The organism is Streptomyces sp. NPDC002092, assembly GCF_053593775.1.
In genome coordinates this window covers 113,912-168,333 of the sequence record NZ_JBSFDG010000018.1, presented here as the reverse complement: position 1 = coordinate 168,333, position 54,422 = coordinate 113,912, and the positions used below count along the sequence as shown (strand labels likewise).

The window sequence follows — 54,422 nt, the reverse complement described above, 5'->3', positions numbered from 1 at the left end:
CGCGAGATACGACGGGTTGACGATGCCCGTCAGGGTTCCGGTGCCCGTGATGCGGCCGGACGTGGGGTCGTACGTGGCGAGTCCGACGCCCGTGCCGCCGCCCTCGACCGTGGTGTAGGTGCCGATGTACAGCGGCTGGGGGCCGGAGGATTTCCCGGCCGAAGGCGGCGCGCTGGGCCGGGCTGACGGCTGCTTGGCAGCGGGGGCCGCCTGGTCGGGGATCGACGCGGTGTGGGCGGCCGCGTCCTTGGGCGGCGCGGGTGCCGGCAGAGCCGCCACCGCGGCCGCTCCCGCGAGCGCGCCGACGAAGCGGCGCCTGCTCCAGCCGCCGCCCGCCGCTCCCGTCCCACTGCCCATGTCCACACCTCAGGTGGTCGCTCGCCTCGTTCGTGACAAGCCACCATGACCCGTGCCCGCCGGTGTCCGCAAGAACGGCAATGGGTGTTGCGCAGGGTGCAATGACCGCGGGTCTACCAGTCCCCGTCCTGCACCGGCTTGCCCGGTGCGCCCTTCAGCGGCTTGACCTGCTGCGGCGCGGGATCCTGCCAGGGCTCGTGGTCGTCGCCGAGCCAGTCGCCGACCGGTTTCACGCCCTCCAGCGTGTCCGTGGGCACGAGATCCTCCGCGTCCTGGTCGTAGTAGTCGTACCAGGGCAGTCCGGCCCGGGTGTACTGCGCACGGTTCACGGGGGACGGCGGGGGAGCCTCGCCGGTGATGCGGCGCCACTCCGGAGGTGTCACCAGGTGCACGAACACCCGCCCGGCGGGTTCCTCGGCCCAGTCCGCGAGCGGCCGGTCGTCCCGGTAGACCTCCTGCCGCATCGAACCTCCGACGCCGAGCCCCATGGCCGCGGCGGGACGCGCACCGCCCGCCGGAGCCGCCGCCGGCGCCGGGCCGCCCGGCGCGGCCGCCGCCATGGGCAGCGCCGCTCCGTAGCCACCGGCCGACATGCTCGAACGCCGCAGCTCGGAGCGGCGCCGCTCCTCCTCGCGCCACTCGGCCAGCCTGGCCTCGCGCAGCGGGAAGGACTGCAGCTGGACGCCTCCCCAGGTCTCCTCGCCCGTGACCTGGCCCTCGACGGTCGCCCCCAGGCCCAGCGGCACCGCCACGAACTGGCGGACCGTGCCCTTCCCGGAGTTGATGCCGTCCAGCCAGGGCTGGCGGGGCAGCACGAGGTAGTTCTGCGGATTCCGGGACAGCCGGTCGCTCCACGGCTTACCCGAGACCGCGCACACCTTTCCGACCCCGACCTGCAGGGCGGCCGGCTCCGCGGTCCCCCCGAAGCTCAGCCACATCGCCTCGCGCAGATACACCGGCAGCATCACACCGCCGCGCGCACGCCACTGCTCGGGCACCGTGTCCGGGAAGTCCGTGATCCGGCGCACCGGGAACTCGCCCAGTCCCGGCGGCAGCGGATGAGTGCCCGTCTCCGGCAGCCGCAGCGTGCGCACGAACCGCACCGCCACACCCCCCGGCAACCGCAGGGTGTTCCCGTCGATCCGCACGCCCGTGTCCGTCATCCGCCCGCCCCCTTGCTCTCCGGCCCCGGACGCGTACGCCGCTCCGGTGACTCCATCACCCAGAACGACGCCCGGTGCCGTCGGGGTTCCTGCGCAGCACCTCCGGGACCCGCAGCCGCTCGGAATCGCGCAGGCTCTCCCGCAGCCTGGTCAGCCGCGGCATCCGCTCGCGCTGTTCGCGGGAGTTGCGGTCCAGCTCCTCGAAGAGGCGGCGCGAGCGGTGCTCGGTGTCCATCTCATCGAGGATGCGATTGACCTCGGTCAGCACGGCGCCGTACAGCTGCCAGCTGCGGGCGTCGCGCTGGACCTCCTCAAGGAGCAGCTGGGCCAGCTTGTCGCGGGTGGCCGCGGCCTGCCGCAGCTCCGCGGCCAGCCGGGACTCCGCCGATTCGGCGCTCACACTGACGTGGCTGGTGACCAGCACCGCGAAACTGACCACGGCGTCGGCGATCTCCGACAGCAGCCCCTCCACGGCGGCCCCCGTCTCGGGCGCGAACAGCGGCTCGGGATCGCGTTCCTTGGCGAGGTCGGTGAGGGTGCGCGCCAGCACCCGCAGCACCACCGTGCAGATCTCCAGCGTGTCGAGGCCCGTGCGCAGCACCACCCGGTGCAGCAGGCCCTCCCGCACCCGGGGATTGAGCCGCAGGCTGTCCTCGGCCTGTCTGAGGGCCGCGTCGACCTCGACGATGTCGTGATCCAGCCGGCGTGCCTCGTGCAGTCGTTCTGTCGCCCGCTCGACGGGCGTGCGGCCGGCGGCCTCCTCGCCCATGCGCAGCATCAGCTGCCGCACCCGGCGGGCCAGACCCTCGATCGACTCCCCGGCCTCGTCCACCCACACGGGTGGCGCGAGCAGCAGATTGCAGCCGAACCCGACGACCGCGCCGATCAGTGTCTCCACCACCCGCGCCCAGGCCGTGTCCCCGTGGGTCGTCACCCCGAGCACCAGCATCGCGCTGATCGCCACCTCGGGCACGTACTCCTCGACCCGCACGAGCCGCCCCACCGCCAGCGAGGCAACGATCAGCAGGGCCAGACTCCACCAGGTCAGACCGACCAGAAGGCTGAAGGCGATCGCGACGAGGACGCCGGCCACGACCGAGTTCACCCGGCGGATGCCGTTGGTGAGGGTGGCGTAGAGGGTGACCTGGACGACCAGCAGCGCGGTCAGCGGAGCGGTGAGCGGTGCGGGCTCGGGGCTGAGGCGCAGTGCGACGACGTAGGCGATCGTCGCCGCGGCAGCCGACCGCAGGGTCTGTACGACCATCGGGTCCCGGCGCCGCTTCACAAAGCGCACGACAGACGCCGTCCACTCACATACCACTCGCATCCTCGGGCCGCGCTCCTTCCTGTCCTTGAAGACCTGTCCCTGAGGACCGTGTCATTGAGGACCGTAACTGTCCGCAAGGCAGCCTAGATTGTTCATGTCGGTCGAAGGGTGACAGGAGGGGAACAATCGTGGAGTACACCCAGGGCATCGAGGTTCTCACGCAGGCGCACGCTTATCTCGCCGAGGTGGTCGCCGGAGTGCCGGAGCCGGCGTGGGGAGCGCCGACGCCGTGCAGCGAGTGGACGGTACGGCAGGTCCTCAACCATGCGCGGATCGACCAGCAGGCCTACGGCCTCGCGATCACCGGCGGCCGCCCGGACTCGGACCCGTTCCACCCGGCCGACGCCCTCGACGGAGATCCTGCTGCGGAGCTCGACAAGGTGCTGCGGTCGGTGGCGGACGCCTACGCGGGACTGCCCGCCGACGCCGAACAGGCGCCGACTCCGCTCGGCCCCCTGCCCGTGCCGCTCGCCGCGGCGGCAGCCGCCATGGACGCGGCGGTGCACGCCTGGGACATCGCGGTGGCCACACGCCAGGACCGGCCGCTGACCGGCGAACTCGCCGAGGGGATCCGGCCGGCGGCGGAGCGGCTCGTCGATCACCTCCGGGACGCGTACCAGGTGTTCGCGCCCGCACGGGAGCTGGAGCCGGGCTACGACAGCGCCGAGGCGCTGCTCGCCTTCCTGGGCCGCGACCCGCACTGGTCGCCTGCTGCGTCCTGACGCACCCGGCGCAGACGAGACGAAGGCCGGCAGATCCGCCAGCAGCGAGGCCCGCAGCAGTGCGAGGCCTCGCAGGCGGTCGCGGCGCAGCCGCACCAGCCCTGCCACGGCCGGCCCTTACGACCTCGCGCTCGCCCGCATCCGCGCCCCCTGATCCACCTTCACCGGGTGGGGACGCCCCTGCTCCGGGACCGGTAGCCGGCCACTTTCGCGAGGTTGCCGCAGCGGTCCATGGAGCACCAACGGCGGCGCCGGGCCTGGGAGTCGTCCAGGAACAGCAGGGAGCAGTTCGGGTTCTCGCACTGCTTGACCCGTTCCAGCAAGGGGCTGCGCACCAGCAGGACGGCATCGCGGGCGACCGTCGCCAGAGCGGCCCGGGCCGGCTGTCGGGCCGTCCAGCGTACGGGCCCCAGCTGGGGGGCGAGGTCGGGGCGGGCCGCCGCCTCGTTGATCAGCTCCACATCGGCCGGTTCCGGGTCCTGCCCGGCCATCGACGTGCGCACGAGGCGGTAGAGGGCCTCGCGCAGGTCGCGGGCGCCGGTCAGGTCCCGGGCGGTGACCCGTACCGGCTCGCCGTCGGCGGTCAGCTCCGCCTCCGTGAACCAGCGGGCGAGCGCGGCCGGGTCCGGGAGCCGCTCCAGGGGTGCGGACGCGTGCCGCCGGCCGAGCGTGGCCACGAAGTTCAGACAGGGGCGGCCGCCGATGAACGGGAAAGCGGGCGCCGGGTCGGCGGGCGGGGCGGAGGTGCCGGTCATGGGAGAGAGCGTACACCGGTTCAGGTGGTGTCGCCCGTGGCCACGACCTTGACACCGGTTGAAGTGGTGTTGGATGGTGACACCACTTCAACCGGTGTCAGTCGCATGGTCGGCTGTGGCAGGAAGCGGGTGCGGTATGCGTGCGGTACGGATCGACGAGTTCGGCGGCCCCGAGGTGCTGGTGCCGGTCGAGGTGCCCGACCCCGTGGCGGGGCCCGGTGAGGTGCTGGTGCGGATCGCGGCGGCGGGCGTGAACCGCGCCGACGCGCTGATCAGGAAGGGTGTCTACCACCGGGCCGGGCGGCCGCCGCTGATCCCTGGCGTGGAGGCGGCTGGCGTCGTCGCGGCGGTGGGGGAGGGGGTGACCGGTCTGGAGATCGGGCAGCGGGTCATGGCCCTGGACGGGGTGAACGCCCCCGGGTTCTATGCCGAATCGGCGGTCGTGCCCGCCACCCAGGTCACCGTCCTGCCGCACGGCGTGGGCCTCACCGAGGCGGCCGCCCTGCCCGTGGCCTGGCTCTCCGCCTGGTACTGCCTGCGCCACCTCGCCCGGGTCACCAAGGAGGACACGGTGGTGGTGAAGGCGGCAGCGAGCGGGGTGGGCAGCGCGGCCGTGCAGATCGCCGCGGAGGCGGGCGCCCGGGTCGTCGCGCTTGCCGGCTCGGCCGAAAAGGCTGCCTGGGCAGGGGAGTTCGGCGCCCAGGTCACCGTCGACACCTCCGCCCACCCCGACGACGCGGAGGTCGAAGAGGTGCTGCGGCTGACCGACGGCCGCGGCGCCGACGTCGTCCTCGACACCGTCGGCGGCCGGGCGTTCGCCCGCAGTCTGCGCCAGGTGGGCCACGGCGGCCGGGTCGTGGCCCTCGCCAACGTCGCCCTGGAGCAGAGCACCGTCGACACCCGCGACTTCTACCCGAAGAACGCAGCCATCCTCGGCTTCCAGCTCACCAACCTCCAGATCCACGGCTACGACCCCCGCAACGATCTGCGGGAGCTCGCCGAGCGCGTCGCCTCCGGGGCGTACCGGGTGCCTGTCGAAACCGTCGTACCCCTCGAACAGGCCCGCACCGCCCACGAGTTGCTGGAACGGCGCAGCAACCGCGGCAAAATCGTCCTGGCGGTGGCCGACCTCTGAGTGATCTCATGAGGGGGTCTCAGGGGGTTCCTCGGGGCGCTTCGGGACCGGTTCGAGGGGGAGAACGGGTGGATTTCGGGAACGTCGGCTCACCGCGGGCGCGGCAGGCACTGCGCCATGTCGCCGCCCGCTCGACGGGCCCGGCCCTCCGGCCCGACCTGCGCATCACCCTGAACTTCCACCCCGACCGGCTGGTCGGCGGGCTGCCCATCCTCCAGGCGCTGGCCCAGGACGGCGCCTACCACTCGCAGTTCGTCACCGGCACCAGCAACGGCGGACTCACCGCACACCCCGGCGGTGACCGCTGGCGCTGGGAGAGCCGGATCTTCGGCGGCGCCTACGACGACGCCGACCCGCACGAGCGGCCCGTGTACGGCGCACTGAACTTCCGGCACCAAGTGGTGGGCGCCGCCCCGCGGTTCGGCTCCTCGCACTTCAGGCTCACCGCCGCCGCCCTCGCCCGCACCACCTTCTGCTACCCCGACAGCGCGGCCGAGCCGACCGACTTCGGGGTGGCCGCCGGCATGTCGCTGATCGCGCTCGCCGAAGCCGACGAGCAGGACGCCCTCAACGACTACATCGAGGCCCAGGTCCACGGTGGCGTACGGCTCGCCGCGCACATCGAGGCGCTCGTCCTGGACGCCGGCTACCGCGGCACGCCCGTCGAGGCCGCCGCCCGCCTGCTGCCCTGCCCCGTCGAGTGGCACCCCGGCTACCGGCTGAGCGTGGCGGAGTTGCGGGAGCACGCCGACTACCGCGGGGCGGAGTACGCGGAACTGGGCGCCCGGATCGCCCAGGACGGCCACGTGGATCCGCGGATCATCGGCGACGCCGCCCGCACCGGCCGCCACGAACTGCAGGACCTGAAGATGGTCTGGCACACCCTCGCCCGCTTCGGCGCCCCCGAAGGGGCGGGCACCGCCTATGCGCCCGGCGGCCACACCCCGGGCGTGAGGACGCCGAGCGCATAGGCGCGCGCCACCAGTTCGGTACGGTTCGAGGCGCCCCAGCGCGCCGACAGCCGCCGCAGGTGATAGGTGACGCCGTCCGCGCTGAGACCGGTCTCCTTGGCGGCCCTGGCGGTGGTGGCGCCCCCGGCGAGCAGCGCCAGGATGCGGGCCTCCACCGGCGCCACCCGCACGGGTTCCTCACCGAGCGGCTCGCGCTCGCCCCGCACCCGCAGCATCACCAGCAGGGCGGGCGTCTCCTCCACGGTGTCGCTGACCGGATCGGCGGTCAGCTCCCCGAACCGCTCGCCGCCGCCCGGCCCTTCCCAGCACACCGACACCTGATAGCGCGAGCGGTGCCGCAGCCGCAGCGCCTGCGCGATCCGCTCCACCTGCGTGGCCTCCTGCGGCCGGAACAGCTCCAGCACATCACGGCCGCGCAGCCGCCCCGGAGTCGTACCGCACTCGGTCGCCATCGCCGGGTTGGCCAGCAGGACGGCGCCGTACGCGTCGCACACCGCGACGGGCACGGAGACCCGGTCGAAGAGCGTCAGGGCGCGATTGCGCCACATCACGGCCTCCCGACGGCCCTCTTCCACCAAGACCTCCCGCCACCCGCACGACGGCGACACGCACTACATGCACTACACAATCATGTGGCGAGCCAGGCCGCTTGATCCGGCCCGAGCAGACCAACGTCCAGTGAGCCGCTCGCCAGCAGGACCGAGGTGTGCGCGGGCAGCCGGTACGGCTCGGCCGAGAGGTTCACCACGCACACGAAGCCGGGCTCGCGGCGGAAGGCCAGGACACCGGCCGGGGCGTCGACCCAGCTCAGGCCGCCGTCGCCGAGAGCCCGGTGGTCGCGGCGCAGACGCAGGGCGGCGCGGTACAGCTCCAGCATCGAGCCCTCGACACCGTCCTGCGCGGCCACGCTGTGATCCGCCCAGCCGTCCGGCTGCGGCAGCCAGGGCTCGGCCGTGGTGCCCTCCGGGCTGAAGCCGTACGGGGCACTGCGACCCGACCACGGGATCGGCACCCGGCAGCCGTCGCGTCCGCGGTCGGTGTGCCCGGAGCGCTTCCACACCGGGTCCTGGAGGACCGACTCGGGCAGGTCCTCGACCTCCGGCAGCCCGAGCTCCTCGCCCTGGTAGATGTAGGCGCCGCCGGGCAGCGCGAGCATCAGCAGGGCTGCGGCGCGGGCCCGCCGGGTGCCCAGGGCCAGATCCAGGGGGCCCTCGGGCCGGTAGGGCTCGTTGGCCACCCAGCGCCGGACCACCTTGCGGCCGTAGCGGCTGGGGTGGCGCATCACGTCGTGGTTGGACAGCACCCAGGTGGCCGGGGCGCCCACCGCGCCGAGCATGGCAAGGGAGTCGTCGATGACGGCCCGCAGCTCCTTCGCGTCCCAACTGGACATCAGGAAGTCGAAGTTGAACGCCGTGTGCAGACCGTCCTGGCGGACGTAGGCGGCGAGCCGCTCCGGGGTGTCCGCCCAGGCCTCGGCGACGAACGAGCGGTCACCGGGGAACTCGTCGGCCACCCGGCGCCAGGCGCGGTAGATGTCGTGCACCTCGTCCCGGTCCCAGTGCGGGTGGTCCAGATGCCGCCGCGGGCCGTGGGGCGCCACTTCCGGGCGCGGCGGCAGGTCGGGCAGCTCGGGATGCTTGACCAGCCCGTGCGCGACGTCGATACGGAAGCCGTCCACGCCCCGGCTGAACCAGAACCGCAGGATCGACTCGAACTCCGCCCGCACCTCCGGGTGTTGCCAGTTGAGGTCCGGCTGCTCGGGGGCGAACAGGTGCAGGTACCACTCCCCGTCGGGCAGCCGGGTCCAGGCAGGGCCGCCGAAGCAGGACACCCAGTCGTTGGGCGGCTCGGCGCCGTCCGCGCCACGGCCGGCCCGGAAGACGTATCGCTCCCGCTCCGGGCTGCCAGGACCGGCAGCCAACGCCGCCCGGAACCAGGCGTGCTGGTCGGAGGTGTGGTTGGGCACGATGTCCGGGATCACGCGGATGCCGTGCCGGTGTGCCTCGTCGATGAGCTGCTCAGCCTCGGCGACCGTGCCGAACAGCGGATCGACCTGCCGGAAGTCGGCGACATCGTAACCGTGGTCGGCCATCGGCGACTTGTACCAGGGGTTGATCCAGATCGCGTCCACGCCGAGCGACTTCAGATACGGCAGCCGGGAGCGGATGCCCGCGATGTCGCCGACGCCGTCGCCGTTGCCGTCGGCGAAACTGCGGACGTAGACCTGGTAGATGACGGCGTCGCGCCACCAAGGTGCGGTGCTGGTGGACATGTGGGTGCGTACTCCTCGTACATCAGTGGGGGTACATCAGTGGGAAAGGGGCTACTTCGCCGCGCCCGCCGTGAGGCCGGCCACGATCCGGCGCTGGAACAGCAGCACCACCACCACGAGCGGAACCGTGACCAGGACCCCGGCGGCCATCTGGCTGCCGAACGGCGTCTCGAACTGGGTCGCCCCGGCGAACTTGGAGATCGCCACGGGCGCGGTCTGGATGGAGGGCTTGTTGGTCATCGACAGTGCGATGAGGAACTCGTTCCAGGCGGCGATGAAGGTGATGATCGCGGTGGTGAAGATGCCGGGCGCGGCGAGCGGAATGATGACGCGGCGGAAGGCCTGGGCACGGGTGCAGCCGTCGATCATGGCCGCGTGCTCCAGCTCGTCGGGCATCTGCCGGAAGAACGCCGTCAGGTTCCACACCGCGAGCGGCAGCGTGAAGGACAGGCTGGGCACGATCATCGCCTGGTAGGTGTTGATCCAGCCGAAGCCGACGAACATCTTCAGCAGCGGCACCACGATCGACACCACCGGGAACATCGACGTGGCGATGATCAGCGTCAGCACGAACCGTTTGAAGCGGAACTCCAGCCGCGCCATCGCATACGCCGTGAACGTCGCCAGCAGCAGTGCGCATACGGTCGTGATGCCCGCTACGACAAGACTGTTGAACAGGGCACGGGTGAAGTTCTCGGACGGGTCGAGCACGGCACGGTAGTTCTCGAACGAGATCCGCGCAGGGAACAGGGAGTTGTCGAAGATGTCCGAGGTGCGGCGCAGACTGGAGACCAGCATCCAGTAGAAGGGTGCCAGACAGTAGGCGACTACCGCGGCGACCCCGAGCCAGAGCAGTGCTCTGCGCAGGACCGGGTGCAGGGCGGCGGAGTTCATGCGGCCACCTCCTTGTGGCGGCGCGGCACCACGTCGGCGCCCAGCAGCCGCACGAACGCCAGCGCGATGAGGAAGACGTAGACGAAGAGGATCACCGCGTAGGCGGCGGCCGGACCGAACCGCACATTCGCGGCCTGGTCCTGGGCGAGCATGGACAGCGTCTCCACGGACGTCTTCTGCGCGCCGATCAGGATGTACGGCAGGTCGAACATGCGCAGCGCGTCGAGTGTACGGAACAGCACGGCCACCAGCAGGGCCGGCTTGACCAGCGGCAGCGTGATGCTCCAGAACTGGCGCAGCGCGCCCGCCCCGTCCATCCGCGCCGCCTCGTACACCTCCTTGGAGATCACCTGGAGCCCGGCCAGCACCAGCAGCCCGATGAACGGAGCCGTCTTCCACACATCGGCCACGATGACCGCGACCTTGGCGTGGAACCCCTCGGTGGTCCACAGGATCTGCCGGCCGATCAGGGCGTTGGCCACACCGTCGCTGTTGAAGATCCAGCGCCACAGCAGACCCGTGACGGCGGTGGGGATCGCCCACGGCACCAGGATGGACGCCCGGACGACCGCCCGGCCGCGCAGCGCACGGTGCATGATCAGCGCCATCGCGATGCCGAGCACCGTCTCCAGGGTGACCGTGGTGACGGTCAGGAAGGTCGTGTTCCAGAAGGCGTTCCAGAAGCGGTCGCCCGCCGCCCCGAAGATCGCGGTGTAGTTGTCGGCGCCGACGAACGGGTCGTGCTCGCGCACGAACCCCGTCTGCGGGTCGAGGCCGGGGGTGCCGTAGAAGGAGTCCTTCAGCGCAACGATCGTCGGATAGAGCACGACGACCGCCAGGACCAGCAGCGTCGGCGAGACGAGCAGGGCGCCGAGCCTGCCCTCGCCGGAGGTGGCTCTGCGGCGGCGGTCCCGCAGGGCCCGGCCGGCGCTGCCGGGGGTCTTCGCTTCCGGCCGGTCGAGGCTGTCCGGAGGGTTGTGGGTGGTCACCATGTCGTGTCTCCTCACTGCCCCGCCGCCTGTTGCCGCAGGTCCTTCTGCAGGTCCTTGAGCGCGCTCGCGCTGCTCTTGGCTCCGGTCAGCGCGGCGAACGCCTCCCGCTGCACGGCCGCGGTGACATCGCCGTAGCCGAAGACCCGCGGCCGCGGCACCGCATGCAGGATCGACTGCTTGAGGACGGGCAGGTACGGATACTTCTTCACCAGGCGCGGGTCCTGGTACAGGGCCTGGTACGTGGGTGCGGCCGGCGCGTAGGCCAGTGTGAAGCGTTGAGTTTCCTGGCTGGTGAAGAACCGGATGAAGTCGAGTGCGGTGGCCTTGTTCCTCGCCGAGGCGGACAGCGCCAGGTTGTGGCCGCCGAGGCTGGAGGCACCGGGCCCGTTCAGGCCGGGCAGCGGTGCGACGGCGAACTTGCCCGCGACCTTGCTGGAGCCGTCCTTCTTGTTCGCCAGCGGATACATGTACGGCCACTGCCGTTCGAAGACGAGCCTGCCGGACTGGAAGGCGCGGCGGGCGTCCTCCTCCTGGTAGGTGGCGGCCTCTTTGGGGATGGTGCCGTCCCGGAAGGAGCTGACCAGGAAATCCAGACCCTTTTTAGCCTGCGGGGTGTCGAGGTGCGGGCGTCCCTGGGCGTCGGTGACGACCCCGCCCGCGGAGTTCACCGCCTCGGCGAAGTTCACCGTCAGGCCCTCGTACTTCTGGAACTGGCCCGCGTAGCAGGACACGCCTTGGGCCGCGGGCAGCATGCGCACCTTGGCGCAGTCCGCCTTCAACTCCGCCCAGGTGACCGGCGGTCGAGTGATGCCTGCCTGCTGGAGCAGATCGCTGCGGTAGTACAGCATGCCGCCGTCCGAGCTGGCCGGCACGGAGTAGAGGCCGCCGCGGTACATGCCGGTCGCGACGATCGGCTTCAGCATCTTCCCCAGCGGGAAGCGGCCCTCGGGCAGCCGGTCCACCCAGCGGTGCGCCGCGAACTCCGAGGTCCATACGACGTCCAGGGACAGCACGGTGAAGGCGTCCGACTTCGTCGCCGCGTTCTGGATCATCTGCTGCCGCTGGGCGTCGGGATCGGTGGGCAGCTGGACGAAGGTGACCTTCTCGTCCGGGTGCAGCTTGTTCCAGCGGTCGAGCACCGCCTGCACGGTCCCGGTGTTGTCGGCACCGGCGACATAGGTGATGGGGCCGCGCCCCGTACTCGACACGGAGCCGCCGCCGGTGCCGCACGCGGCAACGGCGGCCAGCCCCGCGCACAGCGCACCGGAGCGCCGCAACGCTCTGGTCTTCCTCTTCTTCACGGTCACTCCCGGGCAGCGATTGCATAGAAACATATGCAGGTCAGATCACTTAGAGGTGGGATCTGCTCAAGCAATTGGGCTTCCGCTGAGACAACGCTTGCAAGCTAGGAGCAAGCCAGGCGGCACGTCAATGCGTTACGTGGAAGTAATGCCGTGACAGCGCTGTCACAAGGGTGGACGGATCGGTGCACGCTTGTGCTAACGTCCGCCCATGCCAGCAGCTCAACGGCACACCACGATGGCCGATGTCGCCGAACGGGCCGGGGTCTCCACGTCCACCGTCTCCCGCACGCTGCGCGGACTGTCGAGCGTCTCCCCGGACGTCCGCGCCCGCGTCGAACAGGCCGCCCGCGAGCTGAACTTCGCGGTCTCCCGGCAGGCCTCCGGCCTGGTCACCGGCAGGACCGGAGTGGTGGCGGTGCTCGTGCCCACCCTCAAGTCGTGGTTCATGGGCTCGGCCCTGTCCAGCCTGGGCCCGCTGCTGCGCGCCGCGGACATGGAACTGGCCCTCTATGTGATACCCGACCTGGCCGAACGCGCCTCGTTCTTCGAACAGCTGCCGGCCCGGCGCAACGCCGACGCCCTGCTGGTGCACTGCTTCGACCTCACCGAGGAGGAGAGCGCACGGCTCGACGACCTCGGAATGCCGGTCATCTACGTCAGCCAGCACGCCGAGGGACGCCCGAGCGTGTACGTCGACGACGCGGCCGGCGCCCTGAGCGGCACCCGGCACCTGCTGAACCTGGGCCACCGCCGCATCGCCTTCATGCAGAGCCCGGGCGCCACGGGCTTCTCCTTCAGCTCGCACGAGCGGCTGCACGGCTACCGGCAGGCGCTCGCCGAGGCGGGCATCGCCCTGGACGACTCCCTCGTGGTGGCCGCTCCCGCCGAGGACAAGCGCGCCGTCGCCGAAGCCCTGGGGCAGCTGCTGGGCCTGCGCGAGCCGCCCACCGCGGTCTTCGCCGAGCAGGACGAGCTCGCCGCCACCCTGATCTCGACCCTGCGCAAGGCCAGGATCGAGGTGCCCGAGGCGATGTCCGTCCTCGGCTTCGACGACCAGCCGCTGGCCGAGTGGTTCGACCTGACCACGGTGGCCCAGTCGCCCTCCGAGATGGGCCGCGTGGCGGGCGAGCTGGTCCTGCGACTGATCAACGACCCCGAGGCGGACCACGAGCGGCACATCGTCCTGCCGACCAGCCTGATCCCGCGGGGCACCACCGCCCGGCCGCCCGGCCCCGCGACGGAGGACGAGAACCCCTCCTGAGGGCTTCCGCAAGCCCCCAGGCACGTTCTTGACTACACGATCATGTAGTGCCGTGGCGCGGACCGCCGGATCCGCTCGACCAACCTTGATCGCAGTACTTCCGTACCGCGAAAGGCAGTTGTCGCGCCATGCCCCCCACCGCCCTCCACCCCCACACCGCGGCCACCCTCCCCGGCGTCCCCCTCGTCGACATCACCGCCACCGGACCCGGCCGCACCCCCGTCCAGCAGGTCATGGGCCTCATGCGCGAGCACGGCCCGGTCCTCCTGCGGCGGCTGCACGGACGCGACACGCTGTTCGTCGGCGATCTGGACCTCGTGGCCGACCTCGCCGACGAGACCCGGTTCGCCAAGCATGTCGGGCCCGCCCTGGAGAACGTCCGCGAGTTCACCGCCGACGGCCTGTTCACCGCGTACAACGACGAGCCCAACTGGGCCAAGGCGCACGACATCCTGATGCCCGCCTTCGCGCTCGGCTCGATGCGCACCTACCACCCCGTGATGCTCAAGGTGGCCCAGCGGCTCATCGCGTCCTGGGACCGGGCCGCCCGGGAGGGGCAGCCCGTCGACGTCCCCGACGACATGACCCGGATGACCCTCGACACCATCGGACTCGCCGGATTCGGCTACGACTTCGGGTCCTTCGGACGGGACGAACCCCACCCCTTCGTCGAGTCCATGGTCCGCTGCCTGGAGTGGAGCATGACCCGGCTCGCCCGCAACCCCGGCCGCGACCACTCGGCGGCCGACGCCGCCTTCCGGGACGACTCCGCCTACCTCGCCCAGGTCGTCGACGACGTCATCGCCTCCCGCACCGGCACCGACCAGAGCGGCACCGAGGACCTGCTCGGGCTCCTGCTCACCGCCGCGCACCCGGCCGACGGCACCACCCTGGACGCCGCCAACATCCGCAACCAGGTCATCACCTTCCTGATCGCGGGGCACGAGACGACCTCCGGCGCGATGTCCTTCGCCCTGTACTACCTGGCCAAGCACCCCACCGCGCTCCGGCTCGTCCAGCGCGAGGCCGACGCCGTGTGGGGCGACGAGGCCGACCCCGAACCCGCGTACGACGAGATCGGCAGGCTCACCTACACCCGCCAGGTCCTCAACGAGGCCCTGCGGCTGTGGCCCACGGCCGCCGCCTTCAGCCGGCACGCCCTCCAGGACACCCTGCTCGGCGGCCGGATCCCGCTGCGCGCCGGGCAGGCCGTCACCGTGCTCGCCCCGATGCTGCACCGCCAGCCCGTCTGGGGCGACAACCCCGAGCTGTTCGACCCCTCCCGGTTCACCGCCGAGGCGGAGGCGGCCCGCCCGGTGCACGCCTTCAAGCCGTTCGGCACCGGTGAACGCGCCTGCATCGGGCGGCAGTTCGCACTGCACGAGGCGACCATGCTGCTGGCGATGCTGGTGCACCGCTACCGCCTGCACGACCACGCCGACTACGCGCTCCACGTCAAGGAGACCCTCACCCTCAAGCCCGAGGGCTTCACCCTGACCCTCACCCCGCGCACCACCGCCGACCGGGAACACGGCGTCCTCCCCGGGACCCGCCCGGCCGGGACCCCGCACAGCCCCGACCCGAACACCCTCCCGGCCCGCGTCCGCCCCGGCACCGGCGTCCTCCTCCTGCACGGGAGCAACTACGGCACCTGCCGCGAGTTCGCCGCAGGCCTCGCCGACGAAGCGGCCGGGATCGGCTGCGAGACCGAGATCGCACCGCTTGACGCCTATGCGGGAGGCCTGCCCACCGACCGGCCCGTCGTCATCACCGCCGCCTCCTACAACGGCCGGCCCACCGACGACGCCACCGCCTTCGCCGCCTGGCTGGAGGGCGCCCAGGACCTGACGGACGTCACCTACGCCGTCCTGGGCGTCGGCGACCGCAACTGGGCCGCCACCTACCAGCACGTCCCCACCCGCATCGACGACCGCCTCGCCGAACTCGGCGCCACCCGCCTCGTCGACCGCGCCGCAGCCGACGCCTCGGGCGATCTCACCGGCGTCGTAAGGGACTTCACGGCCCGTCTGCGCACCGCCCTCCTCGAACAGTACGGCGACCCGGACGCCGCCGCCCCGGCCGATGGCGAGCCCACCACGGCGTACGAGGTCCGCACCCTCACCGGCGGTCCCCTGGACGCCCTCGCCGAACGGCACGGGCTCCTCCCGATGACCGTCACCGAGGCGTACGACCTCACCGCGCCCGGCCACCCGCGCCGCAAGCGCTTCGTCCGCGTCGCCCTGCCGGACGGCACCGCCTACCGCACCGCCGACCACCTCACCGTGCTGCCCGTCAACGACCCGGCCCTCGTCGACCGGGCCGCCTCCGCACTGGGCGTCGACCCCGGCACCGTCCTCGACATCCGTGCCACCCGCCCCCGCCGCGACGGCCTGGCGATCGACCGGCCCTTGACGGCACGTCAACTGCTGGCACATCACGTGGAGTTGCAGGAGCGGCCGACGCCCGCCCAGCGGGCCGCGCTCGCCGCCGCCAACCCCTGCCCGCCCGAGCGCGCGGCCCTCGCAGCCCTCCCGTCCGACGACCCGCGCACCCTCGTCGAGCTGATCGAGGACCACCCCGCACTGCGCGGCACCCTCGACTGGCCGCAGCTCCTGGAGATCCTCACGCCGCTGCGACCGCGCCACTACTCCATCTCCTCCTCGCCCGCCGTCGACGCGGGCCACGTGGACCTCATGGTCTCCCTGCTCGAAGCCCCCGCACGCTCCGGCAAGGGTGTCTACCGGGGGACCGGATCGGGGCACCTCGCCACCGTCGCTCCCGGCGAGACGATCCTCGCCCGGGTCCAGCCGTGCCGGGAGGCCTTCCGGGTGGACCACTCCGCCCCGGTCATCATGATCGCGGCGGGCACGGGCCTCGCCCCCTTCCGCGGAGCCGTCGCCGACCGCACGGCCGCCCTCGCGGCCGGCACCGAACTCGCCCCTGCCCTGTGCTACTTCGGCTGCGACGCACCCGGCGCGGACTTCCTCCACGCCGAGGAACTGCGCACTGCCGAGGCCGCCGGAGCGGTGGCGCTCCGACCGGCCTTCAGCACCGCGGGGACCTTCGTGCAGCACCGCATCGCCGCCGAGGCCGACGAGGTCCGGCAGCTGCTCGACGCCGGGGCCCGGGTGTACGTCTGCGGCGACGGTTCGAAAATGGCGCCGGGCGTGCGCGACGCGTTCCGTACGCTGTACCGGGACCGCACGCCCGGAGCCGACCACACGGCGGCCGAGGAGTGGCTCGACGCACTGATCGCGGACGGCCGTTACATCGAGGACGTGTACGCGGCCGGCTGACCGAGGGGAGAGGTGGGCGCACGGTGGTGGACTCCTGGGAGAGGGCCCGACGCATCCTGGAGGGCGCACGGATCCCTCCCGAACGGCTGGCCCACCTGCGCCCCCTCACCGGTGGCACCTACAACACCGTCGAGGAACTCCGGCTCACCGACGGCAGCCGCTACGTACTGAAGGTCGCGCCGGACACCCCCGGACTGCGCTACGAGAGCCGGCTCCTCGTCGCCGAGGCGGAGTTCTACCGCTGCGCCGAAACGGCCGGGGTGCCGGCGCCCCGGCTCGTCACCCTCGACGACGACAGCTCCGTACTCCTGATGACCGCATGCCCCGGCGATCCCTGGGACGGATCCGTCACCGAGTCCGAACGGGCGTATCTGCGCGCGGAGTTGGGCCGTCAGATCGCCGCCCTGCACCGCGTCACCGGAACCGCCTTCGGCTACCCCTCCGGCGCGCTCGGTCCCCTCGCCCCCGACTGGCGGACCGCGTTCAGTGCAATGCTGGAAGCGATCCTCGACGACGCCCGCCGCTTCTCGGCCCGGCTGCCCAGACCGGTCGACGAGATCGCCGGCACTCTCCGCGCCGCGTACCACGCCCTCGACGAGGTCACCGTCCCCGCACTCATCCACTTCGACCTCTGGGACGGCAACATCCTCGTGGAACGCTCGGCGGACGCCGTCCGCATCGGCGGCCTCATCGACGGGGAGCGCATGTTCTGGGGCGACCCGCTGGCCGAGTTCGTCTCCCTGGCGCTGCTGGGGGACATCAGGAAGGACGAGGCGTTCCTCTCGGGCTACCGGGAGGGCGGCGGACGCGCCGAGTTCGACCGCCCGGCCCTCCTCCGCCTCGCCCTCTACCGTGCGTACCTCTACCTGATCATGCTGGTGGAGACCGTGCCGCGGGCGATGGGAGAGGGGGACATCCGGTGGCGCGAGGAGGCGGTCGCGCCGGAGCTCGTGGCCGCCCTGGACGAGATCGAGGATGCCACCTCTTAGCTCACATCGTGAACTAAGGGTTGGAGGAATGTCGCGCGGGGCCTGTCCGCAGAGGTATGTTGCAGGTCGGACAGGGCGCGAAAGGAACCACATGGCGGGGCGGAACGGGCGCACGGTGCGCGACCTCAGGCGGGCCAACCGCGCGGTCGTGCTGCAGCGGCTCTACTTCGACGGACCCCTCAGCCGCTTCGAGCTCGGCCCGGTGACCGGGCTGAGCTCCGGCTCGGTCAGCAACGTCGTCGCGGACCTGGTCGCCGACGGCCTGGTCGAGGAGGCCGGCAGCGTCGACTCCGACGGCGGCCGCCCCCGCACCCTGCTGCGCGTGGCACCCGGCGCCGGCCACATGATCGGCGTCGACGTCGGCGAGACCCGGGTGCGCATCGAGCTGTTCGACCTCACCCTCACCGAACTCGCCCGCGCCGAGCGGCCCTTGGAACAGCAGCGCTACGACGTCGAGGTCATCGTCGGCCACATCCGCGACGGGATCGCCGAGGTGCTCGCCGACGCCGGCATCGACCCCGAACAGCTCCTCGGCGTCGGCATCGGCGTCCCCGGCATCGTGGAGCGCACCCCGGAGCGCGGCGCCGTCGTGCACGGGCAGACGATCGGCTGGGACGCCGTCCCGCTGGAGGAGCTGCTCCGTGAGACCTCCCAACTCCCTGGCAGCGTCCGGTACTTCATCGACAACGGCGCCAAGACCCTCGGCCAGGCCGAGATGTGGTTCGGCGCGGGGCGCGGGGCGCGCAACGCGATCGTCGTGCTGTTCGGCTCCGGCGTCGGCGCCTGCCTCGTGACGCCGGAGGTGGAGAACGGGCGGGCGGTCGAGTGGGGGCATCTGACGGTACGGGTCAGGGGGCGCCGCTGCCGGTGCGGTGCGCTGGGCTGTCTGGAGGCGTATGCGGGGGCGGAGTCCCTGCTGGAGCGGTGGCGCGAGGAGGGCGGGCGGCCGCCCGAGGGGGCGGACGAGGAGACCGCCCTCACGGCGATGCTTGCGTCGGCCTACCCGGTCGAGGGGGGCGAGGCCGATCCCGATGCCCTGGCCGTGCTGGAGGAGACCGCCGAGTACCTCGGTGCCGGGCTGTCCGACCTGATCAACCTGTTCCAGCCCGAGCGGATTCTCATCGGGGGGTGGGCGGGGCTTCAGCTGGGAGCGCGGTTCCTGCCTGCCGTGCGGCGGTATGCGGCTTCGTATGCGCTGCGGCATCCGGCCGAGAAGGTGACCATCGAGCTTGGGCGGCTCGGGCCCGACGCGGTCACCGTCGGTGCGGCGATTCTGCCGTTGGCGGACTTCTTCGCCCGGGGCGGGCGGCGGCTGGAGCCGGTGCCCGAGGGGCCGGTGCCTGCGTGGCAGACGGCGTTGGAGGAGCGAGGCTGAGAGTGCCGCGGCGGGCTGTGTGTCGTCTGCGGGCTCGTCGTGGCCGGTCGCGCCCACGCGGCGGAGCCGCACATCGATACAGCCCCGCGCCCCAATGGGGCGCGGTGCATGCACCCCAGGTTTCGTCGGTCACCGGTGGAGGTACTCGCGTCTCGCTCGAACGACGTGAAGGGAGTGCGCCGTGGCCGATCGGCATGACGCAGGCCAGGGCGGCGAGCCCGTGCCGCGGGATCTGCCGGACCAGCAGGTCGGCGAGGGTGAGGATCCGCTGGACATTCCGGTTCCGGACGTGGAGGCCGAAGAGGCGGACGACGGGGTGCCGGACACCGACGAGGCCGGTACCGGGCGGCGGGACGGTCCCCGTTCGGCCACCGTCCATCCCGAGCATCCCGCTCCGGACGAGCCCTCGGCCTGACCGCGACAGGGAACCCGTCGTCCCCCGGGCCGAGTTCCAGTCCTCCTACGGCCGTCCGGTCATCAAGGCGCCCTCCTGGGCCGCCCCCGACATCGCCGGTTACTTCTTCCTCGGCGGGCTCGCCGGAGCAGGGTCGGCGCTCGCGGCGGGCGCGCACCTGACCGGACGTACGACGACCGCGACGGCACTGAAGGTGTCCTCGCTGGCCGCCGTCTCCCTGTCGGCCGCCGCCCTGATCCACGACCTCGGAAAGCCGAGCCGGTTCGCGAACATGCTGCGGGTGTTCAAGCCGACCTCGCCCATGAGCATGGGGTCCTGGCTGCTCGGCGCCTACGGGCCCATGGCGGGTGCGGCCGCCGCGAGCGCCGTGACCGGCCGGTCGCCGCGTCTCGGGGGCGCGGCGACCGGCGCCGCCGCACTCCTGGGCCCCGCGGTCGCCACCTACACCGGGGTGCTGGCCGCCGACACTGCCGTACCGGCCTGGCACGGCGTCCACCGGGAGCTGCCGTACCTGTTCGCGGCGTCCGCGACCGCGGCGGCGTCCGGAATGGCCCTCGTCGCCGGACCCACGAGCGAGAACGCCCCGGCCCGCTGCGCCGCCGGGCTGGCGGCCCTGGCCGACGCGGCGGTCACGAAGGCGGCCGAGCAGCGCCTGGGCATGGTCGCCGAGACCTGGCGGGAGGGCCGGGCGGGCGCACTGCTCCGGGCGGCGCAGATGCTCACCGCCGGGGGAGCCATCACCGCCGCCGTCTTCGGCGGACGTCGTGGCGCCGCGGTCGCCTCCGGGCTCGCCCTGCTCGCGGGATCGGCCTGCACCCGCTTCGGCGTCTTCGCGGCGGGCATCGCCTCGGCCCAGGACCCCAGGTACACGGTGGTGCCGCAGCGCGAACGCCTCCTGGCGTGACCGAAGGGATCTTGTTCCGGGAAACCGGTCGTCGTCCGTCCGGTTTCCTGACACGATCCGGTCGTGACCACGTTGTTCCTCATGGTGGGCCTGCCAGCGTGCTCGAAGGGCGGCTGCCCCGCCTCGGGCTGGACGCGTCGGCGCTCGGAACCGACGTGGTGGTGGACTTCGGTTGCTGGTCCCGTGACGAACGGTCCGCGATCCGCCGGCTGGCGCGGGCCGCAGGCGCCTCCTGCCGCATCGAGTACCTGTCGGTGGACCGGACGACCCAGCTGGATCGGATCGCCCACCGGCAGGCGACCGCCCCTGAGGAGACCCTCCCGATGGACGAGGCCGACATCCTGCGGGGCAGGGCGCTGTTCGAGGAACCGGACCACACGGAACTGGGCGGACACGAGATCGACGGCCCGCCTCCCGGGTGGCCGGGATGGCCTGAGTGGGCCTCGCACCGGTGGCCGTCACTCACGTGACGTTCGGCGCCGCCGCGGGCCCCGCCGTCAGCCCACCTTGCGGCCCCGCAACGGCGCGGTCCGTGCGCCCTCGCCGTGCTGCAGGCCCTGCAGGAACTCCTCCAGGACTTCGGTCGCCTCATGCTCCGGGTGCCAGCCCAGCTCGGCACGCGCGCGTGTGCAGTCCATCAGCGGCAGCCGCAGGACCGCGTCGAACAGATGCGGCGACGCCGGCAGGAGGTGCAGGCCCCAGGCGGCGGCGATCGCCGAGCGGGCCGCGACGCGGGGGAGCCGGACCGGGCGGGTGTCCAGCAGCTGGGCGAGGAGTTCGGCGTCGACCGGGGGCTCGGCCGCCAGGTTGAAGGCGCCGCGGACCTCCGAGCCGAGCGCGAGGACGTACGCCCTGGCCGCGTCGTCGGTGTGCAGCGCCTGCACCCGCAGGCCCGGAATGTCGGGCAGGAAGGGCAGCAGCTCCGGGCGCGCGAGCGGGCCCGGCAGGAAGCGGCCGCCGAAGATCCGGCGCTGCTCGCTCGCCGACTCGCGCTTGAAGAGGAAGGCGGGCCGCATGCGGACCACCCGCACCTCAGGGTGGTCGCGCTCGAAGGTGTCCAGGGTGCGCTCCAGATAGGCCTTCTCCCGGCAGTACGCGGCATCCGGCCAGCCGTGGGTCGGCCAGGACTCGTCCACCGCGTGGTCCTTCGGTCCCGGAGAGTAGGCGCCCACGGACGAGGCGTGCACGAGCGTCGGCACCCGGGCCGCCGCCACCGCCTCGAACACCCGGATGCTCCCGAGCACGTTCGTGCGCCAGGTCGCCGCCGGATCATGCGTGGGCTGGAAGGCCCACGCCAGATGGACGACCGCGTCGGCGTCCTCGAACTCCTTGGCCAGATCGGCCTGTTGGGAAGCCAGGTCGACCGCGGACCACTCGGTCCGCGCAGGCGACCACTCGGGAACCCGCCGGGCCAGACCCAGCACGGACCCCACCTGCGCTTCCTCGGAGAGGAGGCGCACCACACTGGTGCCGACGTTGCCGGTGGCACCCGTGACCACGATCCTGCTGCCCACTGCGCTGCTCACCTTCGGCTCCTTCCGGCCGCACGGTCCGAAACGGGGTGACCGAGTACCCGGGCCGGGTCGAGGGCACGCGGAACCTGCCGTATGACCTCGGAGGTAATCGACGCCCGTCCCGGCCCCCGCAACGATGGAGGACGTACCCACCCCACCGGATCGCAGGAGGACGTCCCATGCCGTATTTCGCCAGCCCCGCCGACGGCGCGCAGCTGCATTTCGTCGACTACGGACCGGCCGACGGCCCCTTGGCCGTCTTCGTCAACAGCGCCTACCTGGGCACCGAGATGTGGGAGTTCCAGATGCTGCCGCTGGCGGCCGAGGGCTACCGCTGCGTGGGCCTGGACCGGCGCGGGCACGGACGCTCCGAGGACGTGTGGAACGGCTACGACCTCGACACCCTCGCCGACGACCTGTACGGGCTGCTGGACCATCTGGATCCAGGCGCGGTGACGCTGATCGGCCACTCCGTGGGCAGCGCGGAGATCGTGCGCTGCCTGACCCGGCACGGCAGCGGCCGGGTGACCCGGATCGCGCTCGTGGCGGGCATCGCCCCGGGCGTGGTCCGCACGGAGGACAACCCGGACGGCTGGGACCCCGCGGTCATGCGGGCGGGCAACGCGGTCTTCCTGCGCGACCGGGCGGCGTTCTTCGACGACCCCGACGCCCTGCGCGACTTCTTCGCCCTGCACCGGCCGGGCAACGACGTCTCGCCCGCCTATGTCCGCTACCTCAGCGACCGCTGCCTGGTGTCCACCGCACGGGCCTCCAGCGCGGTCCAGGAGACCGTCGTCACCCTCGACGTCGCCCCCGAACTGGCCAAGCTGGAGGTGCCGTTGCTCGTCGTGCACGGCACGCACGACGTCTCGGCACCCCTGGAGACGACCGGCCGACGCGCCGCCGCCGTCGCCCCCGAGGCCACCCTCAAGGTCTACGAGAACGCGGGCCACGGCCTGTTCGTCACCCACGCCGAACAACTCACCGCCGACCTGCGGGAGTTCATGGCCGGGAGATGATCAGGTCATGAGCGAGATCATCCTGATGTCCGACCCCCGGGTCGCCGCCGTACAGGTGGCGGAGAACGGCGAGCCCCTCGTCGACGTACGAGACGAGCTCCTGGTCGACGACCGCAAGCACGAGGACTCCCACGGCGCCGAGGTCCAGCTGCGCCGGGGCGTCCTCGACCGCCTCCTCGCCGCGCAGGCCCTGCTCCCCGAGGGCCTGCGCCTGATGTTCGTGGAGGGATACCGGCCGCCGGCCCTCCAGCGCCGCTACTTCGAGGGGTACGCCGACGAACTGCGCGCCGCACACCCCGACTGGCCCGCCGACCGCATCCGCACCGCCGCAAGCCGCTATGTCTCCCCGCCCGGGATCGCACCGCACAGTGCGGGCGCGGCCGTCGACCTGACCCTCGCCGACGCCGACGGCCGTGAACTGGACCTGGGCACCGAGATGAACGCCAACCCGGAGCAGAGCGACGGCGCCTGCTACACGGATGCCGCCGACATCACGGAGGAGGCCCGCGCCCACCGTGCCCTGCTCGGCGAGGCGCTGACGGCCGCAGGGCTCGTCAACTACCCCACCGAGTGGTGGCACTGGTCCTACGGGGACCGCTACTGGGCCCTCGTGACCGGCGCACCCGCCGCTCTGTACGGGCCCAGGGAACCGGTGACTCCTACGCCGCCGGGCCCGCCTGGGCGAAGGCGTTGACGCCCGTCAGCTCTGCCGACAACTCCCACAGCCGGGCGGCCTGTTCGGGGTCGACCGCCCAGTCCTTGACGCCGCTGGTCGCTCCGTCGACCGCGAGCTCGGCGATGTCGCAGTCCTCCAGGTAGACACCGCCGAGGCCGTCCAGCTGGGCCGAGGTCGCCGCCCACACCTGGGTGGCCGCACCCTGCGGCGGGGTCTTGAAGCCCTCGGGGTTGAGGACGTTGCCCTGCTCGTCGATCCAGCCGCGCTCGATCATCTCCGCCCTGGGGATGTGCCGCTGCAGCGGCGTCAGGATGCCGCCGGGGTGGAGCGAGAAGGCGCGCACGCCGGCGTCGCGGCCGAGCTTGTCGAGGTGGACGGCGAACAGGACGTTCGCGGTCTTGGCCTGCCCGTAGGCCTGCCACTTGTCGTAGCCCTGCGTCCAGTGGACGTCGTCCCAGCGCAAGCCCGAGAAGTGGTGGGCCCGGGAGGAGACGGAGACGACGCGGGCGCCGCCGGGCGCGATCGCCGGCCACAGCCGGTTGACCAGAGCGAAGTGGCCCAGGTGGTTGGTGGCGAACTGGGCCTCCCAGCCGGGCCCCACCCGCGTCTCCGGGCACGCCATGATCCCGGCGTTGTCGATCATGATGTCGATGGTCCGCCCGGAGGCGAGGAAGCGCTCGGCGAAGGCCCGCACGCTCTCCAGGTCGCCGAGGTCCAGCTCGTCCACCTCGACGCCGTCGAGGCCGGCCAGCGCCTCCTCGGCGGTGGCCCGGCGGCGGGCCGGGACGACGACCCGGGCGCCCGCCTTGGCCAGGGCGCGCGTGGTCTCCAGGCCGAGTCCTGAGTAGCCGCCGGTGACGACGGCGAGCCTGCCGGTCAGGTCGACGCCCTGGAGGACGTCGTCGGCCGTGCTCGTGGCGCCGAAACCGGATCCGATCTTGTGCTGTGCAGTGCCAGTACTCATGCCGAGAACGCTACGGATTGGAGTGCTCTCGAAGTCAAGCGCGGACCGGTGCGGTCGGGCGCGGGCAGGAAAGAGCCCCGACCGGACGGGGGAGGCCGGTCGGGGCTCGCTCGGTGGTGGGCACGGATGGCGGTCGCCTCTCGGCGAAAGGCTCCACAGGGCTTCAGCCGAACGATCGTCCCTGTGGGCGAATGGTGAGGCCCGGGGACACTGTCCCATCCGCACCCACGGTTGGTTCAACGGCGAACTACCGCTGGGTGTTCCGGCGTTCGGCGCCTTGTGGGGTGATCTGCGTCACCCGCTCGGACCGCTCAGGCCAGCGGGCTGTTCTTCAAGTCGGACAGCAGATGCGCGGGGTCGTCGTACACGGCCTCGGCTCCCGCCTCCTCCAGGTCGGCGCGCGGGATGCCCCCGCAGAGCACACCCAGGCAGCGCACGCCGGCGCGGCTGCCCGCGCGCATGTCCCACACCGTGTCACCGACGAAGACCGCCCGTTCGGCGGGCACCCCCGCCAGTTCCAGGGCGTGTTCCACGGGCTCGGGAGCCGGCTTTCCCTCCTTGACGTCGTCCGCGCTCGCGGTGGCGGTGATCGCGTCGTCGGCGGAGATCGCGCGGCGCAGCGCGGAGAGTTCCGGGCCGCTCGCGGAGGTGGCCAGCACCACCGTCCAGCCGTCGTGGTCGAGTCGCCGCAGCAGCCGCCCGGCGTCCTCGAACGCGGGCAGCCGGTCGAAGTACTGGCCGTACAACGCCTTGTGCGCGGCGCTGAGTTCGGCGTCCAGGTCCGGGTCCCGCCGATCGCCCAGCAGCCGGGCGACGAGGTCCTCGGAGCCGAGGCCGACGGAGCGGTGGATGGCGTGCATGGGCACCTTGTGCCCGGCTTGGCGGAAAGCCTCCCACCAGGTCGCCACATGCAGGTGATTGGTGTCGACGAGGGTTCCGTCGACGTCGAACACGGCCGCCCGTTCCATACACACTCCCTTGCTCTTCCGCTGCTCCGAGTACCACGTCAGGTTCCTGCCACTCCTGCGGGCGTGCGCCGCGAGCGGGTCCAGGCCAGCAGTTCGTCCAGGCTCCAGGTGTTCACCACACGCTCGGACGGCACCCCGCACTCCTCCGCCCGGGCACAGCCGAGGATCTGCCAGTCCAGCTGGCCGGGCGCGTGCGCATCGGTGTCGACCGAGAACAGCACCCCCGACTCGACCGCCCTGCGCAGCAGCCGCCGTGGGGGATCGAGCCGCTCGGGCCTGCTGTTGATCTCCAGGGCGGTGCCCGTCTCGGCCAGCGCGGCGAACACCTCGTCGGCGTCGAACTCCGACTCGGGCCGCCCCCGCCCGGTCACCAGCCGCCCGGTGCAGTGCCCGAGCACATCGGAGTGCGGATCGCCTACGGCGGCCACCATGCGGCGGGTCATCGAACGGGCGTCCATGCGCAGCTTGGAGTGCACCGACACCACCACCAGGTCGAGCCGATCGAGCAGCTCCGGCTCCTGGTCCAGCGAGCCGTCGTCGAGGATGTCGCACTCGATGCCGGTGAGCAGCCGGAACGGCGCCCAGGTGGTGTTCAGTTCCGCCACCACGTCCAGCTGTTCCCGCAGCCGCTCGGGTGACAGGCCGCGCGCCACGGTCAGCCGGGGGGAGTGGTCCGTCAGCACGGCCCACTCGTGCCCGAGCGCCTGCGCGGCCCGGCCCATCTCCTCGATGGGACTGCCGCCGTCCGACCAGTCGGAGTGCAGATGGCAGTCCCCGCGCAGTCTGGCCCGCAGCCCCGCACCGGCCCGGTCCGCGCTCGGCGCCCCCGCCTCGCCCTCCAGCTTGCGCAGATAGCCGGGCACGTCCCCGGCCAGCGCCTCCCGGACGACCTGAGCGGTCTTCGGGCCGACGCCCTTGAGCGACTCCAGTGACCCGGCGGCCGCCCGCTCACGCACCTCGTCCTCGGGCAGGGACGTCAGCACGCGGGCCGCGGTACGGAAGGCGCGGACGCGGTATGTCGGCGCCAGGGACCGCTCCAGCAGGAAGGCGATCCGCTCCAGTGCCTCGACGGGATCCATGGTGACCTCCTCCTCCAGGGTTCCCCAGCCCCGGGCACCCCGCACGGTTTGTCCCGCCCGCACCCGGGTACTGCGATGCGCACCCCCGCACCGTCCAGGAGGAGGTCGGCGATGCCCGCATCAGCTCCCGCCAAGGTCGCCGTGATCACCGGCTCCGACTCCGGCATCGGCCGCGCCACCGCCGTACGGCTGGCCCGGGCGGGCATGGACGTCGGCATCACCTGGAACAGCGACCTCAAGGGCGCCGAGGAGACCGCGGAGGAGGTCCGCGCCCACGGGCAGCGGGCCGCCGTGGCCCAGATGGACCTCACCCGGCTGCCCACCGCCGCCGGCACCGTCGACGAGCTCTGCGACCGGCTCGGCCGCCTCGACGTACTGGTCAACAACGCCGGCACCGGCACCATGACGCCCTTCCTCGACCTGGAGCTCGACACGGTGCGCGAGGTCCTCGACGTCGACCTGATCGGCCCCTTCCTGTGCGGGCAGCGGGCGGCGCGGCACATGATCCGGCAGGGCGACGGCGGCCGGATCGTCAACGTGACCTCCGTCCACGAACACCAGCCGCGGGTCGGCGCCGCCCCGTACTGCGCGGCCAAGGGCGGCCTCGGACTGCTCACCCAGGTCATGGCCCTGGAACTCGCCGAGTACGGCATCACCGTCAACGCGGTCGCGCCCGGCGAGATCGCCACCCCGATGACCGGCCAGGAGGACACCGACGTATACACCGAGCCCCGCCCCGGCATCCCCGTGGGACGGCCCGGCGACGCCCGCGAGGTCGCCGCCGTCATCGCCTTCCTCGCGAGCCCCGACGCCTCCTACGTCACCGGCGCTTCCTGGAGCGTGGACGGCGGCATGCTGCGGATGGGCCCGCAGGCCGGCTCCCACTTCGAGAGCGACGACTGGCGGCGTCCCTGAGCCCGCCGCCGTGAGACTGCGCACCGGTTCCTGCGACGGCCCCGGCTTCACCCGGGTCCGCTGCGGCCGCGGCTTCCGCTGTCTGGACGAGACCGGCGCGCCGCTGGAGGACCCCGGGCACCTCGCCCGCATCCGGGCCCTGGCCGTCCCGCCCGCCTGGCGGGAGGTGTGGATCTGCCCCTGGCCGGGCGGCCACCTCCAGGCCGCACGAACACGTCCGCGAGGTCGCCCGCGCCCTGCCCGAGATGCAGGCCAAGGCCGCCCTGGACCTCGCCGGCCGCGGCCTGTCCCGCTCCAGGGTCACCGCCTGCGCCGTGCGCCTGCTGGACCTCGGCTTCTTCCGCATCGGCAGCGACCATTACACCCGCGAGAGCGAGACCTACGGCCTGACGACGATGCTGCGCGAGCACGTCACCTGCGGCCGCGGGGAGATCGCGTTCAGCTGCCCGGCCAAGGGCGGCACCGAGATCGTACGGGCTCTCGTCGTCGTACGGGCTCTGTCACGCCGCCGCAGCGGCGGCGAGAGGCTGCTGGTGTACTGGGACCGGCACGCCTGGCACGACCTGCACGGCGACGACCTCAACGAGGCGCTGCGCCGGCTGTCCGGCACCGAGATCACCGCCAAGAACTTCCGCACCTGGTACGCCACGGTCGCTTTTCGAGCAGGGCGAGACCGACGCCCCCGTGCTCACCCGGCTGGGCGAACACGGGGACTTCGGCCGTCCAGCGACGCAGGGCGCCGTAGAGGCGTCGGTGCTCGATCTTCTGGAGCGCTGACACGCCCGAGCCACCTGGGCCCGATGCGTCCTACGCTCTATTGCATGACCGAACAAGCAGCTCCCTACATCTCCAATCCGCGGATCATGGTCCTCGGTGTGCAGCCGGGCACACCGCCGTTCCGGATCGTGGAGATCGACGGCGAAGTGATCGGTGAGGCCAAGTCCGTCACCGACGTCCTGGAGGCCGCCGCCGCCTTCGGCATCACGGTGCACGACCTGGACGACCCCGACGTGGTGCGCTGGGTGGGAGGTGACAAGTTCACCTGGAAGTTGCACTGACGGCCCGGCTCAGCCGACCGTCCACTTCTGGTTGGCGCCGCCCGAGCAGGTCCAGATCTGCAGCCGGGTGCCGTTGGCCGAGTTGTTCCCGGTCACGTCGAGGCATTTGTCCGCCTGCGGATTGACGATGTCGTGGGCGCCGGTGACCGTCCACTTCTGGTTCGGGCCACCGGTGCAGTCCCACAGCTGGACGGTCGAGCCGTCCGCCGTGCCGTTGCCGGTGACGTCCAGGCACTTGCCGAGCGCGCGCAGGGTGCCGTCGGAGTCCACCGTCCACTGCTGGGCGGCGGTGCCGTTGCAGTCGTAGAGCTGTACGGGGGTGCCGTCCGCGGAGTTCGCCCCGGCGACGTCCACGCACTTTCCGGCCAGTCCCCTGATCGCCACCCCGGTGACCGAGTCGCCGGTCGTGACCGACACCGAGTCCACCACCAACTGCTGCGGGAAGACCGTTGAGCCGTCCGGGTCGCCGGGCCAGTAGCCGCCCACCGCCAGGTTGAGGATCAGGAAGAACGGCTTGTCGAACACCCAGGTCCTGCCGCCCAGATCGGCGGGTGTGCGCCGCTGGTAGACGTTGCCGTCCACCGACCAGGTGATCGAGTCGGGCGCCCAGTCGACGGCGAAGGTGTGGAAGGCGTCCGCGAAGGCCTGCCCGTTCGGCAGCGAGTAGGCGGCCCCGATGCCGCCCGAGCCGGAGTAGCCGGGGCCGTGGATGGTGCCGTGCACGGTGGACGGTTCGTGGCCGACGTTCTCCATGACGTCGATCTCGCCCGAGTCCGGCCAGTTGACGGGCGTGCCGAGCATCCAGAACGCGGGCCACATGCCCTGCCCCCGCGGGATCTTCATCCGCGCCTCGACATGCCCGTACTGGGAGTTGAACTTCCCCGAGGTGTTGAGGCGCGCCGAGGTGTACTGGCAGGTTCCGTACCAGCACTGGTAGTTGGCCGGGTTCTCGCGCCGCGCGGTGATCACCAGATGGCCCTGGCCGTCCAGGGCCGCGTTCCCGGTGCCCGAGGTGTAGTACTGCCGCTCGTGGTTGTTGACGTTGTCGCCGGTCCCGGTCTGCCACTTCGAGGAGTCGACCGCGGCCCCGGCCGGGCCGTCGAAATTGTCGGAGAACGCCACCGTGGCGGCGCTCGGCCCGGGCGGATCCGCCTGCGCCGCACCGGTTGCGGCGGACGCGACCAGCACGGCGGACAGGGCGGCGAACAGACATCTGCGCAGCAGGCGTGGGGAGGCCACGGGGACTTCCTTCCGTACGGCGGCCGGGCGCAGGGAGGCGTCCGGCCGCGGTGGGGGGTGAAGGCGTCGCCTCTTGATTTAAGAAGTGAGATAAGGGGGCGTCAATACCTTGGTACGGACCAGGAGTCGGGCGGTGGGGCTATGCGTCCTTTGCCCGCTTCGCCGCCCGCCGCGGCAGCCGCTCCCGCGCGTGCACCGCCCGGCTCAGCCGCCGTCCCAGCAGGAGGTAACCCACCAGCGCACCGGTCGTGTTGAGGATGACGTCGTCGATGTCGAAGGCCCGCCCCTCGATCAGTGCCCCCTGCGCGAACTCCACCAGCAGCATCACCACCGCGGTCAGCAGCAGCACCCGCAGCAACCCGCGCGCCCGCGGCGCGACGACCGGCACCAGGATGCCGAACGGGACGCCCAGCAGCACGTTGCCGCCGATCTGCTTCACGGCGTCCCGGAACGCCGGCTGGTCCAGATAGAGCCGCAGAGTGGTTCCCGGATGCAAGTTCGTGTGGGCCATCGCCGCCGAGGCGGGGGAGGGCTCCAGGGTCAGCCGGGCCAGCACCGCGGCGAAGGCCACCATGAACCCGAAGGCGCACAGCATCGCCAGCAGACGGATCGGCAAGGGCATCACATACCGCTCACGAGGAGCCGGCTGCGACTTGCTCGCGGGCTTCGCGGACGTCTTCGCCTTCCCCGGCTTGCTTGCCCTCTCCGGCTTCTTCCACTTCGCGTACTTCTTCGGCTTCTCGGACGTGTCGGTCTTGGTGGTACGCAGGCGCAATGCTGAACGTGCTCGAAAGGCTGCACGGGCCATCAGGTCCTCCAGTCTTCAACTTCCCTGCGTCGTAAGGCGGTTACCCGCTTGCGGGCCGAGAATGCCGCCGCCGGGCCGACTGCGCCCAGGCGGCCCGGCGGTTTCCCTTCCTGCCGTAGGGGCACTCCGGCGGTGGAAGCCAGCGCGCCGCCGCCGGGGGCGCCCGCCGCGATGTTTGGATGCCGCGGGACGGACCTACCGGACATCCCGCCCGTGACGGTGTGCGAGCAGTGCCCGAGGAGGTGGCGCATGACCCCGCGAGCGGCCCTGTTCACCGTGGCCGAGCTGCTGGGCTGGTGGATCGCGCTCGGCCTGCTGTGGCTGGTCCTCATCAGCACCGTCGACACCCTGGAACTCGTCGTCGGCGCGAGCTGCGCCTGCGTGGGCGCCTTCGCGGCCCGAGGCGCACGACGGGCGGTGAGCGGGACGTGAACGGCTGGACGCTCGCCGCCGCCGTCGGCCTCGCCGGCGGACTGGGCACCGCGCTGTGGGGCGTGACCACCGGTCCGCTGCGCCGCCGGGTCGTGGCCCAGAACCTGTCCAGCGCGCTCGCCTGCCCGAGTCTGCTGCTCCTCTCCCAGGCCTACAACCGCCCCTCCTACGTCGACCTCGGCCTCGTCCTGGCCCTGCTCGGCCCCGTCGGCACCCTCGTCTTCGCCCGCCTGCTCGCCGAGGAACTCGCCGAGGACCCGCCACGCGCCTGGGGTCCGACCCTGGCGGTCGCCGGTCTCGGCGCGGCCGCCGTGACCGCCCTGTGCATCGCCACCGGCCCCGGCCGGGCCATGGTGAAACTGCTGGTCATCGGCGCCTTGCTGATCAGCGGGAACATCATCGCCTCGCGGGCCCTGGCCGGCGGATTCCGGGGGGTCCGCGGTGGCTGACGCGGTGATCGTCGTGACACTGCTGCTGGTCGCGGGCTGCGCGACCGCGGCCGTGGCCACCCGCGACCCCATGCGCCAGGCCCTCGTCCTGTCCCTCCTGGGCATCGTCCTCGCCGCCCTGTTCACCGTGGACCAGGCGCCCGACGTCGGGCTCTCCCAACTTGCCGTCGGCTCCGCGCTGACACCGCTGCTGCTGATGCTCACCGTCCGCAAGGTCAAGCGGCGCGCGCAGGGCAAGGAGCGTGAGCGGTGAACCGGCGCGCCCGGCTGTGGGTGTTGCTCGCGGGCGGCGCGGGCCTGGCCGCCCTGCTGGTCGCCGCCTGCCTCGACCTGCCGCACTTCGGCGGCGACCGTCACCCCTACGGCGACCGGGCCGTCCATGCCTCGCTGGCCCGGCAGACCGCCAACACCATCTCCTCCGTCAACTTCGACCAGCGCGCCTTCGACACCCTCGGCGAGATGACCATCCTGTTCTCCGCCGTCCTCGGCTGCGTGATGCTGCTGCGCCAGACCCGCGACGAACACCGGGCCCGCCCCGAGCCCGCCGAAGTCGCCCTGCCGGTGCGCCGCTACGCCCTCGTCGTCCTGCCCGTCGCCCTGCTCAGCGGCCTGTACGTCATCGCCCACGGCCAGCTCAGCCCCGGCGGCGGCTTCCAGGGCGGAGTGGCCGCCGCGACCGCCCTGCACCTGCTCTACCTGGGCGCCGACTACGCGGCCCTGGAACGCATCAGGCCGATCGGCGCCTACGAGGTCGCCGACGCGCTCGCCGCCTCCGGTTACCTGGTCATGGGCATCGCGGGACTGACCGGGGGCACCGCCTTCCTCGCCAACACCCTGCTGCCGTACGGCACCTTCAACACGCTGTCCTCCGGCGGCACCGTCCCGCTGCTGAACGCGGCCATCGGCATGGAGGTCGCCGGCGCGGTGGTCGTGCTGCTCGCCGGCTTCCTGGACCAGGCCGTCGAGATCGAGGAGGAGAGCGGCACATGAGAGCCGTGATGGACGTCCTGCCGTACCTGGTCGCCGCCTGGGTCTTCCTGGCCGGCTGCTACGGCCTGGCCACCAGCCGCAACCTGATCCACGCCGTCGGCTGCCTGTCCGTGTGCCAGGCCGGCACCTATGTGCTGCTGCTGTCCGTGGGCTACCGCGACGGCGCCACCGCTCCCGTGTTCTCCGACATCAAACCCGGCTCCCGGCCGGTGGTGGACCCCGTGGTGCAGGCGCTCACCCTCACCGACGTCGTCGTCGGCGCCACCGTCACCGCGCTGCTGCTCGCGCTCGTCATGCAGATCGCCAAGCGGCACGGCACCGTCGACCCCGACGAACTCTCCGAGCTGCGCGGCTGATGAACGACCTGCTGCCCCTCGTCGTCGCCGTGCCCCTCCTCGGGGCCGCCCTGCTGGCCGCCGCGGGCCGCCGACTGCCCCGCGTGGTCGCCGAGGCCACCGGGTGCGCCGTCTCCGCCGGCACGGCCGGACTCGCGATCGTGCTGCTGCTCAACTCCTCGCCGCCCATGACCGAGTGGGTCGGCGGCTGGCAGCCCGTGAACGGCGAGAGCGTCGGCATCGTCCTGACCGGCGACGGGCCGGGCCTCGGCATGGCCGCGCTCGCCTCACTGCTGACGCTGGCCGCACTGGCGTACTCCTGGCACTACTTCGACGAACCGCCCCGCGGCCACGCGGGCTCCTTCCCGGCGCTGATGCTGCTCTTCCAGGGCGGCATGTGCGGCTTCGCCATCGCCGGCGACCTGTTCAACATGTTCGTCTGGTTCGAGCTGATGAGTGTCGTCGCCTACGCCCTGACCGGCACCCGCGTCGAGGAGGCCAAGGCCGTCCAGGGCGCGCTGACCTTCGCGGTCGTCACCTCGCTCGGCGCGTACGCCATGCTGATGGGCATCGGGCTGCTGTACGCCCGCACCGGCGAACTGGCGATGACCCAGATCGGGCGCGGCCTGGACCGGCACGGCGGGCCCGACGCGCTGGTCCTCGCCGGGTTCGTACTGGTCCTCACCGGACTGCTGGTCAAGGCGGCCGCCCTGCCCTTCCACTTCTGGCTGCCCGACGCCCACGCCGTCGCGCCGACGCCCGTGTGCATGCTGCTGTCGGGCGTGATGGTCGAACTCGGCACGTACGGCGTCTGGCGGGTGTACGGGAACGTGTTCTCCGGGCCCGGCGGGGTGCCCGCCGAGGCACTGACGCGGGTGCTCGTGGTGCTCGGCGTGCTGACGGCCGTGATCGGCGCCGTCATGTGCTGGTACCAGCGGCACCTCAAACGGCTGCTCGCCTATTCGACGGTGGCCCACACCGGCCTGTTCCTCATCGGGATCGGTGTGCTGACCCCTGAGGCGGACGACGGGGTCGCGCTGTACGTCCTCGGCCACGCCGGTGTGAAGGCCGCACTGTTCGCCTGCACCGGCGTCCTCCTCGACCGGTACGGCAGCGTCGACGAGCACGCCCTGCACGGACGCGCCCGACGGTTGCGCGGGCTCGCCGTCCTGTACGCCGCCGGGGCCCTCGGTCTCGCCGGGCTGCCCCCGTTCGGCACGGCACTCGGCAAGTCGGTGGCGGAGGAGGCCGTGGGCGGCCCCCTCACCGTCGTGTACGTCGTCGCGAGCGCGGTGACCGCCGGTGCGGTGCTGCGGGTCGCCGCCCGCGTCTTCCTCGGTCTCGGGCCCACGCCGCCCGACCACGGTGAGTACGAGACGACCGGTTCCGGCGAGGAGCCCGAGACCGGCCACCGTGTCAGCCGGGTCCCGGGCCCGATGACGGTCGTCCCGACCGTGCTGCTCGCCGCCGCGCTGGCCGTCGGCGTGGTCCCCGGCTTCGCAGGGCTCGTGGCGCACGGAATGAGCGAGGCGAGGTCCGGCGGGGTGGTGGTCTCCGCCCCGCAATGGACCCTGCCCGGCGTGCTTCTGGGCCTGGCCTCGACCCTGCTCGCCGTCGGCCTCGCCGCCGTCGCCGTCACCCGCCCCAAGCTGCTCGCCGCCCCGGACTGGGCCCTGCCGCTGCGGCGCCTGCAGTCCGGGCACGTCGGGGACTACGTGGCCTGGGTCCTGGTAGGCGCCGCACTGCTCGGCGCGCTGGCCCTGCCAGGGGTGTCGGGGGGTGGCTGATCAGCTGCCGTAGCTGACATGCACCTCCTTGAAACCGAGGGAACGCAGCAGGCCGTCGAGCATGTCCGTGGTGTTGGTCTCGGCGCGCCGGGTCAGGCCGCTGTCCTTCGCCGCGTCACCGATGTGCTTGACCGCGAGTTTCTGCACGGCCTGCTCGCTGTTGGGATTGTCCGAGAACAGGTCGCCGAGCCGGTCGAGGAGGCCGCGCTGCTTGGAGACGGCGTAGGAGCGGTCCGGGTCGAGGGCGGGCTTGCCGAGCGCCGCGTGCGGCAGCCGGAGCGTGGCGGACGTGCGGTCGTCGTTGACCGTCACGTCGTTCTTGCCGACCTTGCCGAGGTCGACGTACGCGTCGACGGTGCCCGCACCGATGTACAGCGTGCGGGAGCCGCGGATCGCGTCGGGCAGGTATTTGGTGTCCTTCTCCAGGTCGACGACGACCTGGAAGTTGCCGGAGGCGGCGTCGTAACGGCTCATGTCCTGGATGGACTGGAGCAGTGCGGGTCCCGAGCGGTCGTGCGTTTCGGTGCCGAACAGGTCCTTGAGGCCAGGGAGCACACTCAGCCGGATCCCGGCGAAGAACACCACGAGCACCAGCACGACGGCGCTCACCGCCTTCGCCCAGCCGGGCATGCGCCTGGACACGCGCCTGATGGGAGTCGTCATGGCGACGGCCCTCCTTCCTACTCTTCCGAATGCCCCTCAAAACCCTTGGCAGACCGCCTCGTTGGCCGAATGACACCCCTGACGGAGGCACGGACGGCGCACTAGCGTGGAGAACTCTCCGTACCGGCGCGCCTGGAGACCCGGATGAGTACACACAGCACGTCCCGGCCCCTCTGCCCCATGCACCGCATCGACCTCCCCGAACCCGGACCGCCCCGTCCCGCCACCCTCGCCACCGGCACCCCGGTGTGGCTGGTGACCCGCTACGCCGACGTACGTCAGGTGCTCATGGACCCGCGGTTCAACAGGAGTTCCCTGCACGCCGAGGACGCCCCGCCGCTGCTCGTCGTCCCGAACCTGCTGGACGACCCGAACGGGCTCCTCAACCAGGACGGCGAGGCCCACCAACGTCTGCGCGGCACCGTCCAGCGGGCGTTCACGCCCCGCGCGATCGCCCGCTGGCGGCCCTGGGTGGCCTCGGTGGTGGAGGCTCTCCTCGACGACTTCGCCGCGCAGGACCGTCCCGCGGACATCATCGAGGGCTTCACCCGCCCGCTGCCCGTCTCCGTCATCTCCCGGCTGATGGGGCTCGACCACGTGGACCGCGAGCGCATCCGCCACTGGGCCGACCACGCGCTCTCCGGCGGCGCGCACACCCGGGAGCAAGTCGTCGCCGCCATGCACGACTTCGGGGCCTTCGCCGCCGATCTGGTCGCCCAGCGGCGCAAGACCCCCGGCGACGACCTGGTCAGCGGCCTGGTGGCGGCGGGCGACAGCCTGGACATCGACGAACGGCAACTGGTCACCCTGGTGTGCGGACTGGTGGTCGCGGGCCACGAGACCACCATGACTGCCCTCGGCAACATCGTCGTCTACCTCCTCACCGACCGGCAGGAGGCCTGGCCCGGGCTCGCCGAGGACGAGGAGACGGCGGCCGTCGCGGCCGAACAGCTGCTGCGGGCCGTCCCGCTCAGCGAGGGGCGCGTGCTGCCCGGCCTGATCCGCCGCGCCGTCGAGGACACCGAGGTCGGCGGCGTGACGATCCCGGCGGGCAGCGTGGTCGCCGTCCAGACCAACACCGCCGGCCGCGACCCCGACGTGTTCCCGCCCGGCCCGCCGGACCTGTTCACCCCGCTGACCGCCCCCGGCATCACCTTCGGCGCGGGCCCCCACCACTGCCTCGGAGCCTGGCTGGCCCGCCTGGAACTCGGCCTCGCCCTGCACCGCCTCGCGACCCGCTTCCCCGACCTCCGCGCCGAGTTCACACCCGGGACGATCGAGTGGCGAAAGGGCCAGATGACACGAAGCCCGAGCCGCCTGCCGGTGTCCTGGTGAACGGGCCCGGAGGGGGCCGGGTCAGAATCCGATGGCCTCGCGGAGAAGCAGCACAGTGGCCGCGCCCCGGGCGGGGTTCCGCGTTGAGGATCAACAGGCGGTTCACCGCGCGGGGCATCCCGTACACCGCCTGGGCGCGGGCGTCCTGCCAACGGCAGGGCGTGCTCCTCTACGCGGCGCAGAGCGGTGCTCCGGTCGGGCACCACCTTCTGTGCGTCGACGATCCAGACCGCGTAGCCGGCACCACCAGCGTTGGCAGGGGTCTGGCTGCCGCTGCCCGAAGCAAGAACGAGCGAGCCGGTCTCGGTGACCGCGGCGACACTGCTGACGACGAAATCGGGAGCGGCGGGACCAGCCTGCGGATCTCGCCGGCGCCACCGGCTCGGTCGAAGCCAAGGACCCGCGGTCTGATGGCGTCGTACCGGCCACCGGCGTTGATGTCCTCGTCGATCCCGGACAGCCGGAGGGTCTCGCCGGCACCGGTGAGCACACGGGCGCCCTCGGGGACCAGATCCTTGACGCGGGTTCGCGCGGCCGCCGCGTCGTCGAGGATCTCGGCGGCGAAACCGCCCGCACGCAGCGCGGCGGCTGCCCGCTCCAGCCGTTCGGGCGACGCAGGGTCGGCGAGGGACGTGGCCTGAGCCGGGGTGACCGCGGCGCCCGCAGGGTCCGTACCGGTGCGCGGCGCCGTGCCCGCCAGTGGGGAGGTGTCCAGGTAGCTGACCTCGTACACCCGCTCGGCGAACCTTCAGCCTCCTCGGTGCGCCGGTATCAGTCGTGGTAGACGGCGTAGTTCAGGCCCTGGCGTCCGTCGAGCGTGCGCGATTTCCTGGATGTGGGCGCGGCCGGTCGCGGTGTCGCCGTCGAGCTCGATCATGCCGGTGTGTGTTCCGTACGAAGAAGTCCCACTGGCTCTGCAGCCGTTCGCGTCCGGCAAGGATCTCCTCGCGGCCGACCTGCTCGACAGGAACGTTGGGCATGCGCAGGATTCCGTCCGGTGTGAACAATGAGGCCAGCTGGAGCCGGTCGCGCATCATCGCCGCGTCGGTGAACTGGCGCGGCGTGTAGGCCCCAGCACTTGCTACAGGAGATGAACCCCTCTGACCTGCGCAAACGTCAAGATCCAGGGGGGGGCAGGAATGGGGCGTCCGGTGGTGGTGTCGGGTGGCCATGGCTTGGCGCAGCTGCCGAAGCAGCGCGAGGTGGCGCCGCTGTCGGCCTGGAACACGTACAGGGTCCGGCCGGTTCCGTCGACGAGGATCCGGCCCAGGGGCGAGGTGTGTGCCTGCAGCGAGCCGGATCCGTCAAGGCGGGCGCCGAGCCGCTGGACGGGGGCGATGTGCCGGTGGCGCCGGAGCTCCCGCGCCCGTCAGCAGAGGCCGCGACGGCGGTCGCAGCCGCAGTGATGGTGGCAGCACGGTCATGAGGGACCTGCTGCCCGCCGGCGCCGTACGTGCAGCATTCCGTTGCCGGGGCGTCGGATGAACCCGGGGCGCTCGATGCGCGTATATCGGGTTATAGCGGACCGTATGTGTGCGCCCGTTCGTTCGGCAAGGGGGGCGGAGGTGGGGTGACGGCGCGATGGCGTGTCGCGAGAGCCTGGCTCTCGGTGCCTACCTGCTGGGAGTGCTCGAGCCGGCGGAGTACTCGACGGTGGAGCGACACGTGACCCGCTGTGCCGAGTGCAACGTCCGGCTGATGGAGCTGGCGCCGCTGGTCCGGCTGCTGCAGCAGGTGCCCTTCGAGGAGCCGGGGCAGATGGCGCAGGCCGGTCCGACACCGAATGGCCCGGCTGCGGCGCCCGAGCCGGTCGGTACGCCTCAGGCCGTGTCCCGTTTCGTACGGCTTGCAAGGGTGCGCCGGCTCCTGATCGCCGGCGCACTCGCAGTCGCGGCCGCCGTCACGGGTGTCGGCATCTGTCTGAGCATGCAGAGCAGTCAACCGGCGGCAGTCCCGTCGGCGGTCACGGTCTCCGTCGCTGATCCGAGCACACATGTGACCGCATCCGCCGCACTCACCCCGGCCGTGACGGGTATGTCGATCCGGCTTCGCCTGTCAGGACTGCCCCCTGCCGTCTGTCGACTGGTGGTGCACGCCCGCGACGGACACACCGAGACGGCGGCCACCTGGACGTCCGGCTATGAAACCTCCGTCAGTGTCCCAGGATCGTCCACGCTCGGCGTGCGCGACATCGCCCGCATGGACGTCGTCACCAGCTCCGGCCGACTCCTCGTCGAGCTCCGGCCTCGGTGAGCAAGATCAAGCTGAAGAGTTCGCCGTACCGATGAACTTGTAAATGTCCTGACTCGTACTCCTTGGAGGGAGGCGGCGGACTGAGGAGGCGCCCCATGAAAGTCATCGGATCCGGACCACGCGAACCGTCCCGTACGCGGCGGCTACTCGCCCTGAGCGCCTGCCTGTCGGTGCTTCGCCTGATCACCGCCGCCGGACTGGCGGTGGACGCCTACGTGCATGCCGACCTCGCCGCGACCTACGACCCGGTCACCAGGACGATCAGTCAGGGCGACCTGTTCCGTGTCGAGGCAGGTGCCGCGGCACTGGCGGCCGTGTTGCTGGTCCTCTTCGGCAGGCGGCCCCTCGTGTGGGCTTTCGCGCTGCTGGTGGCTGCGGCCGGCCTCGCCGCGGTGCTGGTGTACCACTACGTCGACGTCGGCACGGTCGGGCCGCTGCCCAACATGTACGAACCTGTCTGGTATCCGGAGAAGACCCTCTCCGCTGTCGCCGAGGCGGCCGCGACGCTCACCGCTGCCGCTGGGCTGCTCCTGGCCCGCCGTCTGCGCACGCGTTCCCGTGAGAGCGGGGCGGTCCCGGCGGCCGTCGACGCACGATCGAGGTGATGTCCCATCACGCGAGGCGCGCGCCGCGCAGGAGCAGGAGGGCGACGTCGGAGGCGGCCAGACCCAGACAGGCGATGAAGGGGGCCCGGCTCCGCCCGGCCGGCCACAGGGCGACGGTGAGCGAAAGCGCGCAGGTCGCGGCGAGCCCGGCTCGTCCGGGGACGCCGACGGGTCCCGCCGGGCCCAGGACCAGCACGGCCGAGCCGGCGGCGAGCGCCGACGCCGCCAGCGTCCGCGCGCCGCGGAGGCCGCAGCGTTGGGGCAGGCCGCGGATGTTCACCGCGAGATCGTCGTCGATGTCCGGCAGTACGTTCGTGGCGTGGGCGCCCACTCCCAGCAGCGCGGCGCCGACCGGCGCCCACCAGTGCGGCCATGGGCCGCCCGGCAGGGAGAGGGTGACGAACGCGGGCAGCAGTCCGAAGGCGACCGCATACGGCAGCCACGACCAGGCGGTGCTCTTGACGCCGAGGTTGTAGCCCCAGGCCGCGGCCACGCCGATCAGATGGGCGCCGCCCGCCTGCCACCCGTTCGCGAGGGAGAGCGGCACACAGGCCACGAGGGCGCAGCCCGCCGCGATGGTCACCGCCCGCACCGAGGCCGCTCCGGTCGCCAGGGGCTTGTCGCCACGCGTGGCGGCCACGTCCCGGTCGACGTCGATCAGGTCGTTGCTCCAGCCCACTGACAACTGGCCGGTGAGCACCGCCGCCGCGATCAGCGCCGTACCGGCGCCGCCGCGCCCGGATGCGGCGGCCAGCGCGGTGACCACCGCGGTGACGGCCGCCGAGGGCACGGGGTGTGCAGCCTTCAGGAGATCGACCGCGCGTGCGGTTCCGCGGTGGCGAGGCCCAGCGGGGGCCGGGATCGACGACGTCTCGACGCTGTGCACGCCCCGAATGCTAGGCGCGGTCGGCTTGCTCCCACAGCTCCCACACCCGCGAAATGCCGCGCATGTGTGGCTTATGAGCATTTTTGTCGATCATCCCTATTCTTGCTGAATGACGCGTATCGCCGCCGTCCACGCAGTGCTGCCGGCTCATCGCTACCCCCAGCGCGAGATCACCGATGCGCTCGCGCTGATGCGCCTTCCCGGAGCCGGTGCCCCGAAGCGGGACCGTGGTGTGCTGGACCGGCTGCACGCCACAGCCTGTGTCCGCACCCGTCACCTCGCCCTGCCGCTGGAGCGGTACGCCCTGCTGGACGGCTTCGGCCAGGCCAACGACCTGTTCATCGAGGAAGGCCTGCGGCTCGGAGAGGAGGCACTGCGAGCCGCCCTGGACCAGGCCGGGCTCGTTCCGCACGAGGTGGACCTCGTCTTCGCCACCTCGGTCACCGGGATCGCGGCCCCGTCACTGGAGGCCCGGCTGGCCGGGCGCCTGGGGTTTCGCCCGGACGTAAAGCGCGTGCCGGTCTTCGGCCTGGGCTGCGCGGCCGGCGCCGCCGGGCTGGCCAGGGTGCACGATTACCTGGAGGGCCACCCGGACCAGGTCGCGGTGCTGCTCTCGGTCGAGCTGTGCTCCCTCACCCTGCAGCGCGATGACACCTCCGCGCAGAACACGGTGGCCGGTGCGCTCTTCGGCGACGGTGCCGCCGCGCTGGTCGCTGTCGGCCGGGGCCATCCCCGCGTTCAGGAGTACGCCGGACCTCAGGTGGTGGCCACCCGCAGCCGCCTGTACCCGGGCACCGAGGACGCCCTCGGCTGGGACATCGGCGACAGGGGATTCACGATCGTACTCCGCGCCGAACTGCCCGAACTGGTCCGGCTCCACCTGGGTGAAGAGGTGCGGTCCTTCCTGGCCGCACGCGACCTGAAGCCGGACGACATCACCGGCTGGGTCTGTCATCCCGGCGGCCCCAAGGTGCTGGAGGCGCTCCAGGAGACACTCGGCCTCGGACCCGACTCGCTGGAACTGACCTGGCGCTCCCTCGCCGAGGTGGGCAACCTCTCCTCCGCCTCCGTGCTGCACATCCTGCGCGACACCCTGGCCCTGCGTCCGCCCCCGGCCGGCACCCCCGGCCTGCTGCTGGCGCTCGGCCCGGGTTTTAGTTCCGAACTCGTACTCCTGCGTTGGTAGGTGACGGATGACCGGCTACACCGTGCTGATCCTGCTGGTGGCCGCCGAGCGGCTCGCCGAGCTCGTCGTCGCGCGCCGCAACGCCGCCTGGAGCCGCGCGCGCGGCGGCGTGGCGTACGGGGACGGCCACTATCCGGTGATGGTCGCCCTGCACACCGGACTGCTGGCCGGCTGCCTCGCCGAGACCTGGCTCGCCCCGCGCCCCTTCCAGCCGCTGCTCGGCTGGCCGATGCTGGCCCTCACGCTCGGGGCGCAGGCGCTGCGCTGGTGGTGCATCAGCACCCTCGGACCGCGCTGGAACACCCGCGTCATCGTCGTGCCCGGCCTGCCGCTGGTCAGCGCCGGTCCCTACCGGCTGCTGCGCCACCCCAACTACCTCGCCGTGGTCGTGGAAGGACTCGCCCTGCCACTGGTCCACGGGGCCTGGCTGACCGCGACCGGCTTCACCCTGCTCAACCTGCCCCTCCTGACCGTCCGGCTCCGCTGCGAGAACGCGGCACTGGCCCCGTCCGCCCCGCCCCCGGCCCCCGCGACTCCGCCATGCTCGACCTGCTGATCGTCGGCGGCGGGCCGGCGGGTCTCGCCACCGCGATCCACGCAGCCCGCGCCGGACTCGACGTGGCCGTGGCCGAGCCCCGGCCGACGCCGGTCGACAAGGCCTGCGGCGAAGGGCTGATGCCGGGCGCTGTGCGGGCCCTCGCCGAACTGGGCATCGCCCCGCCCGGGCACCCTCTGCACGGTATCCGCTACCTCGACGCCGCTGACGACACCCGGCGACACGCCGAGGCGGGCTTCCGCCGCGGCCCCGGCCTGGGGGTGCGGCGTACGGACCTGCACGCGGCGCTCGCCCGTCGGGCGGCGGAGCTGGGCGTCCCGGTACATCCGGTCAAGGTCGATCCGGTGACGGTCCGTCAGGACACCGGCAGCGTCACCGCGGCCGGGTTCACAGCCCGATACCTCGCTGCCGCCGACGGCCTGCATTCGCCCGTCCGCCGGCACCTCGGCCTGGACCTGCCCGACCCGCGCCCGTCCCGTTACGGGCTGCGCAGGCACTTCGCCCTCGCGCCCTGGACCGACCACGTCGAGGTCCACTGGTCCGGGCGAGCCGAGGCGTACGTCACCCCGCTGGGGCCCGAGTTGCTCGGTGTGGCCATCCTGACCTGCGAGCGGGCACCGTTCGACGTGCAACTCGCCGGCTTTCCGTCCCTGGCCGCCCGCCTGCCTGCGCACGCCTCCTCAGCCGTCCGCGGCGCGGGACCACTGCGGCAACGGGTCCGCGGCCGGGTGGCCGGCCGAGTCCTGCTGGTGGGCGATGCCGCCGGATACATCGACGCGCTCACCGGCGAAGGCATCTCGCTCGCCGTGGCCGGTGCCGCCCAGCTCGTCCGCTGCATCCGAGGTGACCGACCCCTGGACTACGAACAGGCCTGGCGCCGGGCCTCCCGCCGCCACCGTCTGCTCACCGACACCCTGGTACGCCTCCGTGCCCACCCGCGGCTCACCCACCTGATCGTCCCCACTGCGGTACGCCTGCCCTCCCTGTTCGCGGGGCTGGTCAACGGCTTGGCCTGAACCTTGCTGCGGTGGCTGCCCGCGCCCGCCTCCCAGCCGGGGCGGGCGCTCACGGGTCGCTGCCGGACGTGGCCGACCAGCCGGCGTCTCCGCAGGTCCGGCACCCACACCCAGTCGATCACTCGTTGACGCGGCCGACGCCACAGCGACCGCCGACGGCGGCGGGCTGGCCGTCACCCGTCTGCACCCGATCGTGGGCGGGGAGCAGATCGCGCATGCCTACAACGAGATCGCGCAGGTGGCGAGCCACCGCACGACATTCCTGGAGTGTACGGTCAACGGCCTTCCCGGCCTGGTGGCGGTACAGGACGGCACTATCGCGACCGTGTTCGCGTTCGCGATCGTGGGCGATCGGATCAGGCACATCTGGGCGGTGCGATACCCCGAGAAGCTCCGTCCCTGGCGGATCAGTTGACGAGCGGGGTGACGAGCGGTCCGAAACACCGCAGCGTTCGGACCGCGACAAGTACCGATCCCACAGCTCGAACACGCCTCAGTGCGGCCTCAACTCTCGGTCACCCGATGGACGCGACCACCACACACCCTCGCCCTGCGTGAGCCCCGGCAGCCGTAGCTCGACCTCGCGCACCCGGCGGGCCGCCAGCTCACCGGTGATCAGCCAGGACGACGAGCCGGCCGTGGTGCCGGTGAACTCCGCCCCGCGCGAAGCGAGTTCGGCGGTCACCGGAGCCAGCGCGTCGAGCGGGACCTCCGTCTCGAACGCATGGTACGGCTCGTACAGCCGGGTCCCCGACGCCTCCAGCGCACGGCGCAGCACGATCGGGGTGAGGCCGCGGAAGTCGGCCGCCGTGCTGATCGGCGAGCAGTAGCCGGAGCGGATCAGCGTCACCCGGTAGTCCGTCACCGGCGCCCCGGACAGCCCGGCCAGCATGCTCGTGTGCACCGTGTCCTCGATCGCCTGGTGGAAGGCGCGGGGGAGTGCGCCGAGTTCCGTCTCGTACGTGAACACCGCACCCGAGTCGCGCGGTCCGGGCTCCACGCGCAGCCCGATGGTCGCCCAGTACCGCGTGCCCAGGTGCCACGGCATCTCCGCGCCGGCTTCGCCCACCCTCCGCGGCCGCTCGAGGAACCGCACCCGGCCCGGTTCGAAGTCGGCCTCGACGCCGAAGTCCTGGGCGAGCGTCGCCGCGATCACCTCCATCTGGACCTCGCCGTAGAGGAGCAGCGCGGTGGCCCCCGCGGGCGCCGGCCCGGCGTGGATCAGCGGGTCCTGGTCGGCGAGGGCGAGGAGGGCCTTGCGCAGGTGCGCCGCCTGGCCGGGGCGGCGGGCACGGACCACGGTCTCCAGCGTCGGGGGCGCGAACTGCGGTGCACGTTCCGTGAGTTCACCGAGCCGGTCACCCACCCGCACCCCGCCGAGGCCGCCGATCGCCGCGATGTTCCCCGCGGTGAGCGCCCCGTCCCGGCCGATGACCTCAAGGCGGTTGACCCGTCCGGAGACCTCCGTGGTGCGGCCGTCGGCCTCGCGCCGCAGCAGGGTGAGGCGCTGACGCGGTGTCACTTCGCCGTCGTAGAGCCGCACATACGCCGTGCGTTCGCCGCCCGGGCCGGGACGTACCGCGAACACCGTGCCGCGCGGGCCGGTGCCCTCGGCCGACGGTGCCGGTGGAATCAGCCCGACCAGGCCCTCGACGAGCTCGGCGACACCCTGCCCGCCGAGGGCCGAGCCGAAGAAGACGGGGTGGAACGAGCCGTCGGCGGTCCGTGCGGCGAGCACCTTGCGCAGGTCGTCGGGCGTGGGCGCGGGGCCGTCGACGACCGCCGAGAGGACCTCCGGGTCGACCTCGGCGAGCGCCTCGGCCAGCTGCGGATCCCCGGGCGGGCGTACGATCACGCGGGCGTCGGCGGTGCCGATGCCCGTCACGTCCGAGAGCGGTGCGACGTACGGCGTCAGCCGCCGCCGGATGTCGGCCAGCAGGCCCGTGGACCGGGCGCCCGCACGGTCGATCTTGTTGACGAAGACGAGCGTGGGCAGCCGCAGCCGCCGCAGCGTCCTCATCAGCACCCTCGTCTGCGCCTGCACGCCCTCCACGGCGGACAGCAGCAGCACCGCCCCGTCCAGGACCTCCAGGGCGCGCTCGACCTCGGCGATGAAGTCGGAGTGGCCGGGGGTGTCGATGAGGTTGATCTGGGTGCCGCCGACGGTGAACGCGGCGACCGCGGAGCGGATGGTGATGCCGCGCTGCCGCTCGATCGCGCCGTCGTCCGTACGGGTGTCACCGCCGTCGACGCTGCCGAGCCGGTCGATCGCTCCGTAATCGAACAGCAGCCGCTCGGTGAGGCTGGTCTTACCGGCGTCGACGTGGGCGAGAATGCCGATGTTCAGGGTGTTCATGCGGGGTCGAGTCCTCGAGAACCGTGGGCCGATGGGGGCGCTGGTCGATTCCGAGGAGTCGGCGCATGGGATCTCCTGAGGTGAGGGACTCGGACCGGGACATCATGGCGCGCGGCCGGTGGCGCACCGCAACCGAATTTCCGCGGTCAGGAGCGCTCAGTAGCATGAACCCGTCCCCCGGAATGATCACGCGAGGAGCGGATCGTGCGAGACATCTCCGTGTTCAGCGGCAGCGCCCACCCCGACCTGGCCGCGGAGGTCTGCGCGCATCTCGGAGTGCCACTGAGCCCCACCCGGGTCAGCCGTTTCGCCAACGACTGTCTGGAGGTGCAGCTCCAGGCCAACTGCCGTGAACGGGACGTCTTCCTGATCCAGCCGCTGGTCCGCCCGGTCCAGGAACACCTCGTGGAACTGCTGCTGATGTGCGACGCGGCCCGCGGCGCGTCGGCGGCGCGGATCTCCGTGGTCATGCCGCACTACTCCTACGCCCGCTCCGACAAGAAGGACGCGCCCCGGATCTCCCTGGGCGGCCGTCTCGTCGCGGACCTGATGGTCGCGGCGGGCGCGAGCCGTGTCCTCGCCATGACGCTGCACTCGCCGCAGGTGCACGGCTTCTTCTCGGTACCGGTCGACCATCTGCACGCCCGGCGCGAGCTGGCCGCGTACTTCCGGCAGTACGACCTGTCCCGCACCACCGTCGTCTCGCCGGACCTCGGCAACGCCAAGGAGGCGGCCGCCTTCGCCCGGATGATCGGCGCCCAGGTCGCCGCGGGAGCCAAACAGCGGTACGCGGACGACCGGGTGTCCATCAGCTCCGTGATCGGCGAGGTCACCGACCGGGACGTCATCGTCCTGGACGACGAGATCGCCAAGGGCAGCACCGTCCTCGAACTCCTCGACCGCTTGCGCGAGTTGGGTCCGCGGTCGATCCGCGTCGCCTGCACGCACGGCCTGTTCGCGGCAGGGGCGCTCAAGCGGATCGGCGAGCAGCCCGACGTACTGGAGATCGTGTGCACCAACACCGTGCCGGTCCCGGAGGACGAGCGCACCGAGAAGCTGCGGATCCTGTCCATCGCCCCCGCCCTCGCCGAGGCCGTACGACGCATTCACAACGGGGAGTCCGTCAGCGCCCTGTTCGACGCGCCGCGAAGCGAATAGACATGAGGTAGCGAGCAACGCTCGGCATCACAGGGATGCTCAGGAGGGGTTGCAGTGGCGAAGGCGAAGTTCGAGCGGACCAAGCCGCACGTGAACATCGGCACGATCGGTCACATCGACCACGGCAAGACGACGCTCACGGCGGCCATCACCAAGGTGTTGCACGACAGGTTTCCCGACCTGAACCCGTTCACGCCGTTCGACCAGATCGACAAGGCGCCCGAGGAGCGGCAGCGCGGCATCACGATCTCGATCGCCCACGTCGAGTACCAGACCGAGCGCCGGCACTACGCGCACGTCGACTGCCCCGGACACGCGGACTACATCAAGAACATGATCACGGGCGCGGCGCAGATGGACGGCGCGATCCTGGTCGTGGCGGCCACGGACGGACCCATGCCGCAGACCAAGGAGCATGTGCTGCTGGCCCGGCAGGTGGGCGTGCCGTACATCGTCGTCGCCCTCAACAAGACCGACATGGTGGACGACGAGGAGATCCTGGAACTGGTCGAGCTGGAGGTGCGCGAGCTGCTCAGCGAGTACGAGTTCCCCGGCGACGACGTCCCGGTCGTCAAGGTCTCCGCCCTCAAGGCCCTGGAGGGCGACGAGCAGTGGACCCGGTCGGTGCTGGACCTGCTCGACGCCGTCGACACGGCGGTCCCCGAGCCGCAGCGGGATGTGGACAAGCCGTTCCTCATGCCGATCGAGGACGTCTTCACCATCACCGGCCGCGGCACCGTCGTCACCGGCCGGATCGAGCGCGGTGTGCTGCACGTCAACAACGAGGTCGAGATCATCGGCATCCACGAGCAGAAGACGAAGACCACCGTCACCGGCATCGAGATGTTCCGCAAGCTGCTCGACGAGGGCCGGGCCGGGGAGAACGTCGGACTGCTGCTGCGCGGCGTCAAGCGCGAGGACGTGGAGCGCGGGCAGGTCGTCATCAAGCCCGGCACGGTCACCCCGCACACGGAGTTCGAGGGGCAGGCGTACATCCTGTCGAAGGACGAGGGCGGCCGGCACACGCCGTTCTTCGAGAACTACCGCCCGCAGTTCTATTTCCGCACCACGGACGTCACCGGTGTGGTGACCCTGCCCGAGGGCACCGAGATGGTCATGCCGGGCGACAACACCAGCATCCATGTCGTGCTGATCCAGCCCATCGCCATGGAGGAGGGCCTGAAGTTCGCCATCCGTGAGGGCGGCCGGACGGTCGGCGCGGGTCAGGTCACCAAGATCCTCAGGTAGGGAGCGTCATAATGACTCGGACGTGGCCTCGGGCTGTCCCAGGGCCGCGTCCAGGGTCGGGTGTGCGGGCAGCAGCCGGGTCAGTCCGGTGACCCGCATGATGCGCAGGGCGAGCGGGTGCGTGCAGACGAGCCGCAGCTCGCCGTCCTGGTCGAGGACCCGGGCGCGGGCCCGGTAGAGCAGGCGTAACCCGGAGCAGTCGAAGAAGTCGACCGGCCGCAGGTCGATCACCAAGCGGACCTCGGGGCGTGCCGTCACCCGGTCCAGAACGGGGGCGATCTCCACGGCCGCGGCGATGTCGATCTCGCCGCGGAACTCCAGCACCGTATGGCCCCGGTCCTGGTGGACACGCAGATGCCGGGTCAGCGGTGCGGGCTCCTGGTGCACGACGACATCGCCTCCAACCTGCTCCGCCCTGCAAGTTACCCTCGGTGGAGTGAATTTGAGCATGTTCGATTGACATATGTCTTCGAATTGCGATGAAGGACTCCTGCGGGGGGCGTGACCGGCCTACGACAGTGCGTGCCAGGCCTTGGAGAGTGCCTGGCGCAACTGCTCGGTCTGGTGCGCCGTGAGATCCCGGACCATCCGCTCCTCCAGTTCCCGCACGGGTGCCGCGAACTGCTCCAGCAGCTCCCGCCCGGCGCCCGTCAGCAGGATCAGCAGCTCGCGCCGGTTGCGTGGATTGCGCTCCCGGCGCACCAGCCCGCGGCCCTCCAGGGACCGTACGAGATCGGCGATGGACTGGGCGGTGACGAACGAGTCGCGGGCGAGCTGTGCGGCCGAGAGTCCGTCGTGCCGCTCCAGAACGGTGAGCGCGGTGTACTGCAGCGCGGTGATCCCGGACGGCTTGACCAGCTCGTCCAGGTGCGAGCGCACCACCAGCTCCACCTGCTTCACCATGTAGAGCAGGGACGGGGACGTCTTGGTCGCCTGGGTGTCGAGCATGAGTTCAGACTAGAGCATTGACAGGAAACCTGTCTGTAATGAGACTGCGAACCAACAGGAATCCTGTTTGTTGAAAGCTTGGCAATGAGGCTGAGGAGTGGTGATGACCGCCTTCGAGATCGAACCCGGACGGCTGTTTGTCGGGGGCCAGTGGCGCGAGGCCGCCGACGGAGCGCGCACCGAAGTGGTCGACCCGTCCCGGGGCGCGGTCGTCACCACCGTCGCGGAGGCGGGCGCCGCCGACGTGGACGCGGCCGTGCGCGCCGCCCGGGAGGCCTTCGACGGCGGCGCCTGGTCCGGGCTGAGCGGCCGCGAGCGCGGCCGGATCCTGCACCGCGTCGCCGAGCTGATCCGCGAGAACGCCGACGAACTCGCCCACCTGGAGAGCCTTGACGTCGGCAAGCCCATCTCGCTGTGCCACGCCGTCGACATCACCAACGCGGCCAACGACTACGAGCACTTCGCCGCCCTCGCCTACTCCCTGGACGGCGCGGTCCGCGACACCCCGATGAACGCGCTCGCGTACACCAAGCGAGAGCCGATCGGCGTGGTCGCCGCGATCACGCCCTTCAACTTCCCGCTGATCCTGGCCGGTTCGAAGATCGGCCCCGCCCTCGCGGCCGGCAACACCGTGGTGCACAAGCCGGCCGACGAGACCCCGCTCAGTGCCCTGTACATGGCCAAGCTGCTCCAGCAGGCGGGAGTCCCCGACGGCGTCGTGAACGTCGTCACCGGCACCGGCCCGGTCGCCGGCGAGGCGCTGCTGCGCCACCGTGGGGTCGACAAGGTCGCCTTCACCGGGTCCACCGCGATCGGCCGCCATGTGGCGAGCACCGCGGGCGAGGCCCTCAAGCCCGTCACCATGGAACTCGGGGGCAACGCCGCCCACATCGTGTTCGAGGACGCCGACCTGGAGAAGGCCGTCGGCGCGATCATCAAGGCCTTCGTCTTCAACACCGGCCAGTTCTGCATGGGCGGTCCGCGCCTGCTGGTGGCCCGCCCCGTCCACAGCACCCTGCTCGGCATCCTCGCCGAGGCCGTGCCCGGCGTACCGGTCGGCGACCCGCGCAACCCCGAGACCGTCGTCGGACCGATGGCGGGGGAGAAGCACCTGAAGAAGGTCGAGGAGTACGTCGACATCGCCCGCAAGGAGGGCGGCCGCATCGTCTGCGGCGGCGAACGGCTCGACCTCGACGGCGGCTACTACTACCGGCCCACCGTCATCGCCGACCTGTCCAACGACTCCCGGGTCGTCCAGGAGGAGATCTTCGGCCCGGTCCTGACCGTGCAGCCCTTCGACAGCGAGGACGAGGCCGTCGAACTCGCCAACTCCACGCCGTACGGCCTGGCTTCGGGGATCCAGACCAGCAACCTCGCCCGCGCCCACCGCATCGCCGACCGCCTCCAGGCCGGCATCGTCTGGATCAACGACTGGGCCATGCTCGACCCCGCGGTGCCCTTCGGCGGCGTCAAGGACTCCGGCTTCGGCCGTGAGTACGGGCCCGAGGCCCTCGCCGCCTACACCAAGGTCAAGTCCGTCGTCGTCTCGCTCGACTGAACCCACACGGCTCAACTCGCCCGAGAACCAAGGGAGTTCGTACGATGTCCATCCCCACCCGCGCTGCGGTCGTCGAGTCGGGCGGAGCGCCCTTCACCCTCGCCGACGTCGAGCTCGACGAGCCCGGACCTCACGAGGCGGTCGTCCGCATGGTGGCCACCGGTCTGTGCCACACCGACCTCGGGGTCGCGAGCGGCGGTCTGCCCTTCCCGCTGCCGGGCGTGCTCGGCCACGAGGGCGCCGGTGTCGTCGAGGCCGTCGGATCGGCCGTCACCGGCATCGCGCCCGGCGACCACGTCGTGCTGTCCTTCACCTCCTGCGGGGAGTGCCGCAACTGCCACGGCGGCCACCCCGCCTACTGCGCGACCTGGCTGCCGCTGAACCTGATCGGCGGCCGCCGCGCCGACGGCACCAGCACCATCAGCCGGGACGGCAACCCACTAGGCGGCCACTTCTTCGGCCAGTCCTCCTTCGCCGAGCGGGCGCTGGTGGACGAGCGCAGCCTCGTCAAGGTCGACGCGGACGTACCGCTGGAGTCGATCGCACCGCTGGGCTGCGGCGTGCAGACCGGAGTGGGCGCCGTCTGGAACGTGCTGAAGCCCGTGACGGGCAGCACGATCGTCGTCCTCGGCGCAGGAGCCGTCGGCCTGTCAGCCGTGATGGCCGCCGCGCTCACCCCCGCCACCCGTATCGTCGCCGTCGACAGGGTCGGCGAACGCCTGTCCCTGGCCAAGGAGTTGGGCGCCACCCACACCGTCAACGTCGGCGAGGCCGACCTCGGTGAGGCACTCGCTGAGATCACCGGCGGCCAGGGCGCCGACGGCGTCGTCGAGACCACGGGCAGCGTCGCCGTGCTGCGCCAGGGCGTCGACGCGCTCGCCGCGCGCGGCACGCTGGTCGTCGTGGGAGCCCCGCCCTTCGGCAGCGAAGTCGCCTTGGACGTCAACGGGCTGCTGGGCGGCAAGCAGGTCGTCGGCCTCACCCTGGGCGACGCCGAGACGCAGTCTTTCATCCCGTCCCTGGTGCGGCTGGTGAAGGAGGGACGGCTCCCGCTGCACCGCCTGATCAGCACTTATCCGTTCGCGGACATCGACCAGGCGGTGCGGGACATGGGCGCGGGCAAGGCGATCAAGCCCGTGCTGACGTTCTGACTCAGTCGACGGTCAGGACCAGCTTCCCCGTGGTCCGGCCGGTGTCGCCGAGCCTGTGCGCCTCGGCGGCATCGGCAAGGGGGAAGGTGCCGGCGATCGCGGGGCGCAGCTTCCCCGCCTCCACCAGCTCCGCGATCGCCTTGAGGCCGCTGTGCGAGGCGTCCACCAGCATGCGCAGCGCCCGGACACCGAGCCGCTCGGCCTCCTCGTCGAAGTCCTCCGAACCGACGGGCAGGATCGAGACGACGATCCCGCCGGGACGCAGCACGCGCAGCGAGTTCGTCGAGGTGTCCCCGCCGATGGTGTCCAGGACGACGTCCACGTCCTTCACGGCCTCGGTGAAGTCCGTCTCCCGGTAGTCGATCGCCTCGTCCACCCCGATCTCTCGAAGGAAGTCGTGCTTGCCGGCGCTCGCCGTACCGATCACATACGCGCCGCGCGCCTTGGCGATCTGCACGGCCACATGCCCGACCCCGCCCGCCGCCGCGTGGATCAGCACCCGCTGTCCCGGCCGGACGTCGGCGTACTCCACCAGGGCCTGCCAGGCGGTCAGGGAGACCAGCGGCAGCGCGCCCGCCTGGGTGTGGTCGATCGAGGCCGGCTTGTGCGCGAACCAGCGCGCCGGGCCGGTGACGTACTCGGCGTGCGAGCCGTGGCCGAACGGGTACGACAGCATGCCGAAGACCTCGTCGCCGGGCTTGAACCGGGCCACGCCGATCCCGACGGCCTCGACCGTGCCGGAGACGTCCCAGCCCAGGACGAAGGGCGGTTCGCCCAGGAAACCGCCGTTCGCGCGGTGCTTCCAGTCGGTCGGGTTGACGCCGGCGGCGCGCACGCGGACCAGCACCTCGTTCGTACGCGGCTCGGGGCGCGGCAACTGCACTTCCTTCAGGACCTCGGGACCGCCGAGGACGTCCTGGCTGATGGCTCGCATCGTGTTCACATCGCTCATGGTCACCCAGCCTGCCGGGGTCCGACCGACAAGAAAATGGCACGATTGCCAACCTTCGATAAGATCGTGCCATGACTGGTGAGCGGCAGGTGGAACGGGTCGTGGTGCTGGCCCTGGACGGCGTGTACCCCTTCGAGCTGGGTATCCCCAGCCGGATCCTCGGCGCCGCCGACGGCCGGTACGAGGTGCTGACCTGCAGCGTCGACGGCCAACCGGTGCGCACCTGCGCCGACTTCACCATCGGAGTCGAGCACGGTCCGGAGATCCTGGCCACGGCCGACACGGTGGTGGTCGCCTCCATGACCCCCTCGCGCATCCCCACCGAACTGCCCGCGGAGCTCGCCGCCGCCCTCGCCCTCATCCGCCCGCAGGCACGGATCGTCTCCATCTGCACGGCTGCCTTCGTCCTCGCGGCGGCGGGCCTCCTGGACGGCCGGAGGGCCACCACGCACTGGCAGGTGACCGACGCGTTCCGGCGGCGCTACCCGCACGTGGACCTCGACCCGGACGTCCTCTTCGTCGCCGACGGCCGCATCCTCACCTCTGCGGGAGCCGCCTCCGGCGTCGACGTCTGCCTGCACATCGTGCGCACCGACCACGGCAGCGAGCTGGCCAACTCCGTGGCCCGCCGCTGCGTCGTACCGCCGTTCCGGGACGGCGGCCAGGCCCAGTACATCGAGCAGCCGGTGCCCGAGAGCGGTGCCGCGAGTACCGCCGCGACCCGCGCCTGGGCCCTCGGACGCCTCGACGAACCGCTCACCCTGTCCGACCTCGCCGCGCACGCCCGGATGAGCCTGCGCACCTTCGCCCGCCGCTTCAACGAGGAGGTCGGCCTCAGCCCCGGCCGCTGGATCGTCCAGCAGCGCGTGATCCGCGCCCGGCACCTGCTGGAGTCCAGCGACCTGTCCGTCGACCAGATCGCCGGCCGCGTCGGCTTCGCAACGGGCGCCTCCCTGCGCCAGCATCTGCACGCCGCGATCGGCGTCTCTCCGCAGGCCTACCGGCGCACCTTCCAGACCGCCGCCCGCTAGACGCGAACGTTCCGCCGGCCGGCACAGCAAACGCGTGGCACGGTTTCCCGAGGCGCCCTACAGCGGGCCGCTGTCCGTACCCGTGAAGCATGTCGACGAGGACAGCGTTCGTGCTCTGCGGATCGGCGGGCCGGGCGCTGGAGTGTGACGGGCAGATCTATTCCGGCGGCGGCAGCGCCCCATGGAGCAAGGACGACGGCGGCGGGACGCCCAAGGAGGGCCTCAGGGCCTACTCCGGGATCGGCATGCTCACCTCTCCGTACGACGGAGACGTCCGGATGCCCGCCTACGCCCACGACACCGGATACCGCGTCCACGACCGGCAGTTGTGGCTCACCGGCGATCCGGGCAGGGCGTACGCCCGCACGCCCGACGGCGTCGAGGCCTGGCCGCTGGTGAAGGCCGGCATGGGCTGCAAGTGAGCCGCCGTCACCGGCTCGCGTGCAGGGCGACCAGCAACTGCCAGACGTCGTCGGCGATGTGAGCCGCGTCACCCTCGAGAAGGCCGTGCAGCCAGTCGGCCAGCACGCCCGCGAAGGTGGCGGCCACCGCCGACGCGACCAGCGGTGCGTCCGCCGCGCCCGCTCGTTCGCGTTCGCGGAGGCTGTAGGCGCGCAGGTCCTGGTGCAGCACCCCGCCGAGGGGGCCGCCGCCGCCCGGGGTCAGCAGTTCCCGGTACAGGCCGGCATGCGGGGAGAGCGAGGCGAAGAACTCGGCCAGCGCGGGCGGCGCATGCACCGGGTCCGGGCGGCCCTGCCACGAGTGCAGCGCCTCCACGGCCTCCCGGACCACGTCCGCGCAGGCGTCGACGGCCAGCGCCTCCAGGCCGTCGTAGTGGACGTAGAAGGTGGCCCGTCCGACACCGGCCCGCCGTACCAGCGCCGCCACCCCCACCTCCGCGAGGGGCCGCTCGGCGCACTCCGCGAGCAGCGCCTCCCGCAGCCGCGCCCGGGTGCGCGCGGCCCGCGGGTCATGGGGCGCGCGGCGGGTCACTGCGCGATCAGGACGGCGGCCAGGGCGAGCGCGCCGGGCAGCGCCTGCGCGAACAGGATGCGGCGGTTGGCGGTGAGGGCGCCGTAGACGCCTGCGACCACGACGCAGCACAGGAAGAACACCTGGGCGCGGAAGCCCGTCGGGTCCGCCGCGATCAGACCC

General features: G+C 71.9%; 57 protein-coding genes and 2 pseudogenes (2 of these 59 running past the window's edge). 34 read left to right on the top strand and 25 right to left on the bottom strand.

Annotation, left to right across the window (positions count from 1 at the left end; all coding sequences use genetic code 11):
• The 3 genes from ACWCRD_RS35350 to ACWCRD_RS35340 all read right to left on the bottom strand — a co-directional run.
• A protein-coding gene (locus tag ACWCRD_RS35350; RefSeq protein WP_450969804.1) for a lactonase family protein crosses the window boundary here: on the bottom strand, window positions 1-357 show its 5' end (the start). Its footprint begins 885 nt before the window's first position; 357 of the gene's 1,242 nt are visible here — the first part of the coding sequence; its start codon is at window positions 355-357; the stop codon falls past the left edge of the window.
• Window positions 358-470: 113 nt separating this feature from the next.
• Window positions 471-1,520, bottom strand: a complete 1,050-nt coding sequence (locus ACWCRD_RS35345) for a hypothetical protein (protein WP_450969803.1) — start codon at window positions 1,518-1,520, stop codon at window positions 471-473.
• Between the two features lie 55 nt (window positions 1,521-1,575).
• Window positions 1,576-2,847: an FUSC family protein gene (locus tag ACWCRD_RS35340; protein WP_450969802.1), complete on the bottom strand. Its 1,272-nt coding sequence runs from the start codon at window positions 2,845-2,847 to the stop codon at window positions 1,576-1,578.
• A 128-nt stretch (window positions 2,848-2,975) separates the two neighbouring features.
• Between ACWCRD_RS35340 and ACWCRD_RS35335 the strand changes: the two genes are divergently transcribed.
• On the top strand, window positions 2,976-3,569 hold the full coding sequence (locus ACWCRD_RS35335; RefSeq protein WP_450969801.1) for a TIGR03086 family metal-binding protein: 594 nt from the start codon (window positions 2,976-2,978) through the stop codon (window positions 3,567-3,569).
• A 161-nt stretch (window positions 3,570-3,730) separates the two neighbouring features.
• Here the strand turns inward: ACWCRD_RS35335 and ACWCRD_RS35330 are convergent, their stop codons facing one another.
• The gene (locus tag ACWCRD_RS35330) at window positions 3,731-4,324 is read right to left on the bottom strand and encodes a CGNR zinc finger domain-containing protein (RefSeq protein WP_450969800.1); all 594 of its coding nucleotides are present in this window, start codon (window positions 4,322-4,324) and stop codon (window positions 3,731-3,733) included.
• Window positions 4,325-4,460: 136 nt separating this feature from the next.
• Here ACWCRD_RS35330 and ACWCRD_RS35325 point away from each other — a divergent pair, with 136 nt between their 5' ends.
• Together ACWCRD_RS35325 and ACWCRD_RS35320 are read left to right on the top strand one after the other, a co-directional pair.
• Window positions 4,461-5,459: a quinone oxidoreductase family protein gene (locus ACWCRD_RS35325; protein WP_450969799.1), complete on the top strand. Its 999-nt coding sequence runs from the start codon at window positions 4,461-4,463 to the stop codon at window positions 5,457-5,459.
• Between the two features lie 68 nt (window positions 5,460-5,527).
• Complete coding sequence (locus tag ACWCRD_RS35320) at window positions 5,528-6,430, top strand: DUF3626 domain-containing protein (RefSeq protein ID WP_450969798.1); 903 nt, start codon at window positions 5,528-5,530, stop codon at window positions 6,428-6,430.
• Here ACWCRD_RS35320 and ACWCRD_RS35315 read toward each other — a convergent pair.
• The 5 genes from ACWCRD_RS35315 to ACWCRD_RS35295 form a co-directional block, all read right to left on the bottom strand.
• Entirely contained in the window at window positions 6,382-6,978 is a 597-nt protein-coding gene (locus ACWCRD_RS35315) for a PAS domain-containing protein (RefSeq protein ID WP_450969829.1), read from the bottom strand. The genes ACWCRD_RS35320 and ACWCRD_RS35315 overlap by 49 nt on opposite strands.
• 80 nt (window positions 6,979-7,058) lie before the next feature.
• On the bottom strand, window positions 7,059-8,702 hold the full coding sequence (locus ACWCRD_RS35310) for a glycoside hydrolase family 13 protein (protein WP_450969797.1): 1,644 nt from the start codon (window positions 8,700-8,702) through the stop codon (window positions 7,059-7,061).
• 51 nt (window positions 8,703-8,753) lie between these two features.
• A complete protein-coding gene (locus ACWCRD_RS35305) occupies window positions 8,754-9,596 on the bottom strand; it encodes a carbohydrate ABC transporter permease (RefSeq protein ID WP_450757775.1) in 843 nt (280 codons plus the stop codon).
• Window positions 9,593-10,588 (bottom strand): carbohydrate ABC transporter permease, encoded by a 996-nt coding sequence (locus tag ACWCRD_RS35300; protein WP_450969796.1) that lies wholly within the window; start codon window positions 10,586-10,588, stop codon window positions 9,593-9,595. Before ACWCRD_RS35300 ends, ACWCRD_RS35305 begins: the two co-directional genes overlap by 4 nt.
• 11 nt (window positions 10,589-10,599) lie before the next feature.
• Window positions 10,600-11,889: an ABC transporter substrate-binding protein gene (locus tag ACWCRD_RS35295; RefSeq protein WP_450969795.1), complete on the bottom strand. Its 1,290-nt coding sequence runs from the start codon at window positions 11,887-11,889 to the stop codon at window positions 10,600-10,602.
• 211 nt (window positions 11,890-12,100) lie between these two features.
• Between ACWCRD_RS35295 and ACWCRD_RS35290 the strand changes: the two genes are divergently transcribed.
• From ACWCRD_RS35290 to ACWCRD_RS35260, 7 genes are all read left to right on the top strand, one after another.
• A complete protein-coding gene (locus ACWCRD_RS35290; RefSeq protein WP_450969794.1) occupies window positions 12,101-13,153 on the top strand; it encodes a LacI family DNA-binding transcriptional regulator in 1,053 nt (350 codons plus the stop codon).
• A gap of 128 nt (window positions 13,154-13,281) precedes the next feature.
• Window positions 13,282-16,449: a bifunctional cytochrome P450/NADPH--P450 reductase gene (locus ACWCRD_RS35285; protein ID WP_450969793.1), complete on the top strand. Its 3,168-nt coding sequence runs from the start codon at window positions 13,282-13,284 to the stop codon at window positions 16,447-16,449.
• Window positions 16,450-16,472: 23 nt separating this feature from the next.
• Window positions 16,473-17,438, top strand: a complete 966-nt coding sequence (locus tag ACWCRD_RS35280) for a phosphotransferase family protein (RefSeq protein WP_450969792.1) — start codon at window positions 16,473-16,475, stop codon at window positions 17,436-17,438.
• A 91-nt stretch (window positions 17,439-17,529) separates the two neighbouring features.
• The gene (locus ACWCRD_RS35275; protein ID WP_450969791.1) at window positions 17,530-18,813 is read left to right on the top strand and encodes an ROK family protein; all 1,284 of its coding nucleotides are present in this window, start codon (window positions 17,530-17,532) and stop codon (window positions 18,811-18,813) included.
• A 181-nt stretch (window positions 18,814-18,994) separates the two neighbouring features.
• The gene (locus tag ACWCRD_RS35270) at window positions 18,995-19,228 is read left to right on the top strand and encodes a hypothetical protein (RefSeq protein WP_450969790.1); all 234 of its coding nucleotides are present in this window, start codon (window positions 18,995-18,997) and stop codon (window positions 19,226-19,228) included.
• Window positions 19,229-19,289: 61 nt separating this feature from the next.
• Window positions 19,290-20,132 (top strand): NrfD/PsrC family molybdoenzyme membrane anchor subunit, encoded by an 843-nt coding sequence (gene nrfD, locus ACWCRD_RS35265; protein ID WP_450969828.1) that lies wholly within the window; start codon window positions 19,290-19,292, stop codon window positions 20,130-20,132.
• 98 nt (window positions 20,133-20,230) lie between these two features.
• Window positions 20,231-20,602: an AAA family ATPase gene (locus ACWCRD_RS35260; RefSeq protein WP_450969789.1), complete on the top strand. Its 372-nt coding sequence runs from the start codon at window positions 20,231-20,233 to the stop codon at window positions 20,600-20,602.
• 27 nt (window positions 20,603-20,629) lie between these two features.
• Here ACWCRD_RS35260 and ACWCRD_RS35255 read toward each other — a convergent pair whose 3' ends face one another.
• Window positions 20,630-21,658: an SDR family oxidoreductase gene (locus ACWCRD_RS35255; RefSeq protein WP_450969788.1), complete on the bottom strand. Its 1,029-nt coding sequence runs from the start codon at window positions 21,656-21,658 to the stop codon at window positions 20,630-20,632.
• Between the two features lie 167 nt (window positions 21,659-21,825).
• On the opposite strand from ACWCRD_RS35255, the gene ACWCRD_RS35250 reads away from it, so the two are divergent.
• Entirely contained in the window at window positions 21,826-22,665 is an 840-nt protein-coding gene (locus ACWCRD_RS35250; protein ID WP_450969787.1) for an alpha/beta fold hydrolase, read from the top strand.
• A 7-nt stretch (window positions 22,666-22,672) separates the two neighbouring features.
• Window positions 22,673-23,359, top strand: a complete 687-nt coding sequence (locus ACWCRD_RS35245; RefSeq protein WP_450969786.1) for a M15 family metallopeptidase — start codon at window positions 22,673-22,675, stop codon at window positions 23,357-23,359.
• On the opposite strand, the gene ACWCRD_RS35240 is transcribed toward ACWCRD_RS35245, so the two are convergent.
• The 3 genes from ACWCRD_RS35240 to ACWCRD_RS35230 all read right to left on the bottom strand — a co-directional run bounded on the left by ACWCRD_RS35240 (window position 23,325) and on the right by ACWCRD_RS35230 (window position 26,352).
• Window positions 23,325-24,305 (bottom strand): SDR family NAD(P)-dependent oxidoreductase, encoded by a 981-nt coding sequence (locus ACWCRD_RS35240; protein WP_450969785.1) that lies wholly within the window; start codon window positions 24,303-24,305, stop codon window positions 23,325-23,327. The two genes, ACWCRD_RS35245 and ACWCRD_RS35240, sit on opposite strands and share 35 nt — an antisense overlap.
• 311 nt (window positions 24,306-24,616) lie before the next feature.
• Entirely contained in the window at window positions 24,617-25,273 is a 657-nt protein-coding gene (locus ACWCRD_RS35235; protein WP_450969784.1) for an HAD family hydrolase, read from the bottom strand.
• A gap of 38 nt (window positions 25,274-25,311) precedes the next feature.
• Window positions 25,312-26,352, bottom strand: coding sequence for a PHP domain-containing protein (locus ACWCRD_RS35230; protein WP_450969783.1), 1,041 nt, complete (start codon window positions 26,350-26,352; stop codon window positions 25,312-25,314).
• 111 nt (window positions 26,353-26,463) lie between these two features.
• Between ACWCRD_RS35230 and ACWCRD_RS35225 the strand changes: the two genes are divergently transcribed.
• From ACWCRD_RS35225 to ACWCRD_RS35215, 3 genes and pseudogenes are all read left to right on the top strand, one after another.
• Window positions 26,464-27,267 (top strand): SDR family oxidoreductase, encoded by an 804-nt coding sequence (locus tag ACWCRD_RS35225; RefSeq protein ID WP_450969782.1) that lies wholly within the window; start codon window positions 26,464-26,466, stop codon window positions 27,265-27,267.
• Between the two features lie 10 nt (window positions 27,268-27,277).
• A pseudogene (locus ACWCRD_RS35220) lies at window positions 27,278-28,044 on the top strand (DNA topoisomerase IB).
• Window positions 28,045-28,088: 44 nt separating this feature from the next.
• Window positions 28,089-28,325 carry a hypothetical protein gene (locus ACWCRD_RS35215; RefSeq protein WP_115911260.1) on the top strand — a complete coding sequence of 79 codons (237 nt, stop codon included), beginning with the start codon at window positions 28,089-28,091 and terminating at the stop codon, window positions 28,323-28,325.
• A gap of 9 nt (window positions 28,326-28,334) precedes the next feature.
• On the opposite strand, the gene ACWCRD_RS35210 is transcribed toward ACWCRD_RS35215, so the two are convergent.
• Both ACWCRD_RS35210 and ACWCRD_RS35205 read right to left on the bottom strand, forming a co-directional pair.
• Complete coding sequence (locus ACWCRD_RS35210; RefSeq protein WP_450969781.1) at window positions 28,335-29,564, bottom strand: RICIN domain-containing protein; 1,230 nt, start codon at window positions 29,562-29,564, stop codon at window positions 28,335-28,337.
• Window positions 29,565-29,703: 139 nt separating this feature from the next.
• Window positions 29,704-30,372, bottom strand: coding sequence for a VanZ family protein (locus tag ACWCRD_RS35205; RefSeq protein ID WP_450969780.1), 669 nt, complete (start codon window positions 30,370-30,372; stop codon window positions 29,704-29,706).
• 249 nt (window positions 30,373-30,621) lie between these two features.
• On the opposite strand from ACWCRD_RS35205, the gene ACWCRD_RS35200 reads away from it, so the two are divergent.
• The 6 genes from ACWCRD_RS35200 to ACWCRD_RS35175 are packed head-to-tail and all read left to right on the top strand — an operon-like array spanning window position 30,622 to window position 34,365.
• The gene (locus ACWCRD_RS35200; protein WP_450969779.1) at window positions 30,622-30,804 is read left to right on the top strand and encodes a hypothetical protein; all 183 of its coding nucleotides are present in this window, start codon (window positions 30,622-30,624) and stop codon (window positions 30,802-30,804) included.
• The gene (locus tag ACWCRD_RS35195) at window positions 30,801-31,253 is read left to right on the top strand and encodes a monovalent cation/H+ antiporter complex subunit F (RefSeq protein WP_450969778.1); all 453 of its coding nucleotides are present in this window, start codon (window positions 30,801-30,803) and stop codon (window positions 31,251-31,253) included. The genes ACWCRD_RS35200 and ACWCRD_RS35195 overlap by 4 nt, the downstream gene beginning before the upstream one ends.
• Entirely contained in the window at window positions 31,246-31,506 is a 261-nt protein-coding gene (locus ACWCRD_RS35190) for a Na(+)/H(+) antiporter subunit B (protein ID WP_450969777.1), read from the top strand. The genes ACWCRD_RS35195 and ACWCRD_RS35190 overlap by 8 nt, the downstream gene beginning before the upstream one ends.
• Window positions 31,503-32,243: an MnhB domain-containing protein gene (locus ACWCRD_RS35185; RefSeq protein ID WP_450969776.1), complete on the top strand. Its 741-nt coding sequence runs from the start codon at window positions 31,503-31,505 to the stop codon at window positions 32,241-32,243. The genes ACWCRD_RS35190 and ACWCRD_RS35185 overlap by 4 nt, the downstream gene beginning before the upstream one ends.
• A gap of 8 nt (window positions 32,244-32,251) precedes the next feature.
• The gene (locus ACWCRD_RS35180) at window positions 32,252-32,599 is read left to right on the top strand and encodes a sodium:proton antiporter (protein WP_365834054.1); all 348 of its coding nucleotides are present in this window, start codon (window positions 32,252-32,254) and stop codon (window positions 32,597-32,599) included.
• Window positions 32,599-34,365, top strand: coding sequence for a complex I subunit 5 family protein (locus tag ACWCRD_RS35175; RefSeq protein ID WP_450969775.1), 1,767 nt, complete (start codon window positions 32,599-32,601; stop codon window positions 34,363-34,365). Before ACWCRD_RS35180 ends, ACWCRD_RS35175 begins: the two co-directional genes overlap by 1 nt.
• Here the strand turns inward: ACWCRD_RS35175 and ACWCRD_RS35170 are convergent, their stop codons facing one another.
• Window positions 34,366-35,028, bottom strand: coding sequence for a DUF4230 domain-containing protein (locus ACWCRD_RS35170; protein WP_450969774.1), 663 nt, complete (start codon window positions 35,026-35,028; stop codon window positions 34,366-34,368).
• 144 nt (window positions 35,029-35,172) lie between these two features.
• On the opposite strand from ACWCRD_RS35170, the gene ACWCRD_RS35165 reads away from it, so the two are divergent.
• Window positions 35,173-36,363, top strand: a complete 1,191-nt coding sequence (locus ACWCRD_RS35165; protein WP_450969773.1) for a cytochrome P450 — start codon at window positions 35,173-35,175, stop codon at window positions 36,361-36,363.
• A 215-nt stretch (window positions 36,364-36,578) separates the two neighbouring features.
• Here the strand turns inward: ACWCRD_RS35165 and ACWCRD_RS35160 are convergent.
• Window positions 36,579-37,115: pseudogene (locus ACWCRD_RS35160) on the bottom strand (hypothetical protein); the annotation flags it as partial.
• 329 nt (window positions 37,116-37,444) lie between these two features.
• Entirely contained in the window at window positions 37,445-37,633 is a 189-nt protein-coding gene (locus ACWCRD_RS35155; RefSeq protein ID WP_450969827.1) for a hypothetical protein, read from the bottom strand.
• A 311-nt stretch (window positions 37,634-37,944) separates the two neighbouring features.
• Here ACWCRD_RS35155 and ACWCRD_RS35150 point away from each other — a divergent pair, with 311 nt between their 5' ends.
• Window positions 37,945-38,616 carry an anti-sigma factor family protein gene (locus ACWCRD_RS35150; RefSeq protein ID WP_450969772.1) on the top strand — a complete coding sequence of 224 codons (672 nt, stop codon included), beginning with the start codon at window positions 37,945-37,947 and terminating at the stop codon, window positions 38,614-38,616.
• Window positions 38,617-38,711: 95 nt separating this feature from the next.
• Window positions 38,712-39,221, top strand: coding sequence for a hypothetical protein (locus ACWCRD_RS35145; RefSeq protein WP_450969771.1), 510 nt, complete (start codon window positions 38,712-38,714; stop codon window positions 39,219-39,221).
• Window positions 39,222-39,228: 7 nt separating this feature from the next.
• Here ACWCRD_RS35145 and ACWCRD_RS35140 read toward each other — a convergent pair whose 3' ends face one another.
• Entirely contained in the window at window positions 39,229-40,107 is an 879-nt protein-coding gene (locus tag ACWCRD_RS35140) for a UbiA family prenyltransferase (protein ID WP_450969770.1), read from the bottom strand.
• Between the two features lie 109 nt (window positions 40,108-40,216).
• Between ACWCRD_RS35140 and ACWCRD_RS35135 the strand changes: the two genes are divergently transcribed.
• From ACWCRD_RS35135 to ACWCRD_RS35120, 4 genes are all read left to right on the top strand, one after another.
• Entirely contained in the window at window positions 40,217-41,293 is a 1,077-nt protein-coding gene (locus tag ACWCRD_RS35135) for a type III polyketide synthase (protein WP_450969769.1), read from the top strand.
• 7 nt (window positions 41,294-41,300) lie between these two features.
• Window positions 41,301-41,849, top strand: coding sequence for an isoprenylcysteine carboxyl methyltransferase family protein (locus tag ACWCRD_RS35130; protein ID WP_232646491.1), 549 nt, complete (start codon window positions 41,301-41,303; stop codon window positions 41,847-41,849).
• A complete protein-coding gene (locus tag ACWCRD_RS35125) occupies window positions 41,834-42,865 on the top strand; it encodes an NAD(P)/FAD-dependent oxidoreductase (protein ID WP_450969768.1) in 1,032 nt (343 codons plus the stop codon). The genes ACWCRD_RS35130 and ACWCRD_RS35125 overlap by 16 nt, the downstream gene beginning before the upstream one ends.
• 193 nt (window positions 42,866-43,058) lie before the next feature.
• Entirely contained in the window at window positions 43,059-43,280 is a 222-nt protein-coding gene (locus tag ACWCRD_RS35120) for a hypothetical protein (RefSeq protein WP_450969767.1), read from the top strand.
• 78 nt (window positions 43,281-43,358) lie between these two features.
• Here the strand turns inward: ACWCRD_RS35120 and otr(A) are convergent, their stop codons facing one another.
• Entirely contained in the window at window positions 43,359-45,221 is a 1,863-nt protein-coding gene (gene otr(A), locus ACWCRD_RS35115; protein WP_450969766.1) for a tetracycline resistance ribosomal protection protein Otr(A), read from the bottom strand.
• 204 nt (window positions 45,222-45,425) lie between these two features.
• Here otr(A) and ACWCRD_RS35110 point away from each other — a divergent pair, with 204 nt between their 5' ends.
• Window positions 45,426-46,379: a ribose-phosphate diphosphokinase gene (locus ACWCRD_RS35110; RefSeq protein ID WP_398959201.1), complete on the top strand. Its 954-nt coding sequence runs from the start codon at window positions 45,426-45,428 to the stop codon at window positions 46,377-46,379.
• Window positions 46,380-46,433: 54 nt separating this feature from the next.
• Entirely contained in the window at window positions 46,434-47,627 is a 1,194-nt protein-coding gene (gene tuf, locus ACWCRD_RS35105; protein WP_450969765.1) for an elongation factor Tu, read from the top strand.
• Window positions 47,628-47,633: 6 nt separating this feature from the next.
• Here tuf and ACWCRD_RS35100 read toward each other — a convergent pair whose 3' ends face one another.
• Together ACWCRD_RS35100 and ACWCRD_RS35095 are read right to left on the bottom strand one after the other, a co-directional pair.
• Window positions 47,634-48,014 (bottom strand): anti-sigma factor antagonist, encoded by a 381-nt coding sequence (locus ACWCRD_RS35100; RefSeq protein ID WP_450969764.1) that lies wholly within the window; start codon window positions 48,012-48,014, stop codon window positions 47,634-47,636.
• A 123-nt stretch (window positions 48,015-48,137) separates the two neighbouring features.
• Window positions 48,138-48,575, bottom strand: coding sequence for a MarR family winged helix-turn-helix transcriptional regulator (locus tag ACWCRD_RS35095; protein ID WP_450969763.1), 438 nt, complete (start codon window positions 48,573-48,575; stop codon window positions 48,138-48,140).
• Window positions 48,576-48,678: 103 nt separating this feature from the next.
• Here ACWCRD_RS35095 and ACWCRD_RS35090 point away from each other — a divergent pair, with 103 nt between their 5' ends.
• Complete coding sequence (locus tag ACWCRD_RS35090) at window positions 48,679-50,133, top strand: aldehyde dehydrogenase family protein (protein WP_450969762.1); 1,455 nt, start codon at window positions 48,679-48,681, stop codon at window positions 50,131-50,133.
• A gap of 44 nt (window positions 50,134-50,177) precedes the next feature.
• The gene (locus ACWCRD_RS35085) at window positions 50,178-51,284 is read left to right on the top strand and encodes an NAD(P)-dependent alcohol dehydrogenase (RefSeq protein ID WP_450969761.1); all 1,107 of its coding nucleotides are present in this window, start codon (window positions 50,178-50,180) and stop codon (window positions 51,282-51,284) included.
• A gap of 1 nt (window position 51,285) precedes the next feature.
• On the opposite strand, the gene ACWCRD_RS35080 is transcribed toward ACWCRD_RS35085, so the two are convergent.
• On the bottom strand, window positions 51,286-52,236 hold the full coding sequence (locus tag ACWCRD_RS35080) for an NADP-dependent oxidoreductase (protein WP_450969760.1): 951 nt from the start codon (window positions 52,234-52,236) through the stop codon (window positions 51,286-51,288).
• A 71-nt stretch (window positions 52,237-52,307) separates the two neighbouring features.
• Here ACWCRD_RS35080 and ACWCRD_RS35075 point away from each other — a divergent pair, with 71 nt between their 5' ends.
• Both ACWCRD_RS35075 and ACWCRD_RS35070 read left to right on the top strand, forming a co-directional pair.
• Window positions 52,308-53,267 (top strand): GlxA family transcriptional regulator, encoded by a 960-nt coding sequence (locus tag ACWCRD_RS35075; RefSeq protein ID WP_450969759.1) that lies wholly within the window; start codon window positions 52,308-52,310, stop codon window positions 53,265-53,267.
• 89 nt (window positions 53,268-53,356) lie between these two features.
• Entirely contained in the window at window positions 53,357-53,689 is a 333-nt protein-coding gene (locus ACWCRD_RS35070; RefSeq protein ID WP_450969758.1) for a hypothetical protein, read from the top strand.
• A gap of 7 nt (window positions 53,690-53,696) precedes the next feature.
• Here ACWCRD_RS35070 and ACWCRD_RS35065 read toward each other — a convergent pair whose 3' ends face one another.
• On the bottom strand, window positions 53,697-54,260 hold the full coding sequence (locus ACWCRD_RS35065) for a TetR/AcrR family transcriptional regulator (RefSeq protein WP_450969757.1): 564 nt from the start codon (window positions 54,258-54,260) through the stop codon (window positions 53,697-53,699).
• A protein-coding gene (locus ACWCRD_RS35060; RefSeq protein WP_450969756.1) for a DUF1304 domain-containing protein crosses the window boundary here: on the bottom strand, window positions 54,257-54,422 show its 3' end. The gene runs 197 nt beyond the window's last position; only the last 166 of its 363 coding nucleotides appear in the window; the start codon falls outside the window, past its right edge; it ends in the stop codon at window positions 54,257-54,259. Before ACWCRD_RS35060 ends, ACWCRD_RS35065 begins: the two co-directional genes overlap by 4 nt.

What these genes read in the sequence shown, in the direction of transcription:
- ACWCRD_RS35345 (WP_450969803.1), bottom strand. Translation starts at nt 1,520, where the DNA reads ATGACGGACACGGGCGTGCGGATCGACGGGAACACCCTGCGGTTGCCG.
- ACWCRD_RS35340 (WP_450969802.1), bottom strand. Translation starts at nt 2,847, where the DNA reads ATGCGAGTGGTATGTGAGTGGACGGCGTCTGTCGTGCGCTTTGTGAAG.
- ACWCRD_RS35330 (WP_450969800.1), bottom strand. Translation starts at nt 4,324, where the DNA reads ATGACCGGCACCTCCGCCCCGCCCGCCGACCCGGCGCCCGCTTTCCCG.
- ACWCRD_RS35325 (WP_450969799.1), top strand. Translation starts at nt 4,461, where the DNA reads ATGCGTGCGGTACGGATCGACGAGTTCGGCGGCCCCGAGGTGCTGGTG.
- ACWCRD_RS35315 (WP_450969829.1), bottom strand. Translation starts at nt 6,978, where the DNA reads ATGTGGCGCAATCGCGCCCTGACGCTCTTCGACCGGGTCTCCGTGCCC.
- ACWCRD_RS35310 (WP_450969797.1), bottom strand. Translation starts at nt 8,702, where the DNA reads ATGTCCACCAGCACCGCACCTTGGTGGCGCGACGCCGTCATCTACCAG.
- ACWCRD_RS35305 (WP_450757775.1), bottom strand. Translation starts at nt 9,596, where the DNA reads ATGAACTCCGCCGCCCTGCACCCGGTCCTGCGCAGAGCACTGCTCTGG.
- ACWCRD_RS35300 (WP_450969796.1), bottom strand. Translation starts at nt 10,588, where the DNA reads ATGGTGACCACCCACAACCCTCCGGACAGCCTCGACCGGCCGGAAGCG.
- ACWCRD_RS35290 (WP_450969794.1), top strand. Translation starts at nt 12,101, where the DNA reads ATGCCAGCAGCTCAACGGCACACCACGATGGCCGATGTCGCCGAACGG.
- ACWCRD_RS35285 (WP_450969793.1), top strand. Translation starts at nt 13,282, where the DNA reads ATGCCCCCCACCGCCCTCCACCCCCACACCGCGGCCACCCTCCCCGGC.
- ACWCRD_RS35275 (WP_450969791.1), top strand. Translation starts at nt 17,530, where the DNA reads ATGGCGGGGCGGAACGGGCGCACGGTGCGCGACCTCAGGCGGGCCAAC.
- ACWCRD_RS35250 (WP_450969787.1), top strand. Translation starts at nt 21,826, where the DNA reads ATGCCGTATTTCGCCAGCCCCGCCGACGGCGCGCAGCTGCATTTCGTC.
- ACWCRD_RS35245 (WP_450969786.1), top strand. Translation starts at nt 22,673, where the DNA reads ATGAGCGAGATCATCCTGATGTCCGACCCCCGGGTCGCCGCCGTACAG.
- ACWCRD_RS35240 (WP_450969785.1), bottom strand. Translation starts at nt 24,305, where the DNA reads ATGAGTACTGGCACTGCACAGCACAAGATCGGATCCGGTTTCGGCGCC.
- ACWCRD_RS35235 (WP_450969784.1), bottom strand. Translation starts at nt 25,273, where the DNA reads ATGGAACGGGCGGCCGTGTTCGACGTCGACGGAACCCTCGTCGACACC.
- ACWCRD_RS35230 (WP_450969783.1), bottom strand. Translation starts at nt 26,352, where the DNA reads ATGGATCCCGTCGAGGCACTGGAGCGGATCGCCTTCCTGCTGGAGCGG.
- ACWCRD_RS35225 (WP_450969782.1), top strand. Translation starts at nt 26,464, where the DNA reads ATGCCCGCATCAGCTCCCGCCAAGGTCGCCGTGATCACCGGCTCCGAC.
- ACWCRD_RS35215 (WP_115911260.1), top strand. Translation starts at nt 28,089, where the DNA reads ATGACCGAACAAGCAGCTCCCTACATCTCCAATCCGCGGATCATGGTC.
- ACWCRD_RS35205 (WP_450969780.1), bottom strand. Translation starts at nt 30,372, where the DNA reads ATGGCCCGTGCAGCCTTTCGAGCACGTTCAGCATTGCGCCTGCGTACC.
- ACWCRD_RS35200 (WP_450969779.1), top strand. Translation starts at nt 30,622, where the DNA reads ATGACCCCGCGAGCGGCCCTGTTCACCGTGGCCGAGCTGCTGGGCTGG.
- ACWCRD_RS35180 (WP_365834054.1), top strand. Translation starts at nt 32,252, where the DNA reads ATGGACGTCCTGCCGTACCTGGTCGCCGCCTGGGTCTTCCTGGCCGGC.
- ACWCRD_RS35175 (WP_450969775.1), top strand. Translation starts at nt 32,599, where the DNA reads ATGAACGACCTGCTGCCCCTCGTCGTCGCCGTGCCCCTCCTCGGGGCC.
- ACWCRD_RS35170 (WP_450969774.1), bottom strand. Translation starts at nt 35,028, where the DNA reads ATGACGACTCCCATCAGGCGCGTGTCCAGGCGCATGCCCGGCTGGGCG.
- ACWCRD_RS35165 (WP_450969773.1), top strand. Translation starts at nt 35,173, where the DNA reads ATGAGTACACACAGCACGTCCCGGCCCCTCTGCCCCATGCACCGCATC.
- ACWCRD_RS35150 (WP_450969772.1), top strand. Translation starts at nt 37,945, where the DNA reads ATGGCGTGTCGCGAGAGCCTGGCTCTCGGTGCCTACCTGCTGGGAGTG.
- ACWCRD_RS35145 (WP_450969771.1), top strand. Translation starts at nt 38,712, where the DNA reads ATGAAAGTCATCGGATCCGGACCACGCGAACCGTCCCGTACGCGGCGG.
- ACWCRD_RS35135 (WP_450969769.1), top strand. Translation starts at nt 40,217, where the DNA reads ATGACGCGTATCGCCGCCGTCCACGCAGTGCTGCCGGCTCATCGCTAC.
- ACWCRD_RS35130 (WP_232646491.1), top strand. Translation starts at nt 41,301, where the DNA reads ATGACCGGCTACACCGTGCTGATCCTGCTGGTGGCCGCCGAGCGGCTC.
- ACWCRD_RS35125 (WP_450969768.1), top strand. Translation starts at nt 41,834, where the DNA reads ATGCTCGACCTGCTGATCGTCGGCGGCGGGCCGGCGGGTCTCGCCACC.
- ACWCRD_RS35095 (WP_450969763.1), bottom strand. Translation starts at nt 48,575, where the DNA reads ATGCTCGACACCCAGGCGACCAAGACGTCCCCGTCCCTGCTCTACATG.
- ACWCRD_RS35090 (WP_450969762.1), top strand. Translation starts at nt 48,679, where the DNA reads ATGACCGCCTTCGAGATCGAACCCGGACGGCTGTTTGTCGGGGGCCAG.
- ACWCRD_RS35085 (WP_450969761.1), top strand. Translation starts at nt 50,178, where the DNA reads ATGTCCATCCCCACCCGCGCTGCGGTCGTCGAGTCGGGCGGAGCGCCC.
- ACWCRD_RS35080 (WP_450969760.1), bottom strand. Translation starts at nt 52,236, where the DNA reads ATGAGCGATGTGAACACGATGCGAGCCATCAGCCAGGACGTCCTCGGC.
- ACWCRD_RS35075 (WP_450969759.1), top strand. Translation starts at nt 52,308, where the DNA reads ATGACTGGTGAGCGGCAGGTGGAACGGGTCGTGGTGCTGGCCCTGGAC.
- ACWCRD_RS35070 (WP_450969758.1), top strand. Translation starts at nt 53,357, where the DNA reads ATGTCGACGAGGACAGCGTTCGTGCTCTGCGGATCGGCGGGCCGGGCG.